The organism is Paenibacillus mesotrionivorans (assembly GCF_046098205.1).
In the GTDB taxonomy this organism is placed as follows: domain Bacteria; phylum Bacillota; class Bacilli; order Paenibacillales; family NBRC-103111; genus Paenibacillus_AR; species Paenibacillus_AR mesotrionivorans.
Map to the genome: position 1 here is coordinate 1 of NZ_JBJURJ010000003.1, position 57,671 is coordinate 57,671.

Sequence of the window (57,671 nt, forward strand, 5' to 3'; positions counted from 1 at the left end):
CGCCTCATAACAAAAAGAAAGGGTTTCGACGGAGCCCAGAGCACGGATGAGTTTTCGTAACGCAGCAGGCGTATGCGGAATACTTCCATAATACCGGGGAGCTTCTTGGCCGACTTCAGCAATGGCGACGGCGATGGTATCTTTCGAGACATCCAAACCGATAAATTTTGTGGTAGAATGCATAGTAACAGCTCTCCTTTGCTATGTAGCTCTGAAATGGGTGGTGGTCACTTTCCATTTTAACCTACGACAGTAGCAATTTGGAGGGCTGCCCTTTGTTTACGTTCATCTTAGCTAGCGCATCTGCCCAGTTAGCGTTCCTGCCCGATCCTACCTGCTTGCCCGCCTGCCCGCCTCTTCCCAGTTAACGCTTCTTCCCAACTTCCACGTTTTGGCCCCCTGTGTTCCTGACCCCGTTCGCCCGCTAAACGTTTACCCGTCACCCATTAACCGTTCACTTCTCATCCATTCGCCCGCTGGGCTCTCCGTTTCCCCTCCGGCACCTTCCGGCCCACCAGGATCGGCAGAATGAGCTGGCAGACAGCGCCGCCCAACAGAATGAAGGCCAGCTGACGCCCCTCCACCTCCTGCAGCAGCAGGATCAGCGCCGTAATGGAGATTACCCGGCCTGTGTTCAAGAAGGCCTCCCGCAGCACCACCGACTCTACCCGAAAGTTGCCCTTTAAGGGCAGCTTGCCTACATGATTGTAATAGTGGGAGGTTAACGTATTGCCCTGCAGCGGGTTGAAGAAGGAATACAGCACCATAAACGAGATAACCGACCAAAGCGACAGCCCGCCCAGAAGCAGGGAAGCGGCGGCGATCAAACCGACTCCGGAAATCCACAGGTAGAGTGTGGTATGCTCCGCCTTGGCAAACCGGGAGATCAGCATCCCCATGGCGATGGTAATGAGAGAAAACAGCACACTCATATACCCGATATGGTCCTCACGCGGCATGACCTGGAACAGCAGGATATTCGGCAGGAACAGCATGATGCCCTGCAGCAGCCCCAAGGCGAAAAATCCCCACAGGCCGCGCAGCCAGCCCGGGCTCCGCCTCATCATCAGCAGCGTGTGCTTCATATAATAGGTTTTGTGCCGGGAGGGTTTGGCCTTGATCTTAAGACTGCCTACCGCCGCCAGCAGGAACATAAAGAAGGCGATGCCAAATACGATGATATAGCCGTGCAGCCCGTCGTTCAAGGCAATCACGCGCCCCGCCAGAGCAGGCCCCAACAGACCGGCGAAGGTGAAGAAAATACTGTTCATGGCCAGATAATGAATGCGGTTGCGCTCATCCGATACATCGTACATCAGGACCAGGTAACCCACCCAATAGAAGGCGCCGGACAAGCTGGCGAACACGGCAAACACCGGATACCATTCCGCCACCAGCTCCTGGGCCGCCACCACACAGATATAGAAGGCGGAGATCAGGAGCAGCCCCAGCCGGTAGGCGTACATCCGGTCGGTTTTTTTAGCCAGCCAGCCCCCCAGCATAAAAGCGAAGGGCGCCACCGCATAGTTAATGATATTGTACATGCCGTTGACCCAGATGCTCTCGGTCAGCCGCCATAAATACAGGTTTAGAAAAACACCGGACATGGAAGCCCCGAATTGGAAAAAAGAGTGGATCAGAAGCGATACCTTCGCCTCCTGCCCCAATCTGCGCTCAGGCGGCACAGCGGCGCGCCTGGCCCCAAACCCTTTGATAAGACCCTGCAAGCCTGCCCTCAAATTGATCCGCTCCTACATCATGCTGTTATAAAGACAGTTCCCCTACTTTCACTCATATTGTAACACAGCCTTCGTTTCCTTGATTTGCCCTGAGGAGGCATATGGCCTCTATAACCGCAAAAAACCCCCGGCTAATCAGCCGGAGGCGGTATTCGCACGTAATCCCTTACTTTTTCTTCAGGTTATCCCACGTTTTCTGGAATGCGTCGAAGAGCTGATCCTTGGAGCTTTTGCCGGCGGCATACGCCTGCATGGAAGCGCCAAATTCCTGACCCGCCCCGTCGGGGAATTTCATGAAGTTCCAGGACAGCAGCTTGTTGTCCTTGGAGTAGCGGGTGATTTCCGCGGCGATGTCCCCCAGGTCCGCCGGGTCGGCGGGAATGTTGGTCAAGGCCGGAATAAACTTGAATTCCTTGGTAATGTACTTTTTGCCGGCGTCAGAAGAAACCAGCCAGTTCAGGAATTCCTTGGCCTCCGGCTTCACCTTGGACTTGTTCCAGATCACCCAGTTGTTGGGGACACCTGTGAGAATCTTGTCGCCCTCGGCAGCATCCTCGCCAATGGGCATCGGCAGAAGGCCCAGCTTGATGTTGGGATTGATCCCGTTGATCTGCACCTGGGTCCAGTTCCCCTGCTGCATCATGGCCGTTTCCCCCTTGGCGAACAGAGTCACCTGGGAGTTGTAATCCGTGGTCAACGGATTTTTGTTGCTGTACTTCAGGGACAGGTCCAGGAGCTTGATCCAGTTTTCCATCACCGGGTTGCCCTTGAATTTCTGGGTCCCGTCGTTCAGCCCTTTAATGAAGGCGTCGGGATTGGGCTTCTGGTTGGCGAAGGCTACGTTCAAATTATGCAGACCCAGCACCCACCACTCCTGATACCCGTTGGCAAAAGGGGTAATACCGGCCGCCTGGAGTTTTTTGGCCGCCTCCTCCAATTGGCTGAGGGTCTTGGGCGGATTTGTAATCCCCGCTTTGGCGAACAGATCCTTGTTGTAGATATAGCCGTAGCCTTCAATCCCCATGGGCATGCCGTAGAGCTTGCCATCCTTCATCATCGGCTCCTTGGCTACCTGGACCACATCCTTGACCCATGGCTCGCCGCTCAGATCCTCCAGATGCTCCAGCCACACATCCCGCTCCGAATACCCGCCGATATTGAAGATATCGGGAGACTCATTGGAGGCGAACTTGGTTTTGAGCACCGCTCCATAATCCCCGTTTCCCCCTACGGTTTCAATTTCCAGCTTAACCCCGGGGTGGGAGGACTCATATTCCGCCTTCAGCTTGTTCATCTGTTCCACTATCTCAACCTTGAACTGGAAAATCTTCACCGTTACATTCTTCTTGGAGGCCGTACTGGCCTGCCCCCCTGCCATTGTAGACGAATCACTCCCGCAGCCTGCCGCCAGACCTGCGGTTAAAGCTACTGCCAATCCTGCTGTTACCCATTTTTTGACCATTCAAAATCTCCCCTTTTTCTCAATTATGTTTGTTTTGCAGCAGGTTCAGCAGCACCTTAACCGCCTCTGCACGTGTTGCCTTGTCGCCGGGGGCGAACCGGTTCCCGTCTTTGCCTTCCATCATGCCAAGCTCATACAGAACCGCCACAGAGCCCTCGGCCCAATCCGGAATAACCCCGTCATCCACAAATCCGGCTGCAGCAGCCGCTTCATTGGCCTTCCCCAAAGCGGTGGCCAGCATCTTCGCCATCTCGGCACGGCTGATCTCCACATCCGGACGGAAGGAGCCGTCCTCGTAGCCGGCAATCATCCCGGCCTCCACCGCCCGCGCTACCGCATCCAACGCCCAAGCGCCGATCTGATCCTTATCGGTGAAGGTAAGGGCGGCCTTGCCTCCCTGCGGCTTAAGCGCACCCATCAGCATCACGGCAAATTCCGAGCGTGTAACTGTCTGATCCGGCTTGAAGGTGCCGTCCGGGTAACCGTTGACGATTCCCGCTTGAACCGCCTGCCGGATAGCCGCCTCCGCCCAATGCCCCGCAAGATCGCTGAAGCTGACCGGCGGTTTGGGGACGGGCGGTTGTACCGTTTGGTCCACGCCGAATACGGCAAACTTGCCCACATTCTTCACCTTCACGGCAATGGTGTTCCCTCCGGTATTCCCGTTTACCTCGCCGCCTGCCTTCACCCAGCTCCGATTCCCTTCGTCATAGGCGAACACAACGGGCTTCTGGCCCTGCTTGAGCTTAGCCGGATCGAAGGTCAGGACTAGAGTGATCTCCTGATCGAAGGGCTCGGAGAAGTTCTTCTGCAATTCGAATACCGGACTGGCGGAAATATCCTTGCTTCCAAGCAGCGGTGTGGTGTCCGCTACCTTGCCGACAGTGAGCCGCAGATCCTTTTGGACAGCACCGGCGGGAATGATGATCTTGATGTCATCGCCAATACCGAACTCGCCCTTTTTTCCTGCCGGAAGGGTAAATTGGCTGCTGTCAATCAGGCTTGGGGTTGCCCCGCCGGAGGAGGAGCTGCCGCCGGAGGAACCCCCGGAATAGCTGGCCGTCCATTGGGCATACAGCGTGATATCCGCAGCCCCCATGGTGAAGCGGCCGCCTTCGGCATAGCTGCTCCCGCTGCCGTCCGCCTCCGTATTCCAGCCCTTGAAGACATACCCCGTTTTCGCCAGATTGCCCGTATTGCCATAGACGGCTACCGTAACCCCCTGGGCATACGTTTGGCCGTCAACCGGCACAGAGCCCGCAGCTGCTCCATTCTTGTCATACGTCACGGTATAGGACGGCGCAGCGAATACCGCCGTGACCTCCACTGCTTCACCGGGCATGATGAAGCTGTCATCTGTGATGCTGAGGCCCTCCGGCCGGATCACCTTCCAGCCCTTAAACAGATACCCGGGCTCAGGTGCAGCAGTCAACGATACTACTGAATCCTTCACCGCAGACACAGCGCTGGCGCTTGCCGTGCCGCGGCCCTCCGTGGTGACGGTGATGCCGTGGCTGGCGGAGGACGAGCTGTCTACAACATGGACCGTGAAGGCGGCCGGATTCCCCTTGTCAAACAGGATGGAAAAATCCACCTTGCCGCCGCTTTCCAGTCCAAGCTTATCCAGGCCGTCATTCTTGATCGTCAACACATTCTCCGTGACGGCAAAACCATCCGTACCTAGGGTTCCGTTATAGACGGCTCCCGTTACCGTTCTTGCGTATACCACTCCGGTTACCGATTTGGCTTCATTCCAAATGACATTTGTGCTTACATCGCCGGGAACGTACAGGTCATAGGTAGCCTTGTCGGGGCTGAGGTCCGCATCCTTCTTGATGACGGTGATGGTGAAATCCTTGGTGTAATCCGCTCCGCCAACCCGCCCTGCTTCTATCCTTGCGGTGACCGTTACCTCTCCCGCTTTTGTGGCGGATAATACATTGCCGTTCAGCACCGCCCCGGTTTTACCGGCATTTTTGATACTCCACATGATGCTCTTGCGGGTTGCAGCATCGGGGGAGACCGTACCGAAAAGCGTCTTTTCCTGCCCCGCTTCCATGGTGGCCGGAACAGCCGTAAGATCAGCCACAGCCCGGAACTCACTTTCCGTCAGATTGCGGATTTCAATTTTGAAACGCTGATGGTCCTTGGATTCATCATCGGCCACCCGCACCACAGCACCATTGTTCAGGGAGGCGCCGTCAACAGTAAGAACCTTGCCGTTGCTTTTATTGGTGATCTTATAATACTCCCCGTCGCGCTCCAGCCTCCACTGCTGGGTATCCGGTAAGGAGCTGCCCGCAGCCTTCACATTCTGGCAGATTTGACCAATGGCGGAACCGGCCTTCAGGTCGATGGCATGGCCGCTTTGCACTGAGGTGATCTGGTAATAACCGGTTCCAAGATCCAGAAACCGCCACAGCTGGTTATTGCCGTCGCCATTTGCCCATTGGTTAATTACCGCCCCTGGATCGCTGGATACCCTGTCCACGTCCAGGGATTTTCCGCTATGCTTCGGTTGGATCTTCACCATGGTTTCAGGGGTGATTTTCTTCGCCGAGGAGCTCATGAAGCCGCCTGCGAATTTATCGAGGGTCAAGCTGTCGATGTTGAAGCGTCCGGTGTCCTCGCCTTCCCGGATGAACTCAATGATATTCCTCCCGGCCTTCAGGTGCACCGTCTCTGTTGCATCCGACCAGGTATCCCAGTTGGCTGTAGGCGGCAAAGCAACCTGCTTGATCCGGTTTTCATTCACATACAGTGTCATCTTGATATTGCCTGCCTGGGAGCCGGAATACCGCAGGGTGGAGGTGTAATCTGCCGTATAGGGCACATTGACCTCAAACCGGAGAGAGTCCCCCTCCTCCTCAAATCCCCCCACAAAGCCATTGCCGTCATACCATAAATGATCCCGTGCCACCTTCAGATTGTCGGAACGGTCTGCATTCTCGGCCTGATACTTCCACGGCGTACGTTTGTTCAGATGGATGTTGTCCAGATTGACCACATCCCCGGTCTCCGTCTCGCTTCTGTAGGTGATGGTGTTTTTGCCCTTGCCCAGGGGCACTGTCACTACCTGCTCCTTCCACACCGCAGCGCCTCCCGTGGGGGACAAAACTACGTCCCGGGCATATGCGCCATTCACATACAAAGCCAGCGTTTTGTCGGTGCCTTCCTTGGCGTAGCGGAGCTTGATGTCATAGTCTGCCGCATGCTCCGTCTCCACAGCAAATTCCACCGAGGAGCCCACTTTGGCCAGACCGTTCACATACCCGATTCCCGTATTGCCCTCCTTCGCCTTCACCACCTTGGCATCCTTGGCCCCCGTGGTTTTGGCGTATTCGGCCTCGTAGGTCCAGGTAGCGGCTTCGGTAACCGTGATGTAATCCAAATTTACATTGCCGGTATCTCCTTGGTCATACCGGTACATAATGACGTTTTCCCCTTCCTTCAGGAAAACATTGTCGTACCGGTCGGCCCATTTATCCCAGCTTTTCAGACTGAAAAAATCCACTTGTTTGATCTTGGTGCCATTCACATACATGCTCAAGGTTCTGTCGTCGGCAAAACCCAGGCTGTAGGCCAGCTTGACGGAATAGCTGCCGGCATGAGCGGCATTCACCTTGAAGGAAACCGCCGACTCTCCAATCCACAGTCCTCCGACAAAGCCCGTTCCGCTGTACCCCGGATGGTCGGTATCCGTTTTCGCATTTCCGGACAGCTCGGCATTTTCCGCTTCATACAGCGCGCTTTTTTTCAGAATCAGAGCATCCAGCGCCAAGTCGCTTTTGCCGGAAAGACGGATCTTGTTGGTCCCGGCGTTGAGCCGGAGGTTGTGGACGGTTTTGTTATCAAAGTTGCTTGCTGAACCCGCATTGGAGGGAAAGGAAATAGCGCCACGGCTCTCCTGATTGACAGCCAGCTGCATACTGACCGGACCTGCCGTATTGTTGTTATAGCGGAAATCCAAGGAGTAGGCCTCTTCCGATTCCGTGTTGACCGTAAATTCCACATAGTCGCTGTCCTTGCCGCTGCTGTATTTTACATACCGGGCATCAGAAGCATACAGGCTGCTCCCCGTTACCTTGGCGGCGCCGGACAATTGGGCCTCCTCCGCTTCATACACCTCGCTTTTTTCCTCACCTGACGGCCTGCCCAGCACGGTGCCGGGATTGGACGGAATGCCCAGATTAATGAAATCGCTGTCATCCCAGTTGATACGTTGGGCTCTGATACCCCGGTTGCCCCCGCCCTGCCCGTGGGTTGGGATGCCATGATAAAGAATCCAATCCTCCGTGCCGTCCTCCGACTTCAGGAATAAGGGTGAGCCAGGCCCATAAGAGCTGTTTTCATCGGAGCGTTTCATCGCCGGCTGGGGATACTTCGTCCAGGACGCTTCGTTCATAATATCCGAGGACAGATCCGCTACGGATACGCCTACCGCATAGTTATCGTTCATAAAGCTGCTTGCCGAATAAGCAAAATATACCTTGCCGTTACGTTCCACAACTGCAGCGCCTTCGTTGATGTTGTCGCCGTGTTTTTCCCAATCGTACACCGGCCTGGCCAGGGTGACCTCCTTGCCCTCCAGCTCCCACGGGCTTTTCATCTTGACAATGGTGGGGCATTCGTCGAACCTGGTTTTTCCGGTGGCCGGATCATAATAATAATAGTATTTGGTGTAGGTAAAATAGCGCTGTCCATTGATGATGACGATGCCGCATGCCAAACCGTAACCCTCTGTGTTCAGCAGCCCCTGCTTATATGTAATCTGCCCGTCCTCGTCGGCATTGGAGGAGCCCCCCTTCAGCGTCCACGTCCCTTCGAACGGATCGGGGGAAGCATTTTCCAGTACGTAGGAGCTGGGGTGCCCGAATCCGAAGCTTTTCTCCGGGCCGGAGGCAAAATAGATATACCACTTGCCATCCAGCCGGTAGATGTAGGGTCCCCATACAAACCCGAAGTCCTTCGGCCTTTCCCAGACAACCCGGCTTTTGGCGGTGGCCACCCCAAGAATGGTTTCGTGCCGTTTTAACGTAATGTTACCGTCACTGGCAGCTGAATAATAATAGCCGTCCGCCGCCCTGGCGATGGTGGGGTCCGCCCCCTTCATCAACGGGTTCAGATAGTGGGATGTTGCATCTGCGAAGGCGGTGGCCGCCAGGAACAGGACAAGCATAACCGCCAAGGGCAGCAGGATGAAGCTCTTTTTCCTCATTGCAGCAATTTCCTCCTTTATGGTTCGGATGATAATTATCCCTTGACTGACCCGGCTGTAATCCCTTCGATAATATGCTTCTGCATGGACAGGAAGAAAAGGATAATGGGAATGAAGCCCAGCACCAGCGAAGCCAGCCCCAGATCCCACTGCTTGGTATATTGGGCAAAAAAAGAGCTCGCCGCCAGCGGAATGGTCCTCAGCCCGGGACTGTTCAGGATCAGCAGGGGCAGGAGAAAGTCATTCCAGATCCACAGGCTGTTCAGCAGCAGCACGGTCACGGTCATGGGCTTCAACAGAGGGAATACGATCCGCCAGAACACCCCATAGGCCGAGCAGCCGTCCACTACCGCCGATTCCTCGATTTCCGCTGGAATGGATTTGATGTACCCGTGGTACAAGAAAACAGACATCATCGCGCCGAAGCCGAAATAACAAATGATAATCCCTACGTAGCTGTTCTGGATACCCAAGGTGCTGACCACCTTCACCAGCGGGATCATGATGGATTGGAAGGGAATGATCATGGAAGCCACGAATAATCCGAACACCATTTTGTTAAAACGGGTGGACCGGCGGACAATCCGGTGCGCCGCCATGGCGCTGATCACCACCAGGCCGGCATTGGCGATAACCGTGATGATGAGCGAATTGCCGAATACCCTGGGGAACCGCAGAAGCTCCCAGGCTCTGGCATAATTGCCGGGATGCCAGGACCGGGGCCAGCCGGCGGAGTCGGTGAGCAGATCCCCGAAGCTCTTGAGGGAATTGATTACCACAAAGTAGAAGGGAGTCAGGAAAAGCAGGCCGATGGCAACGGCGAGGCATTCGGCGGCAAGAATCTGCAGATTGTATGATCGAGCGGTGCGCATTACGCCTCCACCTCCTTGCGCTTCGTCAGAAAGACCTGCAGCCCGGTAATAGCCGCTGTCCCTATGAAGAACAATAGCGCCTTGGCCGTGCCCAAGCCATAACGGTTGTTCTGGAAGGCTTCCGCATAAATATTAAGCGCGATGGATTCCGTAGACCGGAACGGCCCCCCTTTGGTCAACGACATGTTCAAATCAAACATCTTAAATGCCCAGGAGATGGCCAGAAACAGACATACGGTTACCGCCGGCATGATCAGAGGCAGAATAACATGCCGGAGTGTATCCCGGAAGGTGGCGCCATCGATCCGGGCCGCCTCCATAAGCTCGGAGGGAATATTGACCAGCCCAGCGATGTAGATGATCATCAGATATCCTGCCCCCTGCCAGACACTTACGATCAGAATGCCCCAGAATGCAGTCCGTTCGTCCCCCAGCCAAGGCAGCTCGAAAAAACCGATCCCTGTTGCGGCGCCGATGGATGCGAAGCCCCGGATAAAGATAAACTGCCAGATAAACCCCAGCAGCAGGCCTCCGATTACATTCGGCAGAAAAAAGACAGTGCGCAGAATATTCCGGGTTTTGAGCGGCCGGGTCAGCAGCAGGGCTAAGCCGAACGCCACCACATTGGTCAGCACTACGCTGCACACGGAAAACCGCGCCGTGAAGGAAAACGCCCTCCAGAAGGCCGTATCCTTGGTGAAGATCTGGCGGAAATTATCTAGTCCCACCCACGACATAGTGGAGTTCACTCCGCTCCAGTCCGTGAAGGAATAGACCATCCCCAGAAAAAAGGGGATCAATACAATAACGGTAAAAAACAACAGAGCCGGTCCTACAAAAACCATCTGGACCCCCCACTCCCCCCAGCCTCCGGTTCTTTTTTGGGCCGCTGCCTGCACGGCCGGTCCGGTAGAAATCAGGGCTCCTTCCCGTTGACCATTCGCCATTTCCGTTGTCTCCTTTCGTTGATCCGCCTCCTCATATCACGCTTTACTGTGCGGGAGGTTCCCTGTACACTAAGTATAAAGTTAGGCGCAGCGGAAGGACACATTGCCAGATGACCAGAAAAGTGTAAGATATTGACCTGTTGCCCCCTATGGAAGGAGCATACCCCTGTGAACCGGATCAAGGGAAGCATCCGCAACAAGCTGATTTTGTTTATGCTCATCGCCACCATTATTCCCATTGCCGCCTCCATCCTCATTACCTACTCCTCCAACAAGGAAACCATTAAAACAAACGCCGTCCAGCAGAACAGCCACTTAATCTTCCAGGGAAAAACCAACCTCATGTATTATCTGGGCATTGTTGATCAGGCAACGTTAAGCGCTTACAGGGATTATCAGGTTTTCGGTATTCTCCAAAGCGGCTATCACGGGAGCATCGAGCAGCGCAACGACCTGCTGCGCTCCATTCAATTGGTAAGCCGGTCCATCGGCGAGGTTGCCCAGGTGCATCTGGATCTGTATGCGTCCAGGGAGCACTTTTTGTATGTAAACGGCCGGTTAACCAGCTCCACACGGGAATCCCCGCCGCATACGGTGCCGACACGCCCCTTCAACGGATATCAATCCTACACGGAAGCGACCCATCTGTCCCATGACTACGGGGTCAGCTATTTCCCGAAGAATGAGCCGTACCCGGTACTTACTCTGCACCGCCCCTTCTATAATGTGCCCTCCACCCAAGAGCTGGGGTTATTGTCGGTGGATCTTCGGTTGGATTTTTTCGAAAAAATCTGTGCCCAGCTTTATAACCGCGATTATGAAAATTTATATATTTTGGACGAAAATGGGACTGTTATCTACAGCAAAAACGAGGCCGAATGGGGAATCCTCCTGCAATACGGCTGGCTCGGGCAGCTTACCGGGGAAGAGGGCAGCTTTGAGTGGAAGGAGGGGGCAAACAGCGGCATGACCATCTACCAGCGTATGGAGACCTCCTACATGAACTGGACTATCGTCAAGCAAATTCCTTACAGCCACCTGTACAAGGATGCCCGGGATCTGACCCGGATCAATGCCGGGGTGTACACGTTGTTTTTGGTGATTGTCATCGTGGCGACGGTTATCATCTCCATCCGCTTTACAGCCCCGATTCAAGCGCTTACTGCCGCCGTCAACAAAATCCAGTCCGGCCAGCTTCATGTGGAGATTGACTCCAAAAGCACAGACGAGATTGGTGTGTTGGCCCGCCGCTTCCGGATTATGATGCAAACCTTGAATGACATGATTCTGCGGGAATATGCCTTGAAGCTGGCCAACCGGACCAATGAGTTGAAAGCGCTTCAGGCCCAGATTAACCCCCACTTTCTTAATAACGCCTTACAGTCCATCGGCACCCTGGCGCTTCAGCACGGGGAGAACCGGATTTACACCCTGATTGCCTCCTTGGGAAAAATGATGCGCTACCAGATGAATACGGATAAAACCATCGTCCCTCTGCAGCAGGAGATCGATTATGTCAAAGGGTATCTGGAGCTGCAGCAGCAGCGCTTCGACGGGAGGCTGCAGGTGGAGCTGGAGGCCGAGCCTGAGGCATTGGCCATTCCCGTGCCTAAGATGACGCTGCAGCCGCTGGTGGAGAATTATTTCAAGCACGGCTACGACTCCACCGCCGGAGGGCGTATCCGCATCGCCGCCACCCTGTCCCCGGAGGAGGAGCTGCGGGTCGAGGTAGCCGACGACGGCAGAGGTATGTCCGTCTTGGAGCTGTCGGCGCTCCGGGAGAAGCTGCGGCAGGGACCCTCTGGCGGAAGCGGGGAGGATGGGGGCATCGGCCTCTTGAACGTAATTGCCCGTATCCGGCTGTATTACAATCCGCTGGCAGAGCTGAAGGTAGACTCTCCAGAGGGAGGCGGGCTGAGAGTGGAGCTGTACATTCCCCTGAAAGAAGGAGGCCTGAACCATGAGGGCATTGATCGTGGACGATGAAAAGCATGTAAGGAGCGCTATCCGCCTGCTGGCGGACTGGCCGTCCTTCGGCGTTACCAGTCTGGAGGAGGCAGAGGACGGGGAAACGGCCGTCCGGCTTATTCCCGGGCTTCAGCCGGATCTGGTGTTTACCGATATGCTGATGCCGGGTATGGGCGGCACCGGGCTGCTGGAGTGGATCAAAACCCATTCCCCCCGGACCAAGGTGATTGTGATCAGCGGTCATGACGATTTTGAACTGGTGCGCACAACAGTGAAATACGGCGGGCTGGACTATCTCCTGAAGCCCATCGATCCGGCAGAGCTGGGAGAGGCGATCCAGAAGGCGGTGGACAGCTGCCGGTTGGAGGCGGAGACGGAGCGGCGGCTCCAGGAGCAGCATATGGAGGTGAACCAGATCAAGCCGGTGTATTGGGAGCGGATGCTGTCCAATCTGCTGGACGATACCTCCTATTACGGAAAGCTGAAGGACAGTCTTATCCGTGACCTGGGTTATTCCCCGGAAATCCAAGAATGCCGGGTAGGCGTAATCGGACTGGCGGACATTCCGCCGGTTATCCGCCGGAAGTTCGCCTCCGGCACGGATTTGCTCTATTTTTCACTGCTGAACATCTGCAATGAATACCTGGGCCGGGACAAAACCGGCTACGCCTTCCGCCACGGGGACGGCACCGGTACCATTGTGCTGCTGATCTGGAGGCACACCGCTAACGCCGGGGAGCTGGTCCGGCGCATCGCAAGCGGCATCCGCCAGACCCTGGGCGGAAGCTTCGATATGGGGCTCAGCGGAACCGCCCCTTTTCCCCTTGGCACGGCCAACGCTTACCGGGATGCGATTCATGCTCTGCGCAGCCGCAATCTGCTTGTCCGCAGCGGGTGGATTCACGAGACTCAGACCGCCCAGGAGCCCCCCTTCCGCCCGCTCCCCTTCCGGGAGTATGAGGAGGAGCTGCGGCTGGCCGTGCAAAGCGCCCACGAGGGGCAGGTGGAGGCAGCGGCCGGCAAGCTCTTCGGGGATATCCGCCGGTGGGACCGGATTACCGTAGACCATCTGGAGCTGTGGAAGCAGGAGTTTGCTCTGTTCCAGGCACGCTGGGTTATGGACGGCACTGAGGTGCCAGAGCCTGCCGTCCCCCTGGAGGCAGACGGCTGCCTGTCCTTGTCCGTTTGGGAGCAGCGGATTACGGAGCAGCTGCTGAAGCTTGCCGACCTGCATACCCGGCAGCTGCGGGAGGACCGGCACATCATCTACGAAATCGCCCATTATCTGCGGGAGCATGCCGAGGAAGAAATTTCGCTGCAAGACATTGCCGACCGCTTCTATCTCAGCCGGGAATACATCTCCCGCAAATTCAAGCAGGCGTTTAAGGAAAACCTGTCCGACTATATCGCCCGCATCCGCATCGAAAAATCCAAGCTGCTCTTATTGAATCCCGACTACCGCCTAAGCCGGATCGCCCTCCAGGTCGGCTACCAGGATGAGAAATATTTCAGCAAGGTCTTCAAGAAGCTAACCGGACTCTCCCCAGGGGAATACCGCAGGAAAGCGGGAGGAGACGACGGATCGTAACAGTTTGTTCATGGCTCTGACAGCAATCGCCACTAAAGTCCCTCGCCCCTGACGGAAGACCTATGCTATACTAGGGCGTGTATGCAAACCCGCTTGAGGGCATCTTTCACCGCCTTTCGCCCCTTGCTTCGTTACTTTTGCTTGCCGTACCCCCGGTACGCCTTCACAAAAGTGCCTTGCCTGGGACGAAAATTCGTTAAATCTGCTCCCCTCGGAGTTTCCATACACACCCTGGGCGTGTACGCAAACCCGCTTGAGGGCATCTTTCAAATTTTTTCTTGAGGTGACATGTTCATGAGCTTGCCTTTGGACGCCAGACAGGATACGTATATGCGCGGCGTCAAATCCACTACTTCCAAAAGGAAGCACACTTATGCCATTCTTCTCATGGCCTGGGTTTTTTTGATCGCCTTGGGGGTATGGGGGACCAAAGCCTACAGCGATCATCTCCGGGGCCAAATCGCCACACAGATTGCCGAGCAGAACAAGACGCAGCTGGAAGCCATCCAGCATGATTACCAGACCCAGATCGGCGACCTGAAGATTGCATTCCAGACTGAAATCGCCAAGCTCCAAACCAAGGTGGATGCCTTGAACGAGCTTCTGGCCTTCACCAAGGACAGCGCCAACAGCAAAACCGACAACAGCAACCAGCTGTATACCCAACTGGCCGAAGTCAAGAAGCAGCTGGAGGAGCTCCAGCATAATCTGGATGTGTTGAAATGAACCATAAGCAAGCCGTCAACCGGCTCTTTCTTTTGGCTACCGCTCCTTTTTTGGGGATGGCCGTCTGGATGCTGGCAACAGACAGCGCCCAGTTGATGCCTCCCATTGCCGCTATGTCTTCAGCAGAGCTGCCCCAGGTGAATCTGTCCGAGGATGCGGCGGGCCTTGACGGCAAGCTGGAGAAGGCCACCCAGGACAGCTCCGCTATCCAGTCCACTATAATGAAGCACTACGATCTGTATAATGAAAGCTCCGCCCAGGTTTCGGTAATGCTGAAAACCGCCTCCGAGCAGAAGAACAAACCTGCGCAGATTTTTGAGCGGCGGATTACCAATATGCTGGGTGCACCCATCCGTTCGGCCTCCTCCGGCAATATTGAGCTGAAGCTGTATACCTTCTCCGCCTCATCCTATAAGGGGTACGCGCTGAAGGCCGAGCTGAAATCGGATAAAGCCATGAAGATGGCCTTGGCCGGGGACAAAATCGGCAAAAGTGAAACTACCTTAGCCGCGGTGAACCGTCTTGGCGGAATCGCCGGTGTAAATGCGGGAGGCTTCGCCGACGAAAGCGGCACAGGCAAACGTTACCCTACCGGCAATACCATCCAGAACGGCAAATATGTGTACGGCTTTTTCCCTTCGGACGGGCTGAGCTTCGTTGGTCTGAACGACCAGCGCCAGCTTATCGGCGGCATGTTCAACAAACAGGAGGAGCTGGATAAGCTGAAGCCCCAATTCGGCGCCTCCTTCACTCCGATTCTGCTGAAGGACGGCAAGAAACAAACCATTCCTGTCAAATGGATGACCAGCCCTTACCGGGCGGCCCGCACGGTGGTGGGAAACTTCAAGAATGACCAGCTCCTGTTTATTGTGACCGACGGCGGCGATGACCGGGGCAGCGCAGGGGCATCCTTGCCCGAGCTGCAGGACAAGCTCCAGCAGATGGGTATCCGCGACGCGTACAATCTGGACGGCGGCGGCTCCTCCACCCTGGTCTGGGGCAACGAGCTGATCAACCGCCCCTCCGACAACGGACGGATGCGCTCCATGCCCACTCATTTTGTTTTCTTCAAATAAGGCAAAAAAAGAAGCATCACGCCGGCCTTAGGCCCGGGAGCGTGATGCTTTTTATGTGGAACTTTTGAAACAAATCAGGCCTGTTTCAACAGCATGTTCATTTCGCGCAAGCAACCGGAACAAATCTGTTTTTCCTTGAAGTCTGTTACTTCCTCCATAGACCCGCAAAACACACATCTCGGACGGTAACGTTCCAAGATAATATGGTCGCCTTGAACCAAAATCTCAACGGGATCTCCCTCGTTCATTTGATACCGCTTGCGCAGCGATTTCGGTAACACGATGCGGCCCAGTTGATCTACCTTGCGCACGACACCTGCTGGTTTCATGACGTACCCTCCTCTAGAAGATAATTATTCTTGCCCTATAACAATTCAATATTAATACAAAAAACCCTGCTAGAAACATAAATATTGACTTAAAAATGTTAAAAAATTATGTAAATAGAAGGTTTGCTGGTTTATTTCAGTTCTAAAAACCCATTTTGCCTTAACGCTTCGTACAAAATAATCGCCGCGGAATTGGACAGGTTCAGGGAACGGACCGCATCCGTCATCGGCATCCGGATCGCCGTATCCGTATGGGCTTGGATAATATCCGGTCCAAGACCCTTGGTTTCCTTGCCGAACACCAGAAAATCCCCGTCCCGGTAAGCCATATCCGTATACAGCTTGTCCGTTTTGGTAGTAGCGCAGAAGAACCGGCCCTCCGGATAAAGGTCCTTCACCTCCTGGAAGCTGTCATGATAATGAACCTGAACCGCATGCCAATAGTCCAAACCGGCACGCTTCAGGGTTTTGTCATCGGTATTAAAGCCCAGCGGGCGCACCAGATGGAGATGCGTTCCCGTAGCGGCGCAGGTCCGCGCAATATTGCCGGTATTGGCCGGAATTTCCGGCTCCACCAGCACAATATGAAAAGCCACAATCGTCACCTCGCAAGAAATAAACGCTCCGGCTATCTATTATACATCATTTCAGCAGAAAATTTACACCGGCTTTACGATCCCTTAATACCGCCATAGCAGGAGGCTGTCATACTGGTTGAAACAATAGACATTTTACTGTCCGAAAACCTAAAGGAGAGTCGCCATGAAGACAAAAATCTTGGTTGTCGATGACGAGCCTTCCATTTCCACTCTCATCGACTTCAATTTGAAGCAGGCGGGTTATGATGTGAAATGTGTGATGGATGGGGAAGCCGTGTTTGAGGCTGTCCATTCCTTTAAGCCGGATCTGGTGGTATTGGATCTGATGCTGCCCAAGCTGGACGGCATCCAGGTATGCCGCAAGCTGCGGAACTCCCGCATCCGCACCCCCATTATTATGCTGTCCGCCATGCAGGAGCTCAATGACCGAATCGCCGGGCTGGATAACGGCGCTGACGATTATATGACGAAACCCTTCAGCCCCATGGAGCTGGTTTCCCGGATTCACGCCTTGCTCCGGCGTGCCCGGATGCACGGGTTGGAGGAGAAGCAGGAGCCGGCTCCCACCTATCAAGTGGGCGGACTTCTGGTGTCTCCCGAGCAGCGGGAGGCGTTGTTGAATGAAGAGCTGCTGGATTTGACGCCGAAGGAATTTGAGCTGCTGGTTTTTCTGTGCAAACACCGGGGAATGGTGCTGTCGCGGCAGCAGCTTTTGCTGGGGGTGTGGGACTATCATTTTGTGGGGGATACCCGGATTGTGGACGTGCATATCAGCCATCTCCGGGATAAGATCGAGTCGGACGTGAAGAACCCCCAATATATTGTGACGGTGCGCAATGTGGGGTATAAGCTGCGCGAGCCGGTCCGGGAGGTGTCCACTTCATAAAAAAGGCTTTCGCATAAAAGCAGGCTGGCCGCTTCGAACGGCGCAGCCTGCTTGTTGTCTAAGCTTCCATAAATGGGGGCTCCCCCAAAAGTAACCGGAATTCGCAACAGAGCATCTCGTCACTTTTGGGGGATCGCGGTTACAGCTTAAACCGGGATACAGCCTGCTGCAGCTCCTCTGCCATGGTGTTCAAGGAGCCTGCGGAGGCCGTAATCTCCTGCATGGAGGCCAGCTGCTCCTCCGTAGTGGCTGCCACCTCCTGGATTTGTCTGCTGGATTGGCGGGCGATGCGGGAGGTTTCCTCTACGGAGGCCGCTACTTCCTGGGTTCCGGCGGACATCTCTTGGGCGGTTGCAGATACCTCTTCAATTTGGGTGACGACCCCAATGATAGCGGTGCGGATGCTGCCGAAGGCTTCTCCTGCCGATTCCACCACGGCCAGGCCCTCCCGGCTTTGCACCATGCCCTCCTGCATCCCCTTCACAGCAGCCGCCGTTTCCACTTGGACCTGGCGGATCAGCTCCGTGATCTGTCTGGCTGCCTCTTCGGATTGGATGGCCAGCTTCTTGACCTCGGATGCTACCACTACAAAGCCTCGGCCCTGCTCCCCTGCCCTTGCTGCTTCTATGGAGGCGTTCAGAGCAAGCAGGCTAGTCTGGGAAGCGATTCCCGACATTACCCCGATGATCTCGCCGATCTCCCCGGAGCGCTCTCCCAGCCGCTTCACACGCTCTGCTGCAAGGTTTGCCGACTGATAAACGGTATTCATCTGCCTGACGGCATGCTGAGCCGCCGCATTGCCCTCATCCGCCTGCTGTCTGGCATGGACGGTCACCTCATGCACCGCCGCAGACGACTCGGCGATACGGGTGATTCCTTGGCTCATTTCCTCCATGGCTCTGGCACTGTCCTCCGCGCCGCGGACCTGCTGCTCCGAACCGGCAGCCACCTCTTGGGCTGCATCCGTTATATGCTGGGTAGCCGCCGATGTCATCTCCGCATTGGCGCTCATCATCTTGGCACTGGCCACCAATTGTGCCGCACCCTCATCCACCTTGCCGATAATCCCGCGGAGCTGTCCCATCATATCCAGGAATGCTTCAGACAGCTCCTGGATTTCATCCTTGGTCCGCACCTCCAGCTTCTTAGGCTGGAGGTTGCCTGCGGCGATCTCTCTCGCTGCGGCTGTTATGCTGCGGATGGGCCGGGAGATGGCGTAGGCGATGAGGAACCCGATGGCCAGAGACAGCACAGTTGCGCCGATTCCTGCCCCCAACGCAAGCCGCTTGTCCCAAAGCACAGAGTCCTTCACCTCCTGCTGTTCCTCGGTCATAAGAGCCAATTGGTCGTTAGCCAGATTTTCCGCCAGGACGGCCAATTGAGTAGCCACCGGGAATACGCTGAATTCCGCCTCCCGCAGCCCCTTGTCCGCGGGCATCGCCAAGGCTGCATCCACCCGCTCCTTGTAATCCAGCGCCAGCCCCTTCAGCCGTTCGAAGCGCCCGGCATCCTCCTCCGAGGTGACGAAGGGAAGTGTTTCCTCCACCAGACTGATGACCCGCGTGTTAGCCTCCGCCATCCGTTCGATGGATGCAGGCGTCTGTGTCAGATAATATTCCCGGATATAGTCATTTTGCTGAAGACCTGCAGATTGAATCAACTGGGCGTGGGTCAGCACCTTCACCCGTTCATCCACCAATGCATGAAACCGTGATTCGACGTCACCCAAGGAACGGTAGAATAAGCCGATGACAATGACCATAAAACATGCTACTGCCAAAAAACCGCCGATTAACTTGCGTCCGATTGTAAGCTTCATTTGCGCATCAGCCCTCTGCCTTCAGCACCTTTGTCAGGTTTTTTGACATCATTTTACCTATGTTTGATAATTTATTCTGTGACAGATATCATAACATGCAAAAACCCGACAGGAACCGTCCTGTCGGGTTAGAAAAATTGCCATATATTCTACAAATTAGCCGTGGGTGCGTTTGAATTCGTCCAGCAGATCCACCAAAGCCTTGCAGCTTGCGTAAGGTACGGCGTTATAAGTGGAAGCGCGGAGATGGCCGACGCTGCGGTGGCCGCCCAGGCCTACGAAACCGTTCTTCTTGGCCAATGCAAGGAATTCCTTCTCCAGCTCTTCGGTTTGCAGCTTGAAGGTTACGTTCATAATGGAACGGCTGTCCTTCTGGGCCAAACCTTCATAGAAGCCGCCGCTGTTATCCAGCACATTGTAAATCAGGTCGGTCTTCTCGCGGTTCGCCTTCTCGACAGCTGCTACGCCGCCTTGCTCCTTGACCCACTTCAGCACCAGGTTAACCATATAAATGGAATATACCGGTGGTGTGTTGTACAGGGAGTTGTTCTTCAGATAAGTGCTGTAGCGGAGCATGGTGGGAATGGTCTTGGGTGCGTTGTTGAACAAATCTTCCTTAGCAACAACGATGGTGACGCCGGAAGGACCCAGGTTCTTCTGAGCACCGGCGTAGATCAGGGAGAACTTGGAGGCGTCGATGCGCCGGGACAGGATATCGCTGGACATATCCGATACCAGCGGAATGCTGCCTGTATCCGGGAACTCCTGGTATTGGGTGCCTGCAATGGTTTCATTGGAGGTCACGTGCAGATATGCCGCGTTCTCCGGGATTTCGATTTCGCTCAAAGCGGGAATATGTAGAACGCCTTCCTTGGAGCTGGCGGCGATATGGGTCTCTCCGATGAGTTTGGCTTCCTGGATGGCCTTCTCCGCCCAAGAGCCGGTCATAACATAGCTGCCTACCTTGCCTGCGGTGAGCAGGTTCATAGGAAGCATGGCGAACTGCGTGCTGGCACCGCCTTGCAGGAACAGTACCTTGTAGCCGGCAGGGAGCTCCAGTAGCTCAAGAAGCAGCTGTTGGGTCTCGTCGTTTACCGCTTCATACTCCTTGCTGCGGTGGGATACCTCCATGATGGACATGCCGATCCCTTTAAAATCAACAATCTCTTCCTGCGCCTTCTGCAATACTTCCAGCGGGAGCGCCGCAGGCCCTGCATTAAAATTATAGGCTCTAGTCATGAAATTCCACACCAACCCTTCACGTTTGTGTCTATGATAGCAAGATTCAATAGGTTCATCAAGTAGCTTTAAGCGCATTCACAGAAATTTTCTTTTATTCTTTACAGCGGTTATGAACCATATTTTTACATGATAAATATTTTTTATCGAAAGAATAAACAGCAGAATTCCAACGAGACATGTGAAGTTTTCTTCCATTCTTTTCTTGCTCCGCAGAGTAAAAAAGAAGCCATCCGGAGAATGGCTCCGAATGGCCTGTGTCTGGTGCTTCCGATTCAGGGAAGCAGATACACCTTCACCTGCTGGTAGCCGAACTTCTTCAGCTCCTCACGGGTTCCCGGCACAAAAAGATCGATCCGGTTCCCTTTAAGGGCATTGCCTGTGTCCGTAGCTTCCGCAAACATCCCGCCTACCGGCAGACCGTTAAAGTCATACCCTTCCACATACAGCTTGGTGCCCAGCGGGATAACGGATGGATCCACCGCGACAGTTCCCACTTTCAACGGATTGCCGAAATAGTCCACTGCCCCATATCCGCCGTTTTCCTTGGGATCGGCTGAGTATGCCGTGGCCGTAAATGTGGATACCAGCTTCATCCGCGGCGCATACCAGGCCGGCGCGTGATAGTTGCCGTCTTCATTAAGAATGGCGATAAAATTGCTGGAGTCCCACTGCACCCTAATTCCTTTTGCTTCCGAAATAAACCGCAAGGGCACATAAACCCTGCCGTCGCGCAGCACTGCTGCGGTGTCCATAGCCTCAGCTTTCCCATCCACCATGGCCATGGTTTTGCCTGTTTCCAGAGTCAGGGTTTTGCCTGCGTCATTCTTCAGCTGCACATTGATTTGTCCGTCGGACAGGCGGGACCAATCCACCTGATAGCCCAATTCCTCGCTTACAAAACGGACGGGCACCTGGGTACGTCCCTGGTCATCAATAAAGGGCTGGGCGTCGGGAAACTGAATCAACTCCGTATTGACCTGCACCTTGACAGAAAGCGTTTCCGCCAAAGGAGCGACCTCAGCATGCGCCGCGGGAGCCGCAAACGCACAGAGAGAAATTGCTGCAGCACTTATGCCTGCAACCCATTTCTTTTGGTTAAAGATTGGCATGGATGATGGACCTCCTGAGTATTTCATCCGCATAATGCCGGATGATTCTCTGCCTCCGAGGTTAGTTGACGGGTTCGGGAAGAAGGTTGCTCCCTAGGCGCCTGACAGCAGCGCGCATTCACCCCTGTAAATCATCCCCCGTACCGGTTGTTTATATGGAAGCGTCCATACCGGATTCGGCTCTATTTAGGCTACCATACCCGCCAAAGCTGCATCAACCCTCAAAATATTACAGTTGGATAATAAATCAGAATCCCCCCACCGCACCTTCAACAACAAAAAAACCCCCGGAGAACCGGGGGCTGCGATCAATAAGGGTAATGGAATTACACTCCGAAGTACAGGGAGTATTCGTGCGGGTGAACGCGGATGGCGACAGCCTTGGCTTCAGCACGCTTCAGTTCGATGAAGTTGGCGATGAAGTCTTCGGTGAAGACGCCGGACTCGGTCAAGAAGGAGTGGTTGGCTTCCAGAGCGTCCAGAGCTTCCTCCAGGGAGCCCGGTACACTGCGGATTTCCTTCTTCTCTTCGTCGGACAGCTCGTAGATGTTCTTGTCCAGCGGACCATAACCCAGAGCAGTCGGGTCGATCTTGTTCTTGATGCCGTCCAAACCGGCCAACAGCATAGCTGCGAAAGCCAGGTACGGGTTTGCAGTGGAGTCCGGAGTACGGAACTCGATGCGACAGCCCTTCGGAGTTACGGCAGCGATCGGGATACGTACAGCCGCGGAACGGTTACCCTTGGAGAATACCAGGTTAACCGGTGCTTCATAACCCGGAACCAGACGCTTGAAGGAGTTGGTGGACGGGTTGGTCAATGCGATCAGAGACGGTGCATGGTGCAGGATACCGCCGATGTAATAGATCGCCATTTGGCTCAGGTTGGCGTATGCGCCTTTTTCGTAGAACAGCGGGTTGCCGTCGTTGAAAATGGATTGATGCACGTGCATGCCGCTGCCGTTGTCGCCGAAAAGCGGCTTCGGCATGAAGGTTGCAACCTTGCCGTATTGGCGGGCAACGTTTTGCACAATATATTTATACTTTTGCAGGTTGTCGGCAGTTTTGGTCAGGGTGCTGAAGCGGAAGTTGATTTCGCCTTGGCCGGCAGTGGCAACTTCGTGGTGATGACGCTCGATGCGCAGGCCAGCTTCTTGCAGAAGACGGCACATTTCGGAGCGGATATCCTGTTGGGTATCAGTAGGAGCTACCGGGAAATAACCGCCCTTAACGCCGGTTTTGAAGGCCAGGTTGCCGCCTTCTTCCTTGCGGCCGGTGTTCCATGCAGCTTCTTCGGAGTCCACTTCATAGAAGGACTTGTTCATGCCGCTTTCGTAGCGTACATCGTCAAAGATAAAGAACTCGGATTCAGGAGCAAAATAAGCGTCTGTTCCCAGTCCGGTGGTTTTCAGGTATTCTTCGGCCTTCACAGCGATGCTGCGGGGGTCGCGGTCATAACGGACTCCGTCAGGAGTATAAATGTCGCAAAGCAGAACCAGTGTAGGATGTGCAGTGAACGGATCAACAAAGGCAGAGTCCGTGTCCGGCATCATTACCATGTCGGATTCTTCGATTCCCCGGAAGCCGGTGATGGAGGAACCGTCGAAAGCAACACCAGTTTCGAAGGTTTCAGCCTCTACTTCTACAGCGGGAACAGACAAGTGATGGGATTTGCCGCCAATGTCAGTAAACCGAAAATCAACCCATTCAATACCCTTTTCCTTAATGGTATCCAGCACTTTTTGAACAGACATGGATAATTACCCTCCCTAATTCCGAACATTCACCGTTAAAATGGCGATCATTGTTCAATTTTTTACTCAACTTGCCATTATTATAAAGCCTTCATTTTTGGTCGTCAATACTTATGTAAGGTATTTTTTTGGGTCGTGTTAGGATTGTTTACACCCTCTGAATAAATGTTCACAAATTCACCATGAAAAGGCCTATCCCACTGGAGATCCAGGGAAATAAGCCTTTTCCTTCATTAATAAGGAATTTCAAAATCCGAATATTACTTCTTCCAAGAGCCTGCGAGAATCGGTTCCTTGCGGGTATTCAGGGTTTTCCCGCAGAGGGGCGCCAGCTTCTCCAGATCAGCCAGCAGATCGGAGAATTGATCCGGGAACAGGGATTGCACGCCATCGCCGGTCATCGAGTTGTCCGGGTCCGTATGCATCTCGATAATCAATCCGTCGCAGCCTGCGGCTACGGATGCCTTGGTCATCGGGACCACCAGCTCTCTGCGGCCTGTGCCGTGGCTGGGGTCGGAAATCACCGGAAGGTGGGACAAGGACTTCAGCACGGGGATGGCTGCCAAGTCAAGTGTGTTCCGGGTGTACGATTCGAAGGTGCGGATGCCGCGTTCGCACAGCATAACATTGGGGTTGCCGCCGGCCAGGATGTATTCCGCCGCATTCAGGAATTCGTCATAGGTAGAGCTGAAGCCACGCTTCAACAGAACAGGAGTCTGGATGGTACCCAGCTTGCGCAGAAGGTCAAAATTCTGCATGTTCCGGGTGCCCACTTGGAGAATATCCGCGTATTCGGCGCAAATATCCACGTATTCCGGAGTCATAACCTCAGTGATAGTCAAGAGGCCATGCTTCTCGCCGGCATCCTTCATCCATTTGAGTCCCTCTGTACCAATCCCTTGGAAGCTGTAAGGGCCTGTGCGGGGCTTGAAGGCGCCGCCGCGGAGAACCTGGCCGCCCGCCAGCTTCACCAGACGGGCGATTTCGTCGATCTGCTCAGGAGTTTCCACCGCGCAGGGGCCGCCCATAATCACCAGCTCGCTGCCGCCGATTTCCACTCCCTTAATCTTAATGACAGTATCGGCAGGATGGAATTCCCGGCTGGCCATCTTGTAGGACTTGGAGATGCGGACAACCTGTTCCACACCTGACATCTGACGGAGATGCTCAGCCAGCTGCGAATCGAATTTCCCGACAATACCGATAACGGTGCGATCCTCTCCCATGGAAACATGAGCGCTTAATCCGTGCTTCTCTATATAACGGACGATTTCATTAATCCGTTCTTGGCTGGTTTTATTCGAAGTGACTACGATCATCCCTGGCACTCTCCCTTAGCTATTGTTTCGCTTCAACGCTTGTGCGCTTCTTCGCTTTTAATCATTAAAGCAAATATAGACTATTCTAACCGTCGCGTCAAGCCTTTTTTCTGGAAAAACGTCTCCGAAAGGCAAATTCGCCTTCCGGAGACGCGTCATGTAAGGTTTTGAGCACTTCCGGGGCTCCCCCAAAAGTAATCGGAATTTACCCCCAGAGCTTGGCTTCACTTTTTGGGGACCGTTACGACTTCTGCCGCACCGCATGGATCAGCTTTTTCATATTGACGGTCCGCTTGATTTCCCAGGTGGCCGGATCATTGCGGTCGAACTGCTCCAGATATGAAATTACCTCTTTGGTGATGGGTGTGGGGGTAGAAGCCCCCGAGGAAACAGCCACCTTATCGATGCTTTTCAGCCATTCCGGATCAAGCTCTCCCAGATCTGCGATCCGGTAAGCCTTCACACCGGCAATCTCCTCGGACACCTGTGCCAGCCGGTTGGAGTTATTGCTGTGCGGATCCCCCACCACGATGGTCAGCTCCGCTTCCTTGGCCTGCTCCGCTACCGCCTCCTGGCGCAATTGGGTGGCGAGGCAAATTTCATTGTGAATCTCGGCATGGGGGTACTTTTCAATCAACCGGTTAATGGTATTTTTGATATCCCATTGGCTCATGGTGGTTTGGTTGGTAATCACAATCCGCTCCGAATCCAGCTGAAGCCCTTCCACATCCTCGACCCGTTCAATCAGATGCACCTGTCCGGGAGCGACGCCGATAGCGCCCTCGGGCTCGGGGTGGCCTTTTTTGCCGATATAAATAATCTGGTAGTCCTGCGCGCTTTTTTCCTTAATGAGAGTATGGGTTCTGGTCACGTCGGGGCAGGTAGCGTCTACTACTGTCAGCCCCTTCTCCAGTGCGCGCTTGCGCACCTCGGGAGAAACGCCGTGGGCGGTGAAAATCACCGTGCCTTTTTCCACCTTCTCCAGGATATCCAGGCGGTTTGGGCCCTCCAGGGTAATAATGCCTTCCTCCTTGAAAAAATCGGTGACATGGGCATTGTGTACAATCATCCCCAATATATAAATCGGCCGCGGCACATTCAAGTTCTGGGCAGTACGCATGGCAAGAGCCATGGCGTCCACCACACCGTAGCAGTATCCGCGGGGTGTAATTTTGATGACTTCCATGATTAGGACTCGCCTCCTTCCACCTGATTATAGCATATCCGCGTGTATCTGCCCCCCGTTCAAGCCCGTCTTACGGCTTAATTGTTCATATCCCGGAAGAAAACCGGCAGCCACACCAGGAAGGTGCTTCCGTCTCCCAGCCTTGTGGTGACCTCCACAGACCCGCCATGTTCGTCAATAATCCACTTGGCGATGGACAGTCCCAGGCCGGTTCCGGCCGTCACCCCTCTGGATTCATCCGCCCGGTAAAAACGCTCAAAGATATGGGGAATCTCTTCCTTGTCCATACCGATTCCCGTATCCGCAATCCGGATGCCCACTTGTTCCTCTCTGACCAAAGCATCCATCCGGACCGTACCCTGCGGTGTATATTTGAAGGCATTCTCAATGAAGATAAACAGCATTTGCTGCAGGTGGTCCCGACTTCCGTTAACGCCGATTCCGTCCAGCACGGAGAAGTCCCCTGTCTCCCATACGGCGCTACGAGGAAGATGCTGGGCTTTGCGCGCCGCTTCTTCCACCACATCGCGGATCATAATCGGTTCCTTCCTCATTTCGTGCCCGGCATCCGCCCGTGCCAAAGCCAGCAGATCGTTTACCAGCCGGCTCATTCTGGCGGCTTCCCCGGAGATATCCCGCATAGCCTCCAGAGACATGGTTCTTTTCTCGGGATCGGTCAAAGCATGGCCGGGAGCGGAGCCTGCAGTGGAGCTCCACATCTTCTCCAGCAGGTCCACATTGCCGCGGATAGTGGTTAGCGGAGTCCGCAGCTCATGGGAGGCATCGGAGACAAACCGGCGCTGTGCCCGGTCTGACTCCTCCAGCTCGCTGTAGGCGCCTTGAATTCTGCCCAGCATGCTGTTGATGGTGCTGGTCAGCCGGCCAATCTCATCCTCCGGTCCATGGTATTCGATCCGCACCCCAAGATCGGCGCCATTCTCAATTTGCTGCGCCGCCGTAATAACATTCTCAATGGGACGCAGCGCCGTACGCGCCAGATACAACCCCAACGAAGCCGCCAGCAGAATAACACACACGGACAAAAACAACAGCGCCAATCTCAATGTATACAAATTCTGGCTGATCTCATTGATGCTGACGACAATCTGCAGCACAGCCGCCAGTCTCATTTCCCCATTATCGGAGTATTGCAGGGGCATATTCAGGACAAGCAAGGGGAACCCGCTCATGCTGTACACATAGAAGCTGGACTCACCTGCCCCCAGCTTCTCCGCATTATAGGTCAGGGGCAGCACCTGGTTGGTGGTGCTTTGGATAAACTTACCATCTGTATCCAGGGCCTGCATGACATAACCCGGGTACTTGAACTGGTCCAAGGGGGGCAGACGGATGCTGCTGAACACCCACTTGCCGTTAAGCTGGAAGGCAACGGGTTTAATCTGGGACTGCACCTCCATTCCCATCTGGCGCATTTCGTCCTTCTTATTGTCCATTAGAATATAGGATGCGATAAAATACAGCGAAACGCCGAACACCAGCAAGGTGACTGCCAGCACAGTGGAATACCACAGGGTCAGGCGCAGGCGGATGGACATGGTGATCAGGACTCTCCTCTCAGAACGTAACCGGCTCCGCGGACGGTCTGAATCAGCCGCTTGCCGCCGTGCTCCTCCGTTTTCTGCCGGAGCAGCGCGATATAAACCTCCATCACATTGGATTCGCCGCTGTAATCATAACCCCAAACCTTCTCCATAATTACATCCCGGGACAACACGCGGCGGGGATTCATCATAAACAAATGGAGCAGATCAAATTCCTTCGTGGTCAGTTCTATTCGGTGGCCGGACCGGAACACCTCCCGGGTATCCAGATCCAGGATGATATCTTCATATTGAATGCGGTTGGTTTTCTGGTCGGCCGTTTCCGGGCCCTTGCGGCGAAGAAGGGCTCTTACCCGGGCCAGCAGCTCCTCCAGGGCAAAGGGCTTCACCAGATAGTCGTCGGCTCCCAGGTCCAGCCCCTTTACCCGGTCGGAAATATCGTCCTTGGCCGTGAGCATCAACACCGGTGTGGAAATCCCTCCGTCCCGTATCCGCCTGCATACCTCCCACCCGTCCAAGCGGGGCATCATCACGTCCAGGACGATAACCTCCGGCTCATGCTCCAGAATCCGTTTTAACCCCTCTTGCCCGTCGGGGGCAGTGACTACATCGTAGCCTTCGAAGGTCAGACTGCGCTTGAGCATCGAAGTGATCTTCTCGTCATCGTCGATGACCGTAATTTTATGCCGCATATTCCGCCAATCCTCCAGTACATACTTGTTTTCTCATCATAATTACTATCATATCAGAATCCCCCGGAACAGGAAAAGAAGCAGGCCCGGCGAGGTCATTATCGCCAGAAGCCCGCTTCTCGCCGGGTTTTCCCCTTATCGCTGTTGCTGTTGCTGCTGCTGTTGCTGTTGTTTCAAATATTCATTTTTGTCCGCAAGGGTAATCTCGATGGTCATGGCCTTGCCGTCACGGATGATGCCAAAGCTAATCTTGTCGCCAACCTTCTTGGCTTGGATCTTGGACACCATATCGGAGCTGTTGGTAATGGGCGAACCGTCCATGGAGGTCACGACGTCATATTTCTTGAGACCGCTCTTGAAAGCCGGGGTGCCGATGACCACGTCCTGCACATAAGCGCCTTCCGCCTTATCCAGCTGCAGCTCCTTGACGGATTGGGCGTCCAGATCCGCTACATTGGCCAGAGTGGCACCGATGAAGGGGATCGGCTCCTTGGGAATTTCCACATTATTCTTCAGGCTGTCGATAACCTCCGAGATGGTACTGGTCGGAATTGCAAAGCCGATACCCTGCGCTTCGGCGTTCACCGCCGTGTTGATGCCCACTACCTCGCCGTTCATATTAAGCAGAGGTCCGCCGGAGTTGCCGGGGTTAATGGAGGCATCCGTTTGGAGCAGGTGCTTGTAGTTCCGGGTGCCGCTGGTTTCCTGGATGGAAATCTCTCTTTCCTTGGCGCTGAGCACCCCGACAGTTACCGTATGCTCGAAGCCGTATGGGTTGCCGATGGCCACGACCCAGTCACCGATCTGCATGGAGCTGGAATCGCCAATAGGCAGGATAGAAAAATCCTTGGTGGTGCCGTTTTCGGTCAAGGGCTCAATCTTCAGCACGGCAAGGTCCAGATCGAAGCTGTTCCCCAGAAGCTTGGCGGTAAACGGCTTTTCATAGCCCTCCACCGTTACTTGGATTTCCTCCGCACCTTCGATTACGTGCTGGTTGGTAATGATGTAGCCGGATTTTTCGAAGATAAAGCCGGTTCCCATACCGGATTGCTGCTTGGTTCCGGCTTTGGGCTGCTGCTCTTGCTGATCCCCGAAGAAGTAGCGGAAGAACGGATCATTGTACAAAGAAGAGCTGGAGCGTTTGCTGGTTACATAGGATTCAATTTTAACCACGGCCGGACTGGACTGCTGGACAATGGTGGATACGCTGCCGGGACGGGTGATATCATAGGCGGCTGCAACATTGCCGGAGCCCGAGGAAGAACCGGTGCCATTGCTGGTGGCTGCCGCTACCGGACTTCCGGAGGTAGCGCCTGTGCTGCCGCCGGAGAACAGGTTCATCCGGTCCGAAGCAAACATCAGGGAGCTTACCACCAGAGCGCCGGCCATAAAGGCGGCGAACATACCCTTCGCCGAGGAGCGCTTCTTCGGCTCATTCACCTGCCAGTTCCGGCTGCCTGCCGGCTGTTGGTTGGCTGCAGGCTCCTGTGCATACGGATAAGGGCGGAGGGGTCTGGGCGCCGTTACCTCCACAGGCTCTGCGGAAGAATAGGACGAAGCCGAATGCTCCTGCGGATGCTCTTCCTGGGGAGAGGATTTATATGGACCGTATGAATAGTAGTAGGAAGGACGGTCCTGCTTGTTCTCTTCTTCACGATCGCGGTTTTGCTCATCCGAAGAGGGCTTGAAGAAATCACTGTAGTCTTTTTTGTTGTCTTCCATTTTGATTGTCCTCCTTTGCTTCACATTGGTATAAGGTGTAGTAGATTATGATTTGTTCTTATGTATTTATAATGCACGGGCAACCTTAATCAAACCTTAAAAAGGGTTAAATCCAAGATAAAAAATGTAAGGAATCTGCTTGTCCCGTCGAAAAAAGCCGGACCCTGCTTTAACACGAACAGGTCCGGCTTAATAAATCCCCAAAAAGTGGAGAAATCCTCCGCAGCTTATTCCGATTACTTTCGGGGGAGCCCCCGAATACAAACCCCCAAAAGTGAAGAAAACCTCCGCAGCTTATTCCGATTACTTTCGGGGGAGCCCCCGAAAAGCGATCCTACTTCATATCTTCAGGATAGACAAAGGGGGCGTCTTTTAGACGTCCCCTAACTTCACTGCATCAAGAGCGGTTACCCTCTGCCAGCCCCTTCCGGTGGGCATAGATGGCCAGCTGGGTTCTGTCGTCCAGGGCACACTTCATCAGCAGATTGCTGACATGGGTTTTCACCGTTTTGATGCTAATATGCAGCTCGTCGGCAATTTCCTTATTGGACTTGCCGTCAGCGATCAGAAGGAGCACTTCCTTCTCCCGGACGGTAAAACCCTCCTCATCATTCTGCGCTGTCCGCTGCCGCAAGCCGCGGGTCAAGGCCTGGGATACCTCGGACACCAGGATGGGCATCCCTCTTGCCGCGCCTTCGATCACCTGGATCAGTTGATCCGCCTGGATGGTCTTCAGCACATAGCTGATAGCGCCGGCTTCGATGGCCTTCACCACCATGTCCTCCTCCAAAAAGCTGGTAAGCATCACCACTTTGGCGGAGGGATACCGCTTTAGCACCTCGGCAGTGGTTTCAATGCCATTCATACCGGGCATCATCAAGTCCATCAGGATTACATGGGGCAGGCCCGTTTCCCCTTCCGCGGAAAGCTTCTCCAGAAGGCGCAGCCCTTCCGCACCGCTTCCCGCTTCCCCAATCACCCGTATCTTGGGCTCCATCAGCAAATATGTTTTTAGCCCCAGTCTCACCATATCATGGTCATCAATAATCATTACCTGGATCAGGTCGCTCAAGCCTCTTCACCGCTTTCTGTTTCCACGAATTTAGGAATTCGGATATGTACAGCCGTTCCGGCGCCGGGTTTGCTTCGGACCTCCGCATCCCCGCCCAGCCGTTCGGCCCGTTCACGCATGGTTGCAAGCCCATAAGAGGAGCGTTTCTCCACATTGGGCTCAAAGCCGATACCATCGTCCTCGATTTGCAGCACGTACTGGCTTCCCGCTTCATAAAGCACCAGTGAAACCCGGTTTGCTTTGGCATGTTTGACTACATTGGCCATTCCCTCCTGGATAATCAGGAACAGCTGGTATTCAATGGCCTCCGGCAGCTCACCGGGCAGGGAAATTTCCAGACGCCCCTTCAACCCGTTCTGGTTGCAATAATCGGGGAACCACTTGCCCAGCGCCTCCTCCAGTGTCTGCTCCTCCAGCTCCAGCGGACGCAATTGAGCGATGAGGCTGCGCATTTGCCGCTGGGCATGATGGGACATGGTGACCAGCTGCTCCACCACTATCCGCGCTCCCTCCGGATTAATCTCCAGAAGCTTGGGCAGCGAGGAGGCCGACATGTGAATGGCAAACAGTTGCTGGCTCACCGTATCATGTAAGTCCCGTGCCAGCCGCCTGCGCTCCTCCAGCACCGCATCCTGGCTGGACTGCATATTGCGCATCACATCCGCCGAACCCTCCTGCTGGAGAAGCCTCAGCCTGCTTTCCAGGGAAGCGGCCATGGTGTTGAAGTCCTGATAGAGCTCCCCAAAGAGATCCGCAGGCAGAACCTCGAGGCGCTCCCCCAAATTGCCTTTGGTCACCTGCTTGATGGACAGCTGGAGAGCATCCATCTTCCGCTGGTAGCTGCGGGCAAGAAAATACCCCACAACAGGGGCAATCAAAAGAATGATAATAAAGTATTCCACCCACAGAGCTGCGCCGGGCGACTCCATGTGGGTGGTCAGGTAGAACCAGCCGCCCACACCCAGGAGCAATGTCCCCACACTGGCGGCCAAAAAGTACATGGGCAGCAGCCACTTCAGATTGTTCAGCCGTTTACGCATACGTTCCAAAGCCTCTTTTCACGAATCTAACCGACTCTTTTGACAGTGATATCTCCAATGAACATGCTGACGGTCAGATGGATCTTCTTGTCCGCCTCCGCATAATTCCGGGTGTCATACCTCATTCTGCGGAGAATGCCGCCCTCATGCCGGTCCAGCACATGCATGTCTCCGATGAAGGCGGACGCATCAACGCTGATCTCCACCTGTATGTCATTGGGCACAAATACCTTTACATCCCCGATAAAGGCCGACACGTTAAGCTTGGTTTCCCCCATGGGGATGCTGGCCTTGGTCAGGTCGATTCTGGTATCCCCGATGAAGTGGGAGATATTCATGGGCTCCAGCTGCCAGTAATCCCGGCCCAGATAGATGTCCCCAATAAAATTGGATCTTTCCACAGGTGGCTTCTCCCCGTGGTCATACCAGGAATCCTTCCATTCTTCTTTCGGCGGCGCCTCCCAATTTCCTTTTGAAAAACCGCCTTTGTACGAATCCTGGCCCGGTTTGGCGGCTTTGGCGCCGATTTCGGCTTCGGAGGCCAAGGGAAACGGATCCTCTCCCAGCTTCTTCACCACACGCTCATGGAATACCTTATCCAGGTCTTGCTCGATTTTCCGGGAAAAAGAAGGGTCGAAGGGAGGCACTTCCTCCTCCGCGGATTCACCATGGGCTGAATGTCCCGCGCCTGAGCCGTGATGGTGATGGCGGCCTCTACGCTCATCCCGCTCCTGCCTTCTGCGATCCCGTTCCTCTTGACGGTCCTGGCGCGCCTGGCGGAGCATCTCCTTGCGCTCCTCCCGCTTGCGGCCGGAGCCCCGGGTCAGCATGCTTAAGCCGAGAATAATCAGCACTGCCGGAATGGCAAACTGCCGGATCTCCATCTCCGCTACAAAGTCCACATTCAGGTTCCGCAGCAGAAAATATACGCCCAGCAGCATAATGAAAATATTCCATATCCCGCCTGATGCCGCCGCCATCCCCTGCAGCCCGACCAAAATGAGAATCACGGGCCAATAGGTCCCCGCAATCTCGGCAATGTCAATATGAATGATATCCTGCTGATGCAATAGGAACAAAACACCCGCGGCAATAAAGAGCAGCCCCCAGAAGGTTTTGCTGATAAAATGGCGATTCATGACTATACCCCCATGCTCCATGCTGTATAGCTCTAGTGTAGCCGTTTTTGCGGGAGCCGAAAAGAGGCGGCGGGAGGAGCCTCGTCTCAGTCCCGGGACGGAGACGGAGTCTTCCGGCAATAAAAAAGGAAGAGCGCACGTCTCTTCCTCCGCGGCGGATAACCGCCTATTTATTCGCTTTGTCGGAAGCGCCTTTGGCAGGTTTGCTTATGTTCTTCACGGAGATTTCGTCCGCGAATTCAGCATTGTCCTGGGGAGCCCGTTTGCTTTTGCTGTTTTTGGCCATGGAAATCACCTCCTCGCCATTCGTATTATGAGATTCGTCCAGTTGTTTTATGTAAGGCGGCCACGCGAATTTTCGAATTTCCCGGTCCTTTATGATAAACTTAATCTTACGTTAGAATGAATATTTCAATGATTGTTTAAGGGAGGACTCACAGTGAAATACCGCACATTGACAGGAACGGATTTACGGGTATCGGAGGTTGGCTTCGGCGTTTGGTCGGTGGCCACCACCTGGTGGGGAGTCAAGGACCGGAGCTTTGGGGTGCGGCTTTTGCAGGAGGCGCTGGATACGGGTATTACCTTCTATGATACGGCGGATACCTACGCACTTGGCGAAGGGGAAACCATTCTTCAGGAGGCCTTCCAGGGCAAACGGGACAAGCTAGTAATCGCCACCAAGTTCGGATACGACATTTACAGCCAAAAAGGTGAACGCAAGGGTTTTTCCGAAATGCCCCAGCTGTGGACACCGGAGCATATCCGTTATGCCTGCGAACAGAGCCTGCGCCGCCTGGGCACCGACTATATCGATCTTTATCAGCTGCACAATGTCCGTCAGGAGACGCTGCAGGATGACGCGGTTTTTGAGACGCTGGAGCGTTTGAAGGAAGAAGGGAAAATCCGCGCATACGGCCCTGCGCTGGGACCGGACATCGGCTGGCATGATGAGGGCTTGTGGGCACTCCGCCACCGTAAGGGTATGTCCATGATGCAGGTAATTTACAATCTGCTGGAGCAATGGCCCACCAATAAGTTCCTGCAGCCTGCCGAGGAAAGCGGGATCGGGCTGGTGGTGCGTGTCCCCCACGCCTCCGGTCTCCTGGACGGCTCCTATAATCCGGCCAAGCATTACGATAAGTCGGACCACCGGAACCACCGCAAGCATGACTGGATGGGCCGCGGGTTACAGGCTGTGGAAAAGCTGGGCTTCCTGTATGGGCCGGAAACGGGCCGGACTATCGGACAGGCTGCCATTCTCTTCTCCCTGTCCTCCCCTGTGGTAGCTTCCGTGCTTCCCAACATTACCTCGGAAGTGAGCCTGAAGGAGTTTGTCGCTGCTCCGGACTGCCCGGCGCTTACAGCAGAGGAGCTGGCGGAAATTAACCGGCTTTGGGAAAATGAGCTGGTGACATTGTTGGATCAGCCATACGCGAACAGCCAAAACAAGCCAATTCCCGTTGCGGCTCCCGCCTCTAATTGATAGCTGCGCCATATCCGGTTGATAGCTGGGACACGTCCGGACTGCCGCCCTTCAAAGCCGAAGAGTTACTTGATCAGATGCCAAATGCAAAAGTGCAGTTATTTCCCGCCTCCTGCCCTGAATGGGGAGTCTAAATGCAAAAGTGCAGTTATTTTCCGCGAATTGCATCCGTTCGGCTGTTCTGGCGAAAAATAGATGTACTTTTGCAGGATGGATGGGCCAAAGGGGCATCAAGGATCAAATTAGATGCACTTTTGCAGGCAGCATGGACGGACGGAGTAATGAAGGGTTTGTCTGTTTACCCGCCAGAGCCTCCATGCTATACTATGCATGAACAAAACAGACGCCAAGCAGGCGCTGCGGGATCCCGTCCGGGAGCTGCGGCGCCTTTTTGAGTTCTCTCGCATCTTCGACAGGAGACATTACGCAATTGTCAGATAAGGGGGGAGAAGGTATAATGGGGTCACAATCCCCAAGAAAGCTAACAGGAGGGATGCTATGAGCGAGCAGGTTTTGACGCAAATTTTGGAACACATGCAGCTGCTCCATAAGGGGCAAGAACAGATTCACCAGCGCCTGGATAAAATGGACACCAGACTGGACCAATTGGACAACCGGATGGGACAGGTCGAAGCGCAGCTGGACCAGTTGGGCACCCGGATGGGACAGGTCGAAGCAAGGCTCGACAAGGTAGAGAGACAGCTGGATAAGGTCGAGACCAGATTAGGACACGTGGAAACACGGCTGAACAAGGTAGAGGTCCAGCTGATCCAAGTGGACTCCAGGCTGGAGCATGTGGAAGCGCTGGCGGCCGATATTCCCCTTATCCGCAGAGCCGTTCTGGAAACTAACGAGGATGTCAAACGTTTTGAGCTGCACCTTCAGAGGCATGACACCGACATCGGCAATCATGAATACAGCATCAAGATCATCCACTACGATCAGCTGAAGCTCCATACCGAAATCGAGAAATTAAAGAACCGCTAAAAAAATAATAACCGCCAGGATCAGCCATTCGGCCTACCTGACGGTTTTTTGTTTTTATTATTAATTAGTCCAGCAGCTGCTCCATAGTATATCCGGCCTTTTCCAGCTCCTTCAATACACCGGTATCGCCGAACAGGTGACCTGCACCCACCACTACAAAATAACTGTGGCCGGCACCATCGCCCAGATATTTTTCTACCGCATGGAACATGTTCTTATTGCGCTCATCCCAGAAAATCCGGTTAAATTCGCTTTCGCTGGCTTCCGCTTCATTGGAGCGAGCGATTAGCTTGCCGAATTCCTCCGCGTTGCCGGTGCTCCAGTGATGCAAGAGAGACTGCATCATTTGCGCCTGGGCATTGGCTGCGGACTCACCGCTGTTCTGCCCCGCGGCTTCAGCCGTTTGGCCTTGGCTGGCCTTCAGCGTCTCCGACAAAAATTCCTCCTGCAGCTTGGGGTTGAAGGAATCGAACATATCCACCTGGAACTTGATGCCCTCCACCTGCAAAACAGGCTTTTGGATTTTGGCAGCTTCCGACAGGAAGTAAACGTCCAGCCCCAGGTTGGCGCTGTACGAAGCCTCCGACAAGCTGAGGTTTTGCAGCAGCAGAGCAGCATACCAAGGCTTCAGCGTTTTGTACACATCCTCGCCGATGCCTGCCTTCTCCATGGTCTCCGCAAACAGCTTGTAGGTTTCAGCCGATACATGCTTATCGAGTGTGCTGCCGTCGGAGAAAACAGCCTTTTCGCCCATATACTTAATGCCTTCCGCATCCTGGGTTACATCCGCTTCCACCGCCAGGTAGGACGAGCCTTCATATGCGTCCTTGATCAGGTTGTCCAACGGGTAAATGCTGATGTCGCCGATATGGATGGAGCCCAGCACGTAAACAGGGCTTTTTCCTCCCGTCACCTTCCACACCAGCCCCTTGGAGGCGGTATTGCTTTCCTGGACAACAAACTCATAAGTCCGGTACGTCAGGGAGAGAAGCTGCTCCCGGGTCAGCGGATCGGCCAGATTCAGGCTTCCGTCCTGCTTGCCCTTCAGAATGCCGTGGTCGGCCACATACTGGACCGCTTCCGCCGTATCTCCGGTCAATGCATCCAGCTCCGGATAAACCGCCGTTTTGCCAGTTACCGGTTTGATCTGGGGCAGGCTGTCCCGGATAGCCGCATATAACACTACAGCTGCGTCCTGCCGGGTTGCCGCTATACCCGATGCTTCCACTGCGGCCGGTTCTTTGCCGTAAACCCCATCCGTCACCGACTGCAAACGTGCAGTCAGTTTTTGTTCCAGGGCAGCACCTACAGCATTCAGCTCGCCAACCGTAGCCGGCGCCTGGTAGTCCGCAAAAAACGGCTCCGCCGCCAATTGGTGGAGCTTGGTGTAAGCCACATCCTCCATTGCCCATGCACTCGGGCTGCTTGCTGCGGCTTCCGCTTCTGCGGAAGGTGCTGTTTCAGCATGGGCCGGCAGAACCGGCAGCGCCAGCGTCAACACTAACGCCAGCCACGATGCGCGTGTCTTTTGAAGAAAATTCATACTCCATCTCCTTTATCTTTAGTCTTTCCTATTTTTACATATGCCGCTCCGGGTGACAAGCCGAAACAGGCTCCGTCTCCCATAAGAGGGAAACAGAGCCTGTTTAGATGGGTGTATCTCTATTCCTTGCGTCCCAAACCAGCCAGCAGATCGAAGGATTTTTCCACCGGAATGGCATCCGCTGCATTGTTCAGATCATTCATCATCGCTTCGGTAACCCGGCCGCTGCCCTTGCGCAGCACCAGCACCTTCACCTGGCGTTTGCCCCACTGCTCATAAACCTGCTGCTTGGTGACAAAATAAAGATCAATCTTATGTCCTTTGATGGCTCCGCCCGTATCGGCCACCACGCCGAAACCATACCCCGGGATATACATAATGGTCCCGATGGGGAAAATCGCCGGGTCGGCGGCAATGGTGGAGAAATCATCCTTACGGACCTTTACGCCGGAATAGGTAATGCCGTATTCGGGGTGGCCCGGGGATTTCCCGGTGGACTCCTTGCCGGCGGTATAGCCGGTAGCCACGACCTCCACCATTTCTATATGATCCGGATCCACGTTCTCCAGATGCGAGCTCCGGATCCGCCCCAGCACTTCCTTTACCAGAGCGGCTTCATTCTGCTCGGTAACGGTGCTGCCTGCTGCGGCGCCTGCTTGCTGGGATGTGTGTTCCGTCTGTGTTGCGGCTGCCGGAGACCGGGTGGGGCCTGCTGCTGATAGGTGGGCGGCTTCCGCCTTGGCCTCCCCCAAGGAGGCTGCAGAAGCATCCATTCCCATTTCCTGCAGGATATTGCCGGTATTGCTGTTTGGAAGCAAACACGTGATTAAGCTGATCCATAGAACCAACATTCCCGTACGCTGCACCAAACTGACTAACCTGCCATCGCTCATGTAGTGATATACCCTCCCCTAATAATGAAGGTTGCCCTGCAGGGGAACATCCTATCCCCAGGCAAACTTCGATTATACGATTCCCAAACTCAGGAGGGTTATGCGTGCCTTTAGGAAAAAAAAGAAAAAGCGCAAATTTCGCGCTTTTTCTTAACCCATATGTGTTCAACTTGATTATTCCACCTTGGTTTTGGTGGCAATATCCTCGGTGATCAGAGCCACTACATCCTCCAGGCTCATCACGCCCTTGTCCACTCCGCCGCGCATCCGCACGGAGAGGGTGCCGCTGTTCGCTTCATTTTCGCCGCAGACCAGCATGTACGGAATTTTCTCCAGCTGTGCCTCACGGATCTTGTAGCCCAGCTTCTCATTCCGCTGATCGGCTTCCGCCCGGATGCCGGCTTCCGCCAGCTTCTCGTTGCAGGCGGCCGCATACGCTTCGAAGGCTGGGGACACGGGGATAACACGGGCCTGAAGCGGCGCCAGCCAGGTGGGGAAAGCGCCGGCGAAATTCTCAAGCAGGTACGCAGTCATCCGCTCCATGGTGCTGATAATCCCACGGTGGATAACCACCGGACGATGCTTCTGGCCGTCGTCGCCAGTGTATTCCAGCTGGAAGCGCTCCGGCAGCAGGAAGTCCAGTTGAGCGGTGGAGAGGGTTTCTTCCTTCTTCAGCGCAGTTTTGATCTGCACGTCCAGCTTGGGGCCGTAGAAGGCCGCTTCCCCTTCCGCTTCATAATAAGGCAGACCCAGCTCCTCCACCACTTCCTTCAGCATCCGCTGGGAGGTTTCCCACATTTCATCATTGGGGAAATATTTCTCAGTGTCCTTCGGATCCCGGTAGGACAGGCGGAAGCGGTATTCCTTAATGCCGAAATCCTCATACACCCGGCGGATCAGATTTACCACCCGGGCGAACTCTTCCTTGATCTGGTCGGGACGGCAGAAGATATGAGCGTCGTTCAATGTCATAGCCCGTACCCGGTGAAGACCGGTTAAGGCGCCGGACATTTCGTAACGGTGCATCATACCCAGCTCGGCAACCCGCACCGGCAGATCCCGGTAGCTGCGCATGTCGCTCTTGTAGACCATCATGTGATGGGGGCAGTTCATCGGGCGCAGCACATATTCTTCATTGTCCAGCGCCATAGGCGGGAACATGTCCTCCTGGTAGTGGTCCCAGTGGCCAGAAATCTTGTACAGCTCCACATTGCCAAGCACCGGAGTATACACATGCTGGTATCCGAGACGCTCCTCCAGATCCACAATATACCGTTCCATGGTGCGTCGGAGCTTGGCGCCGTTAGGCAGCCACAGGGGAATTCCCTGGCCCACTTCCTTGGCAAAGGAGAAAATTTTCAGCTCCTTGCCCAGCTTCCGGTGATCCCGCTTTTTGGCTTCCTCCAGGTAGTGGAGATGCTCGTCCAGCTGTGCCTTTTTGTTGAAGGCAGTGCCGTAAATCCGCTGCAGCATCTTGTTCTTGGCATCGCCGCGCCAGTAAGCACCCGCCAGGCTGAGCAGCTTGAAAATCTTAATTTTGCCGGTGGAGGGAACATGGGGCCCGCGGCACAGATCGAAGAATTCACCCTGCTCATAGATCGTAATAACCGAATCCTCCGGCAAATCCCGGATCAGCTCCAGCTTCAAAGGATCATTCAGCTCTGTATAAATACGCAGCGCTTCTTCACGGGATACTTCTCTGCGGGTCACAGGCAGATTTTCCTGGACGATCCGCTCCATTTCCTTCTCGATTCTGGCAAAATCCTCGGAGGAAACCGGGGTTTCCATATCGATATCATAATAGAAGCCGTCCTCGATAACCGGACCGATCCCAAGCTTCACATGCTGATCCTTAAACACACGCTTGATCGCCTGGGCCATCAGGTGGGCGCAGCTGTGCCGGAGCACCTCCACTCCTTCCTCGGAGTCGCCGGTAATGATAGCTACCTCCGCATCCTCATTCAATGCGGTTGCCAAGTCCACAACCTTGCCGTTTACCTTGCCGGCCAGAGCGTTCTTCTTTAGCCCGGAGCTGATGGATTCCGCTACTCCCTCAATGGTAGTGCCTTTGGGATATTCCCGCACCGCCCCGTCAGGCAGCGTTACTTTAACATTGTCAATGCCGGTCGCATTCGCCATTGTGTCGTCCCCTCATTTCGAGAAAATTAATAAGCATGCAAAAAACGCACTTCATCCCTGAAGGGACGAGTGCGTCAGCTCGTGGTTCCACCCTAATTCAGCAATCTGCAGCGTGTTTCTTAAAGAAAATCAGCGGCAGATGCCCTCTTGTGATCATCCGGTAACGGGAATGTCCCGGCAGAATATACTCATTGCTCCCTACCCACGGCTCCGCCGTACAGAGAAAACAACCTTCCATCCTGCAGCTCGCAAAGGGGTAAGCCCATGATTCGTTACCGGGAGAAGCTTGCAGCCAAGGCTTCCCTCTCTGTCCCGTGAACCAGAGGCCCATGTCTTCGGTCAGCGCCAAACATATTCCATATTATAAAGCAACCCCTCTCCTCAAATCAAGGGGACAATTTATCCTGCTGCTCCAAAGGAGCGGATATCGATTCACAGGACCTGCACAGCTCGCAGATCTCCGTGCGGTTTTCGAATATTTGAGCGAGGGTTTTGATAACCGGCAGCTCCGGCTCCCGGGTATGGATACAGATCCGCTCCGGGGCAATGGTCAGGAGAGAGCTGACAATCATATCCTCTAAATTATAATCCTTGTCCATAAACTCCACTCTGTAGGTGGTGTCCAGCTTTTCCGTATCGATGGGGTTTAACTCGCTGTCCAGAAGCAAGAAATTATGTCCCCCTTGGTGAATGATATGGGCCAAGGGCATCTTGGAATCCTGAACATAAACAAAGTAGCGGAGCAGTGAAATAAACTCCTTGTATTGCTGGTCCATGAGATATTCATCGGAGGCGTATTCAAGCATCTCCTTCAGCTCGGCTCCATATTGCTTCAGCCGGAACCGGAAAAACCCGTCCAGATCAAGTGTGGCTCCAGGGCGGAGACAATCCTCCAGATCCTGGAGCAGCAGGCTGCGTTTGCGTGACCGGCCGGGAGAGGCTTCCACCGATGCCGCGGGGGCAAAATCGCTTACTTCCTCCAATTGCCTGCAGTATGCCAGAATCTCTTCCCGTTCCCCTTCGGAATAACGCTTGTCTTTTCGGATCAGGCGGCGAAGCAGTTCTTCTTCACATTCGTCCACAATGAAATCAGCCAGGACACTTCCGATAGCCTCCGGCCATTCCTGCAAGCTTTTTGCTCCCTTACCCAACCCCTTGCCACCGCCGAAAAACTCTAGAATAACCTCCGAATAGCCCGGGTACCGGCGAAATTCCAATGCCGTGTTCAACAATACCGTACCCATGCTGGCTGTCATCCGGTCATGCAGCTTCTGGCTTTGCAGGGCAGGATGATCCGATACCCGGATGGCCAATGATTTCATTTTGCGCTCACTCCCTTCCCAAGTGCTGTTTATCGCCAAAACCTCTGGGGGATATTGCTGGGGACTGTTTTTTAAGTATATGCCCCGCAGATGGGGATATACGAACAACAATATGGAAGGAAGGGCTCCATTTAACAACAGGCAACCTCTGCGCCCAAAAAAATAACCGGCCCTTGGGGGCCGGTCGTATGGTCAGGAATGCTTATGGTTATGCTCGTGTTCTTTATTTCCGTCTTCAGCCTTCTTCTTGTCGTCAGCAGGCTCCGGCACCTTGCAGCTGTCACAAATCCAGTGCTCGCCGATATCGCCTTCACCGTTGACTTTGCCGCATGCGTCGCATGTAATCATAAATGCAGATTCTCCTTTAGGGGAAGTATTAAGATACCTTCGTAACCCCAGCCACTTCAAGCGCCTGTTCGCCAAGGACATCCATGTACCGGTTCAGGCAATAACAGAGGTAATCCTTCTTGCAGATGCCGCAAGGGACCGTGTACAGCCGGTTGATATGGGTTGCCTTCGCCTCGCCCGTTTCCGGGTTGCGTTCGAAGCTGATCCGGCAGCGGTTGCGGTCCGAAAGCACGGCCACAATCTCAAAGAACCCGTTTTGCTTATTATCACTTACAATTTCCGCTTCAACAACTTTTGCTTGGTACGCCATTGTCGCCATCCCTTCAATTATCCTTACTTCACAGTATAGCTAATTTTGCATCACAAAATCCCTGTCCACCTTGGCTTGGTCATCAAACATCCGCAGAATGTCATACCGGGTGTTCCGCTGGGCGGGAATTTTGCCTGTTTCCCGGATCAGCTGCACCAACAGCTCAATATTCACCTTATGCGTCGCACCCGCGGCGGAAACCACATTCTCCTCCATCATGGTGCTGCCGAAGTCATCCGCGCCGTAGGACAAGGACAGCTTGCCGATATCCGGGCCCATCGTCACCCATGAGGACTGGAAGTGGGGAACATTATCCAACATCAGCCGGCTGATGGCCAAGGTCTTCAGATATTCTTCCGGGGTGGCCCGTTCCTTCTTGAGGTTGGTGTTATCCGGCTGGAACGTCCAGGGGATAAAAGCCAGGAAACCTGCGGAAGGATACTTGTTGGCAATACAGTCATCCTGAGCATCCCGGACACGGAGAAGATGCAGCGCACGCTCCTCCATACTTTCGCCGAAGCCAATTACCATGGTAGCCGTGGTGTTCATTCCCTGACGGTGGGCGGTCTGCATAACATCCATCCAATCCCGCCAGGAGCCCTTCAGCCGGCTGATCTTCCGCCGGGTGCGGTCATCCAGAATCTCCGCACCGCCACCGGGCAGGGAATCCAATCCGGCTTCCTTCAACTGGCGGACCACTTCCTCCAGAGACAACCCTCCGGAGACCTCCTTCATCTTGAGGATCTCCGCCGGGGAGAAGGAGTGCATGGTTATATCAAAACGCGCTTTGATCCCCTTAAGCAGATCCGTATAATACGAGAACGGCAGATTCGGATTGGTGCCGCCCTGCATCAGAATTTCCGTACCGCCCACATCCACCGTTTCCTGAATCTTGCGGAAAATGGTTTCATCCGGGAGCACATAGCCCTGGTCACTGTCTACCGAACGGTAAAACGCACAAAACCGGCAAAACACGTCACAGATATTGGTATAGTTGATATTCCGGCCAACCACAAAGGTGGTAATGGGTTCCGGATTCCAGCGTTTCATCACTTTGTCAGCAGAAGCCCCTATTTTCTCAACCTGATCGGACTCGAAGAGGCTTACGCATTCCTCCACACTGATTCGTCCGCCGGCTTCCGCTTTGTGAAGTATCCTGTCAATGGACATGCGTTTCTCCCTCCGCTGCTCTGAAAGTTTCCTATCTATCTTATCATATTTGCCATATAAAAGCACCCCTCCCGGCGGGCGGGAAGGATGCTCTATGTAAGGTTTTTCCGTTATTGACCGGATGCCATCTTGCGCATATGTATTATTTTTTCCTTGAGGGTTTGGAATTGGATGACGTTGCGCCCATGCTCGAAGGGTTGGGGTCTGGCAAAATAATAGCCCTGGCCCATATGCACCTGATTCTGCAGCAGCACGTTGGCTTCTTCCTCCCGCTCCACACCTTCGGCAATGACCGTACAGTTTATATTCTCCGCGAAGTACAGGAGCGACCGGAGCATGGCCTGCTTCACCGCTTCCCTGTCGATATTGCGGATGACCGACTTGTCGATCTTGATAATGTCAGGGATCAGCTCGGAGATGGATTGAAGGCTGGAATAACCGGAGCCTGCATCATCGACCGCAAAGCGGAAGCCCTGGGTGCGGTATGAACGGACAATGCCCGCCATCTGTTCGAAGTCATTAATGGAATGCCGTTCCGTAATCTCGAATATAAATTGCGTGGAATCCAGTCCGGAAAGCTTGAGATGCTCCAGGAGCCGCCCGAGAAGCTGGGGATCGGACAAGGATACCGGTGTAATATTGATAAACACCTGCTCCTTGATCTGCCGCTCCGTAATCTCCCGGATCGCCTTCTGGATAACCAGCCATTCCAGCTCCGGTAAAAGATCTGTTTGATCGGCGAACTCGAACAATTCCACAGGGTTATGGAAAACGGAGTTTTTGGGCCCGCGGGACAGGATCTCCCATCCGTATACCTCTCCTGTTTTCAGGTCCATAATAGGCTGAGTCAGCACAGTGAGATTCTCCATGCGGATAATCTCCTTCAGCTCCATAGTCTGCATAGCGAAGTGTGCCGGCAGGTTCTTGGCAGCGGCAGCCATAGCTTGTTGGTAGGCTGCTTCTATAGCAAAGCCCATCCCGTTGGCGCTGTCTTCAATAACAGAGCAGCCCGTTCTGATCGTCAGGCTGGATTCCATATGTAAGCTGAATTGGCGTTCGATCCGTTTCTCGAATTCCTCCCTGATCTTGCCTGCCACAAGCCCGCACCGGCCAAAATCCTGATGGGAATCGAACCGGACAAACAGGGAAATCTCATTGGATAGATGCTGCTTGACCCCGATAAAATCATCCTCGGTGATGTACATTCTGGCCGTTTCAAGGAAAATCTTCCGCAGCTCCTTCTCGACTCTGACGAGAAAATCGGGAGTGGCCTCCTTCAGCCATTGGTGGTAGTCCTCCAGATGGAAAAGCATTAATGCGGCCTTTCCGCCGGAGCGCTTCAACTTCTCCACCCGCCGGTACACCGGGTCCCGCAATATAAAACCGGGAGGAAAATATTTCAGCATTCGGTCAGGCAGTGGCAATAGAGACAGCATGGAAAGCTGTTTGCGCCAGGTACCGTTGTTAACCATGCTGCGCATGATATTTCCCCCCTCGCGGTCATGTTGACTGACGGATTTCAAGCAATGCGAACACTACCATTTTATCACAAGTCTCATAGTAGTCATAGGGGAATATTTCGAATTCTGTTTGACGAAAACCACACTTTTGAACAAAATTCGACAAGTTGTCGAATTTAATGAAGGCCAACCTCGCGGGCCGCCTGGTCAATTGCTCTGGCAAGATCCTCGATCAGATCATCCGCATGCTCTATCCCTACCGAAAAACGGAGTAGTTTGTCATCTACGCCCACTTTATCGCGAATTTCCCGGGGAATATCGGCATGGGTTTGGACCGCCGGATAGGTCATCAGGGATTCCACACCGCCCAGGCTTTCTGCAAAGGCAATCAGCCGGATTTCCCTTAGAATAACCGGCACCATACCCGGATGCTTCACCCGGAAGGAGAAGATCCCGGTGTTGCCGGAGGACTGGCGGCTTTGGACCTCATAGCCCGGATGTGAGGGCAGCCCCGGATAATAAACCTGCTCAATAAAGGGATTCCCCTCCAGGAAGGTGGCAATGGCTGTAGCATTGGCCTGATGGCGCTCCATCCGCAGCGCCAGAGTTTTCATGCCGCGGACAAGCAGCCAGGAATCCTGCGGACCCAGCACCGCACCCAAGGAGTTATGCAAAAATCCGACCTGCTCGGACAATTCCTTGCCTTTGGTGACAATCAGTCCAGCCAGCACGTCGTTATGCCCGCCCAGATACTTGGTGGCGCTGTGCACCACAATATCGGCTCCAAGCTCGATGGGCCGCTGGAAAAAGGGGGTCAGCAGGGTATTGTCCACGATGGTAAGCAACCCGTGGGTTTTAGCCCAAGCCGCAACCCGCTCTAGATCTGTCACCATCATCAGAGGGTTGGTGGGGGTTTCGATCAGCACCGCTTTGGTATTGGGACCTCGGCTGGCCTCCAGCTCATCCAGGTTGTTGGTGTCCACATAGGTGGCGCTCACACCGAACCGGCTCATCACCTTTTCCAGCAGCCGGTAGGTACCCCCGTACAGGTCCAGGGAAACGATCAGATGGTCCCCTTGGCTGAACAAGGCGAATACAGTCTGCAGCGAAGCCATACCGGAGCTGTTGGCAAAGCCGGCATCCCCACCTTCCAATTGGGCAATGGCATCCTCAAGCACAGACCGGGTCGGATTTTTGGTGCGGGTGTAATCAAAGCCGGTGCTTTTGCCCACCTCCGGATGACGGTAACAGGTGGACTGGTAGACGGGGAAGCTCAGCGCCCCCGTAACCGGCTCCGACAGGGAGCCGATCTGGGCCAGAATACTCTCAATCTTCATGGATTTCTCTCCTTTTATGTGGACTGTCATCTTTAATTGTTTGTTGTTTTCTGTAACCGGGGGCTCCCCCAAAAGTAATCGGAATATGCTACAGAGCTTCGCGTCACTTTTGGGGGATTGTGTTATATTCCTGCGCCCCAGTCATATGCCTCTGCCTCGACGGCAGCCTGGCGCCCGTGCTGGGCAGCGGCTGCGGGCAGAAGCTCCGCTTGTTTTTTCAGCTCGCTTAGATCGTACGGGGTCTCCTGGTACACATAATAGTTCAGCCAGTTGGAAAACAAGAGATTGGCGTGGGCTCTCCAGGTGATGGGCGGCAGCTTCGCCGGATCGTTGTCCGGATAATAGTTGTGCGGGATGGCAATGTCCATCCCCTTGCCCACATCCCGGTCATATTCCCACTTCAGGGTACAGGGATCGTATTCCGAATGCCCCGTCACAAAAATCTGCCTGCCGTCCGTAGTAGCTGCAATATATACCCCCGCCTCCTCGGATTCCGACAGGATTTCCAGTCCGGGCAGCCCCTCCAGATCCTCTCTGCGGACCTCCGTGTGGCGGGACTGGGGGACCATGAAGATTTCGTCGAAGCCGCGGAGAAGCTTAACGTTGGCTTTGTTGATGCGGTGCGGGAATACCCCGAACATTTTGTCGGACAAGGGATACTTGGGCACACCAAAGTGATAATATAAGCCTGCCTGGGAGGCCCAGCAGATATGCAGGGTGGAGGTGACATTAGCCTTGCTCCACTCCATAATCCGGGTCAGCTCGTTCCAATACGTGACATCCTCGAATTCCATGGTTTCCACCGGCGCTCCGGTAATAATCATACCGTCGAACTGCTGGTCCGCCACCTCGTCGAAGGTTTTGTAAAACAGGTTCAGGTGCTCCTTGGAGGTATTCTTGGATTGGTGAGTGGCCGGATGCAGCAGCTCAAACTCCACCTGCAGGGGCGTATTGGACAATAGCCGCAGAATCTGGGTTTCCGTGGTTTCCTTGGTAGGCATCAGGTTCATGATGGCAATCCGCAAAGGACGAATGTCCTGGTGGAAAGCCACTTTCTCTTCCATCACGAAAATGTTCTCGTTGATGAGCACTTCTTTGGCGGGCAAATGGTCGGGAATTTTAATGGGCACTCGTATCATCTCCTTTACAAAAAAGGACCCTTCTCCAAAGAGAAAGGTCCTGTCTGTTCAGCTTTACGGACAACCTCTCTCTTATCTCCCAGAAAGCTTACGCTTCTGCAAGAATTAGCACCGTGCACAAACGTGCCGGTTGCCGGGCTTCATCGGGCTAGTCCCTCCGCCTACTCTCGATAAGACAGATATATTAGATTGTTTATAATTTTACTGAATTTTGCGTCAAAGTCAAGGGAGTTCTGCGTGCATTTCCGTTATTTTTTCGCCACATACTTGCGGATGTCGAAGGCCACGGCGGCCACGATGATCAGGCCCTTGATAATCAGCTGCCAGTAGGGGCTCACCCCGATGAAGGTTAGGCCGTAGTTGATAACGCCGAAGATCAGCACCCCGGCCATCACACCCGGTACGGTACCGATGCCGCCGGAGGTGGATACCCCGCCGACCACGCAAGCCGCGATGGCGTCCAGCTCATACATGTTGCCGTAGTTGTTGGTGGCGCCACCTGTACGGGCCGCCTCCAGAACACCGGCCAGGCCATACAACGCACCGGCGATGGAGTAGATGTAGATCAAATTCCGCTTCACATTGATCCCGGAGACTACCGCGGCTTGGATATTGCCGCCGATGGCGTACATATTTTTGCCCAGGCGGGTTTTGTTGAAGATGATCCACACCAACGCGGCCACACCAATGGCGATTATGACGATGTAGGGGATGGAATAAGGCCCGCTGGGACCGATATAACCGGTACCCAGGTGGGAGAAGTCATTGCGCAGGCCGCCAATAGGTTGGGATTCGTTGGGTTTCATGTCAAAATATAGAGAGTTCAAACCATAAACAATTACCATGGTGCCCAAAGTGGCGATAAAGGGAGGCACATTAAAGCGGGACACAATCCAGCCGTTCATAAGGCCCACTGCCAAACCTACCAGGATAGCCAGAATAATGGGTACAAACAGGGGCAATTCCGGCAGGTTCGGGAAGAACAGTCTCGGATAATCCGAGGCCTGCAGCATGGACGCCGAGATGACGGCGGATAATCCCACCAGCCGGCCCGAGGAAAGATCCGTTCCCCCGGTAATCAGGATAAAGGCGGCGCCTAACGCGATAATCGCCTTGGTGGAATTCTGCAGCAGAATGTCCCGCAGAATATTGATGGACAAGAAATTGGGGTCCTTAATGGCAATGCCCGCAATCAGAGCGATCAGCACGAAATAAATGGCATTCTGCGAAAAAACGCTTTTGGACTTTCTCAGATTTTCTTTAAGGGCAATGTTGTTCATCGCGCAATCCTCCTATGGGATTCGTAATAGCGGTGGGGTTAAGCCTGTGCGGCCAGGCGCATGACCTCTTGCTCCGTTGCGGTTTTGCCGTCGACAATGCCGCTTAACCGGCCTTCATTCATCACCAGCACCCGGTCGGACATTCCCAGAAGCTCGGGCATTTCCGAGGAAATCATAATGACGCTTTTGCCCTGCTTCGCCAGGTCGGCGATAATCGTATAAATTTCGTATTTGGCGCCTACGTCAATGCCTCGGGTGGGTTCATCGAGAAGCAGAATATCCGGCTCGGTTAGCAGCCAGCGGGCCAGCAGCACCTTTTGCTGGTTGCCGCCGGAGAGATTTTTGATGAGCTGGCTGCTGGATGGTGTCTTCACCCGCAGTCGCTGGATGCTGCTTTCCACATCCGCCTTCATCTGTTTTTTGTCCAACAGAAGATGCGGACGCTGGTAACGGCCCAGATTGGAGATCACCGTATTCTCAAAAATATTCAGCACCGGGAAAATGCCCGTAGCCCGCCGTTCCTCCGTCAACAGAGCGATTCTGTGGCGGATGGCATCCACCGGAGATTTGATCTTCACATCCTTGCCGTTCAGCTGAATCTTGCCGGAGGCCAATGCCCGCAACCCGAAGATGGCTTCCACCAGCTCGGTCCGCTGAGAGCCCACCAGACCGCCGATGCCGAGAATTTCACCGCGCCGGAGCTCGAAGGATATATCCTTGAAGGACTGGGGATTGGCAGAGGTCAGTCCCTCCAGCTTCATCAGCGTGCCGCCTGGCACATTGGTCCGGGGCGGGAAACGCTGGCTCAGATCCCGGCCGACCATCCGGGAGATGATCAGATCCGTGGTGAGCTGGGAGGCTTCCCAGGTGCCGATTTTGGCGCCGTCCCGCATGATGGTCACCTCGTCGGAGATGCGGAGAATTTCCTCCATTTTGTGCGAAATATAGATAATCGAAACGCCACGGCTGCGCAGGTCCCGGATGATCCGGAACAGCTGCTCCACCTCATTTCCTGTCAGCGAGGACGTGGGTTCGTCCATCACAATCACCTTAGCGTTGAAGGAAACGGCCTTGGCAATTTCAATGGATTGCACCTTGGAAACGGAGAGTGACCCTACCAGCGACTTCGGATTGATGTCCATATTCAGATTTTGAAACAGCGCTTCCGTATCCCGCATCATCTTCTTGTGGTCTACCAGAAGCCCCTTCATGGGGAACCGGCCCAGCCACACATTCTCCGCCACACTGCGGTGGGGAACGGGATGCAGCTCCTGGTGAATCATAGAGATGCCCAGATCCAAAGCATCCTTGGAGCTTTTCAATTCCAGCTTGCGGCCGTTCAACAGCATTTCGCCGCCATCCGGTGTATAGATGCCGAATAAGCATTTCATTAAGGTGGACTTGCCTGCACCATTCTCGCCCATCAAGGCGTGGACCGTACCCGGGCGCACCTGCAGGGTAACACTGTTCAACGCTTTCACACCTGGGAATTCCTTGGTGATGTCCTTCATCTCCAGCAGATATCCGTTCTCCACTTGCCTTCCCTCCTATCCCTTTGGGGACATTTTTGGGCATAGGAAAGCCGGGGGCGAAAGCATCGGCTTCCTTGGAAAGCCCCCGGCCTGCTCCTTGCCTCGCTCTATTCAAAAGCCAATCATCGGCAAAGCTTGCGTGGATAGTCGCAGATTACTTCGCTTCGTCCATGTTGGCTTTGGTGATTTTCTTGTACTTGATCCAGACATACTTGCCGTCGGTAATGTCGTAGCCGGTGTTATCCTTGCTGGGGGTTTGGCCCAGGGCCAGCACGTTGGCCAGCTTCAGCGCAGCCTTGCCTTGGTTCTTGGCATCATTCAGCACAGTGCCCAGCAGTGTGCCTTCTTCCAATGCCTTCAACGCAGGAGCGGTAGCATCCACACCTACAACCGGCATGGTTTTGCCGTCCTTGAAATAACCGGCAGCCTTCAGCGCTTCAATGGCACCCAACGCCATGTCGTCGTTATTGGCCAGCACCGCTTCAATCTTGTCGCCGTTGGCAGCCAGGAAGGCAGCCATCTTCTCTTGACCCTTTACCCGGTCCCACATTGCGGTATCTTCAGCCAGCTTTTGCACCTTGATGCCTGCGTCCTCAACGGCTTGAATGGAGAACTTCGTCCGCAGCTCCGCATCCTGATGGCCCGGTTCGCCCTTCAGCATGACGTATTGGAGAATGCCGTCCTTATTTTTGTCCATAGCCGGATTGGCTTTCCAGTTGTCCACCAGAAGCTGGCCGGAAATGGTGCCGGACTCCTCGGCCTTGGCGCCTACGTAATACACCTTATCCCATTTCTTCATGTCGTCCTGCAGGGGCTCACGGTTGATGAACACCACCGGAATGTTGGCAGTTTTCGCTTTGTTGATGATGACGCCGGCAGCCGCACGGTCAACAGGGTTAATGGCCATGGCACTCACTTTTTTGGTGATGAACAGATCCACCTTATCGTTCTGGGTCGGCTGGGAGTTCTGGCTGTCTACAATATCCACCTTGGCAACACCCTTGGCGGCATCAGAGATAGCGTTCCGTACCCCGGTCATGAAGGTATCATCGAATTTGTAGATGGCAACGCCGATATTCGGTTGCTTGGCGGAAGCGTTTTCAGTTTGGGCGGCAGGAGATGCGCCGGCAGAGGCGGCAGGGCTTGAAGCCGTATCCTTGGAGTCGCCGCAGCCTGCTGCAATAGCAGCCAGAATGGCGCCAGTGGTCAATACCATCATTGTTTTCTTCATATGATTGAGCCTCCCTTTAAGTTCTGTCTTTATTATGCCGGAATACACCCTCCTTGCGAATTCAAAATCCTCATGTGAACTATCGAAATCCTCATCACATTGTGGGAGGAATGGATTCATTATTTAGAATTATTAGAATGTTTTATCTAATTAACGGAAATAGCAGCTTCTGATTCCCCGGCGAAAACATGTCCTCCGTCCGGACCACTGCCGAGCCCGTATCCACCTGCTCCGGCACCTGCCGCTTCATCAGGGCATCCACGGCATGCCGGACACCCAGATACCCCATGCCGAAGGGATTCTGCACCACCAGGGAGCGGATGACGCCGTCCTGCAGCAGCTCCAGCTCCTGCAATGTGCTGTCGAAGGATACAAGCTTAGCCCTCCGCTTTTCCCCAAGGCTCTCCAGGGCATCCGCCGCTCCCAATACAGACGCCGAGTTTAACGCGATGATCCCGTCCAACGGTCCCGAGGTCTGTTCCAGCTCCAGCACCAGCTCCTTGGCCCGCTGCTGGTCGGAATACGCATAGGCCTTGCCTGCCAGCTGGAGCTCGGGGTGCAGCTTCAGTACCGAGAGGATACCCGCCTCCCGTTCCTCTGCCTTGGGCGTTCCCGGCACAAAACCCAATAGGGCGATCTTCCCGGGAGCGCCGCCCATCAGACGGACCATCTCCTCCGCCGCCTTGGCCCCGGAGCGGTAATTATCCGTCCCGATATGCGCCTTCACCTTCAAGGTGGCCAGCCCGGAATCCAGCGTAAGCACCGGCACCTGCTGCTGGGCCTCCCGCAGCGCATCTGCCAAGGGCTCCTCGTCATTGGGGGCCACCAGGATGGCATCGGCCCCATCGGCCAATGCCTGCCGGACCAGGCGGGCCTGTCCTTCCCCGTCCAGCTCGTCATCGGGACCGAGGAAGCTGATCCCGGCACCCAGCTCCTTGGCAGCCGCCTCCGCACCGGTATACACCGTCTTCCAATAGTCACCGTGGCGCATCCCCATCACCAGAGCGATGGTATAGGCTTGTTTACCCGTCCGCACCTCTGAGCCGGCATTCGTGCCGGGGCCTATGCCGCGGAACGGCCAATGATCGGCGAGAAACAGCGCCCCCAGCAAAACCGCGGCTCCGGCGGCGATGACCATTTTGTCCATACTGCGCTTCATGGCTTCTCCTCCCCGGTTCCCGCTTCTCCGTCCAGCAGCGGCAGCCACACCTTCACTGTTGTGCCTTCCTCCAGCCTGCTTTCGAACTCCAGTCCATAAGGCTCCCCGAAGGTCAGCCGGATCCGCTCATGGACATTGCGGACCCCCACACCTGAGCCGGTGCTCCGGTGCCCTGCTGCAGTCCGGTTCCGGTCCAGGATGGTTTTCATCACCTCTTCCGGCATCCCCAGCCCGTTATCCGCCACTACAATCAGCAGCTTCTCATCCGAAATGCCCGCTTTTACGCGGATCTCCCCTTCATCGGGCATCATTTCGATACCGTGCTGGATAGCGTTCTCCACCAGGGGCTGCAGAATCAGCTTCAGTGTCATACAGGACAGCACCGCCTCCTCCGCCTCAATGGTGAACCGGAATTTATGCTTGAACCGGATATTCTGGATAATGAGATAATGCCGGATATGCTCCAGCTCATCCTGTAGAGGAATGATATTTTTGCCCTTGCTCAGGCTGATCCGGAACAGCCGGGACAAGGAGGTAATCATGGTCACTACCTCGCTGTTGCGCCCACCCTCGGCGAGACGCACCACTGAATTTAAGGTATTGTACAGGAAATGGGGGTTGATCTGGGCTTGGAGCACCTCCAGCTCGCTTCTGCGTTTGGCCTCCTGCTCCCGTTCATTCTCCCGCATGAGCTCCCTGATCCGGCCCAGCATCAGATTATAGCGCTGGGACAGCTGCTCCACCTCCCGGGTCCCCGCCACGGCGATGACGGAATCGAAGTCCCCCCTTTCCACACTTTTCATGGACTGGCCCAGCCGCTTGATGGGTTTGGAGATAACGGCGGACATGTACGCGGACACCGCCACGACGCACACCAGCACTGCTACCAGGAACCACACCATAAACACACTGATTTCCTTAGCCGAGGTCACCAGCTCGTCCATATAGGCCACACCGACAATTTTCCACCCGATATTCTTTACCGTTTTTACATGGACCAGACGGCGCTCCCCGTTCTGCTTGTTGTAGAAGCTGCCGTAGGAATAATTCATCACCTCGGCCCCGTTGGGCTCTTCCTTCAGCCCCAGGTAAATCAGCTGCTGCTCGGGATGGTAGATCAGGTTTCCGTCTGGATCGGTGATATAGATGTATCCCTTTTTACCCAAGGCGACTCTCCGGCACATGTCATCGATCGCCCGGAAATTCACGTCCAGGAGCATAACCGCGTTCGTCCGCTCCCCGCCGTTTTCCCGGATGGACACACTCTGGCTGAGGGATACCACCCATCTATATTCCCCCGGATACAGATTTTGTACATGAGGGGGTGAATATTGCAGATAATTCGGGTAGCCGGAGGCATACGAGAACCAGCGCTGGCTCTTCACATCCACATTGCTCCGGAGCCGGGTATGGGGATAGCCGGTCAAGAGGGCGCCCCCGGAATCGAATACGCTCACCGACACCAGGTCATTGCGGGTATTGACGATGGTGGCCAGCTGCTCCAGTGTTTCCTTGCCGGACAGAGAAGCGCTTTTGCTGACCCGCTCCTCCAGCTGCCGGAACAGCTCCTCCATCCCCCGCAGGTAATACTCCACATTAAAGTTTACCTGCTCCACAATCTGATCCGTGTTGAGATACGCGCTCTCCTCCGCCGTCCGGGAGAACTTGCCATGCAGCACAAGGCCCACCGCCAGCATGGCAATGACAACAATGGCCGTAAATATGGTGGTCATGTAAACCTGAATGCTCCGTTTGCCGCGGCGCGCCCCCCGCAAAAGTGCCCAGCCTCTCCATTTGATCCCCACGGGTCAGCCCCCTTTAACGCTGCTGCGATACTCCTTGGGCGACATGCCCACATGTTTTTTGAAGCTGAAGCTGAAATAATTGGGTTCGGCATAGCCCACCTTCTCGGCGATTTCCAAAGCCCGCAGGTCCGTGGTGCGGAGAAGCTCCTTGGCGGCCTCCATGCGGATATGCTGCAGATAGGCAATGAAGGTCAGTTTGGTCTCCTTTTTGAAAATGCTGCTGAAATATCCGGCGCTGATATGCAGCCGGCCGCACACCTTGTTGATGGACAGCTCGCTGTCTCCGAAATTGGTCCGGGTATAAGCGATGGCCTCCTCCACCAGGTTATGGAAAGCGCTCTGGCGCACAACGGCGATGCTTCCCATCAAACGGGTGCAAATCCCCAACAGCCAGGCCTTGGCCTCCGCCAGAGTCCGAAAGCGGTACAGCTCAGCCAAGGTAGCCATATTATCCCCGAACAGGTCGTCCAGATCCGCATCGGCGTCCTTGGCCGCCCGCAGTACAGCGGTTACAATTTCCATCAGATACAATTGGTATTCCTTCACGGACACGGGGGCCTCCGCCAGTCCCTGGAACAAACCCTCTACAATCTCCTTCAATTCCTCCGCCGTCCCGGTTTTGAGGCACCGGACCAGAGACTGCTCCTTCAGCTCGTCAAAACGCACCTTCTCTACATGGCGCTGCTCCACATCCGCAATGCTAATCACCCGGTTGCCGCCCAGAATGACCCGATAATCCAACGCCAGCACCGCATCCTTGTAAGAATAGGACAAGCCAGCAGGCTCCTGGATCACCACGCCGATGCCGATGGTCACCGTCTGCTTCAGATAACGCTCGATGGCCTGGCGGATCTCCTCCGCTGCCGCCATGGTTGCCGCCGATACCGCTTGGAGGTCCCCCTGCTGGGCGATGGTCAGAAGCACCACCTGGCCCTGGTGCAGGAAAACCCGGCCCAGATTTCGCGACTCCACTATTTCCTCGGCAATATTGAGGGAGGCAAAAAGCAGCAGCTCCTGGTCCTCGGAGATAGTGGAGGGTGCCTGCTCCCTCCGGGGTTCACCCCCCAGCACCGCCCCAGTCTGCCCCTGCTCCCGGGGCCCTGCTGCATCCAGACTGACCACAGCCACCTGGAAGCTTACACCAGTAAGCTGGATGTCATACAGCGCCGACTTCTCCTCCAGTTCCTTGCGCTTCAGCGGCCGCATCATAAGGGTAGCCAGAAAATTCTCCCGCAGCACCGGAAGGCTTCTGCGGTAATGCTCCCGGAGCTGCTCCATATCCCGTTTCTCCGCGGCCTCCTCATCCAGAACGGTACGTACCTTCGCCAGCACATTGGCCAAATCCCCGGAGGAAAAGGGCTTCAGCACATATTCATCCACCGACAGCTTTAATGCCCGCTGGGCGTATTCAAATTCATCATAACCGGACAAAATAACCACACGTGTTCCGGGATATTGCCGCTTCACCCGCTCCGCCAGCTGGAGCCCGTCCATAAACGGCATGCGGATATCCGTCAACAGCAGATCGGGCGCTCCTTTGGCGAACAGCTCCCATGCCTCCTGCCCGTTCTCCGCACTGTCCGTCACCTGAAAGCCTAGCCCTTCCCAATCCGTTCCCGAAACGATGGCTTCTCTGACTTCAAATTCATCCTCCGCTACCAAAACCGTATACATCCGCATCCCTCCGCAACTGAAAGCCGCCGGTTATCCGTCAAGTCGTATTCCCTTATATTGTATCGGTTTCCGCTTCAAAGGAAAAGCAGCGTAGCCGATCATCTTGGGCCGGAATACATTATTGCAGGCGTATCAACGCCCCTTCGAATTTAGACCGGCACCCATGAAAATCGCAGTTGAAAAATCCTGCATGCTTGGCTATACTAACGAGTGTCTCACCAATTATTTTCTCCGCTTCACAAAATTTGATGTTAGGTCGAGGTGATTGTCAGTATGGACGGAAACCCAGCGAGGTTAAGACGGATAGACGGTACGAACATGAATACGTCAAACACCAGTTGGGACATCCGACGTACGTAGCCGGAACGTGTACCGCCTCTGGTGTTTTGCGTTGTTCCCGTTTTTAGTCTTTGCATCCGGGGATGAGCGTTTAACATGAGGAGGGATGGCCATGAAAGTGCGCCTGGTACAAAACGGAATTTTTACAATCATTGATGATGTAACAAAAGCGGTTTTCCCGCCGGAAAGCGGATTTTATTGGATCGACGCGGAAGTGGAGGATCTGGTAACCCTCCAGCCGCTGTTTCAGCTGCATGATCTGGCCATTGAGGACTGCCTGAACGAAGAAGAACAGCGTCCGAAGCTGGAAATTTTCGACACCCATTATTTTATTGTGGTGAACAGCATCCGGTTTGACGATGAGGAGATTTTCCTGCGGGAGATGAACATTTTCCTGGGGAAGCATTATGTCATTACCGCCACCCGCCAGAAGCTGCGGGAAATCCGCTCCATCAAGCCCATTATGATGGAGGAAGAAATCAACTCGCCGGATAAGTTCCTCTACTTCCTGCTGGATTTAGTAGTGGACAATTACTTCACGGTCGGGTACCGGATCGAATCGAAGATTGAAAAGCTGGACGAGGACATTCTGATGCACCCGCGCAAATCCCACCAGAACGAGATTATCGGCTTACGCAGCGAAATCATGTGGCTGAAGAATGTGCTGGGGCCGCAGAAGAATGTGATTATGGCCTTAACCAAAAAGGATCTCCGGCTGGTTGATGAAAACCTGCAGAAGTATTTTAACGATATCTACGAAAATGCCGTAAAAATCCATGAGACCTTCGATACCTTCCGGGACCTGATCGGGAACTTGCGCGAAGCGTACCAGCTCTCCCTGTCCAACCGGATGAATGATATCATGCGTATGTTTACCGCATTAACCACTATATTTATGCCGATGACCATCATCACCAGCTTGTACGGCATGAACTTCGACAATATGCCAGAGCTGCATTGGAGATACGGGTATTACGGCGTGCTGGGCCTCCTGGTGGGGGTTGGCGCCGCCATGTTCTATCTGTTCCGCAAAAAAGAGTGGTTGTAAGGAAACTGTGCTGGGTGCAAACACACCCTAGAAACGAAAACGGAGACGCGTGGTGCGCCTCCGTTTTTTTGTGCCGTCTATCGTCTGATATCATTCCCCTCAAAGCTCCCGCCGCCCGCGACTACCCCGCTTCCTCCTCCAGCGCCTCTTCCTCCTCGGGAGCCATGTCCTCCGAGTGGGGCTGCTCTGCGCCCACCGCCGTCATGGCGTGGTTCAGTCTCATGCGCAGCAGCCGGAGCTTTTCGTAGAGATTGTTGAGATCCTGTCCCTCCAGCTCCTCCACCGTGTACCATTCCTGTAGAACAGGCTTCAGGAAACGGGGGCCGTGTTTGGTGAACAGCTTCCCGGCTGCATCCAGCTTGTCCATTTCCATACCGGTAAGCTCCGCGGCAATAATGGGCTCCAT

General features: G+C 54.5%; 44 protein-coding genes, 1 pseudogene and 2 riboswitches (1 of these 47 running past the window's edge). Of the genes and pseudogenes, 8 read left to right on the forward strand and 37 right to left on the reverse strand.

Annotated elements, in window-relative coordinates:
- From ACI1P1_RS04505 to ACI1P1_RS04530, 6 genes and pseudogenes are all read right to left on the reverse strand, one after another.
- A pseudogene (locus tag ACI1P1_RS04505) lies at positions 1–183 on the reverse strand (IS110 family RNA-guided transposase); the annotation flags it as partial.
- Between the two features lie 278 nt (positions 184–461).
- A complete protein-coding gene (locus ACI1P1_RS04510) occupies positions 462–1,739 on the reverse strand; it encodes an MFS transporter (RefSeq protein ID WP_416215184.1) in 1,278 nt (425 codons plus the stop codon).
- Positions 1,740–1,905: 166 nt separating this feature from the next.
- Positions 1,906–3,201 carry an ABC transporter substrate-binding protein gene (locus tag ACI1P1_RS04515; protein ID WP_416215185.1) on the reverse strand — a complete coding sequence of 432 codons (1,296 nt, stop codon included), beginning with the start codon at positions 3,199–3,201 and terminating at the stop codon, positions 1,906–1,908.
- Positions 3,202–3,220: 19 nt separating this feature from the next.
- Complete coding sequence (locus ACI1P1_RS04520; protein ID WP_416215186.1) at positions 3,221–8,419, reverse strand: S-layer homology domain-containing protein; 5,199 nt, start codon at positions 8,417–8,419, stop codon at positions 3,221–3,223.
- 35 nt (positions 8,420–8,454) lie between these two features.
- Entirely contained in the window at positions 8,455–9,291 is an 837-nt protein-coding gene (locus tag ACI1P1_RS04525) for a carbohydrate ABC transporter permease (RefSeq protein ID WP_416215187.1), read from the reverse strand.
- Complete coding sequence (locus tag ACI1P1_RS04530; RefSeq protein ID WP_416215582.1) at positions 9,291–10,136, reverse strand: carbohydrate ABC transporter permease; 846 nt, start codon at positions 10,134–10,136, stop codon at positions 9,291–9,293. Before ACI1P1_RS04530 ends, ACI1P1_RS04525 begins: the two co-directional genes overlap by 1 nt.
- A 270-nt stretch (positions 10,137–10,406) precedes the next feature.
- Here ACI1P1_RS04530 and ACI1P1_RS04535 point away from each other — a divergent pair, with 270 nt between their 5' ends.
- The 4 genes from ACI1P1_RS04535 to ACI1P1_RS04550 all read left to right on the forward strand — a co-directional run bounded on the left by ACI1P1_RS04535 (position 10,407) and on the right by ACI1P1_RS04550 (position 15,596).
- On the forward strand, positions 10,407–12,224 hold the full coding sequence (locus ACI1P1_RS04535; protein WP_416215188.1) for a sensor histidine kinase: 1,818 nt from the start codon (positions 10,407–10,409) through the stop codon (positions 12,222–12,224).
- Positions 12,199–13,794: a response regulator transcription factor gene (locus ACI1P1_RS04540; RefSeq protein WP_416215189.1), complete on the forward strand. Its 1,596-nt coding sequence runs from the start codon at positions 12,199–12,201 to the stop codon at positions 13,792–13,794. The genes ACI1P1_RS04535 and ACI1P1_RS04540 overlap by 26 nt, the downstream gene beginning before the upstream one ends.
- Before the next feature lie 294 nt (positions 13,795–14,088).
- Positions 14,089–14,520, forward strand: coding sequence for a hypothetical protein (locus ACI1P1_RS04545; RefSeq protein WP_416215190.1), 432 nt, complete (start codon positions 14,089–14,091; stop codon positions 14,518–14,520).
- Positions 14,517–15,596 (forward strand): phosphodiester glycosidase family protein, encoded by a 1,080-nt coding sequence (locus tag ACI1P1_RS04550; RefSeq protein WP_416215191.1) that lies wholly within the window; start codon positions 14,517–14,519, stop codon positions 15,594–15,596. Before ACI1P1_RS04545 ends, ACI1P1_RS04550 begins: the two co-directional genes overlap by 4 nt.
- 74 nt (positions 15,597–15,670) lie before the next feature.
- Here ACI1P1_RS04550 and ACI1P1_RS04555 read toward each other — a convergent pair whose 3' ends face one another.
- Entirely contained in the window at positions 15,671–15,925 is a 255-nt protein-coding gene (locus tag ACI1P1_RS04555) for an AbrB/MazE/SpoVT family DNA-binding domain-containing protein (RefSeq protein WP_416215192.1), read from the reverse strand.
- Positions 15,926–16,056: 131 nt separating this feature from the next.
- Positions 16,057–16,521 (reverse strand): tRNA (uridine(34)/cytosine(34)/5-carboxymethylaminomethyluridine(34)-2'-O)-methyltransferase TrmL, encoded by a 465-nt coding sequence (gene trmL, locus ACI1P1_RS04560; RefSeq protein ID WP_416215193.1) that lies wholly within the window; start codon positions 16,519–16,521, stop codon positions 16,057–16,059.
- 166 nt (positions 16,522–16,687) lie between these two features.
- Between trmL and ACI1P1_RS04565 the strand changes: the two genes are divergently transcribed.
- Positions 16,688–17,410, forward strand: coding sequence for a response regulator transcription factor (locus ACI1P1_RS04565; protein WP_416215194.1), 723 nt, complete (start codon positions 16,688–16,690; stop codon positions 17,408–17,410).
- 139 nt (positions 17,411–17,549) lie between these two features.
- On the opposite strand, the gene ACI1P1_RS04570 is transcribed toward ACI1P1_RS04565, so the two are convergent.
- From ACI1P1_RS04570 to liaF, 12 genes are all read right to left on the reverse strand, one after another.
- The gene (locus ACI1P1_RS04570; RefSeq protein ID WP_416215195.1) at positions 17,550–19,229 is read right to left on the reverse strand and encodes a methyl-accepting chemotaxis protein; all 1,680 of its coding nucleotides are present in this window, start codon (positions 19,227–19,229) and stop codon (positions 17,550–17,552) included.
- Between the two features lie 156 nt (positions 19,230–19,385).
- Positions 19,386–20,468 carry a 3-phosphoserine/phosphohydroxythreonine transaminase gene (serC, locus tag ACI1P1_RS04575; RefSeq protein ID WP_416215196.1) on the reverse strand — a complete coding sequence of 361 codons (1,083 nt, stop codon included), beginning with the start codon at positions 20,466–20,468 and terminating at the stop codon, positions 19,386–19,388.
- Positions 20,469–20,743: 275 nt separating this feature from the next.
- Positions 20,744–21,580, reverse strand: coding sequence for a stalk domain-containing protein (locus ACI1P1_RS04580; protein WP_416215197.1), 837 nt, complete (start codon positions 21,578–21,580; stop codon positions 20,744–20,746).
- 42 nt (positions 21,581–21,622) lie between these two features.
- A riboswitch (cyclic di-AMP (ydaO/yuaA leader) is annotated at positions 21,623–21,772 on the reverse strand.
- A gap of 134 nt (positions 21,773–21,906) precedes the next feature.
- The gene (glnA, locus tag ACI1P1_RS04585) at positions 21,907–23,331 is read right to left on the reverse strand and encodes a type I glutamate--ammonia ligase (protein WP_416215198.1); all 1,425 of its coding nucleotides are present in this window, start codon (positions 23,329–23,331) and stop codon (positions 21,907–21,909) included.
- Between the two features lie 260 nt (positions 23,332–23,591).
- Positions 23,592–24,650 (reverse strand): 3-deoxy-7-phosphoheptulonate synthase, encoded by a 1,059-nt coding sequence (gene aroF, locus ACI1P1_RS04590; protein ID WP_416215199.1) that lies wholly within the window; start codon positions 24,648–24,650, stop codon positions 23,592–23,594.
- A 241-nt stretch (positions 24,651–24,891) separates the two neighbouring features.
- A complete protein-coding gene (locus tag ACI1P1_RS04595; protein ID WP_416215200.1) occupies positions 24,892–25,836 on the reverse strand; it encodes a 4-hydroxy-3-methylbut-2-enyl diphosphate reductase in 945 nt (314 codons plus the stop codon).
- A gap of 77 nt (positions 25,837–25,913) precedes the next feature.
- A complete protein-coding gene (locus ACI1P1_RS04600) occupies positions 25,914–27,392 on the reverse strand; it encodes a sensor histidine kinase (RefSeq protein ID WP_416215201.1) in 1,479 nt (492 codons plus the stop codon).
- A 5-nt stretch (positions 27,393–27,397) separates the two neighbouring features.
- A complete protein-coding gene (locus tag ACI1P1_RS04605) occupies positions 27,398–28,090 on the reverse strand; it encodes a response regulator transcription factor (RefSeq protein WP_416215202.1) in 693 nt (230 codons plus the stop codon).
- Between the two features lie 135 nt (positions 28,091–28,225).
- Entirely contained in the window at positions 28,226–29,812 is a 1,587-nt protein-coding gene (locus ACI1P1_RS04610) for a S1C family serine protease (RefSeq protein ID WP_416215203.1), read from the reverse strand.
- Between the two features lie 397 nt (positions 29,813–30,209).
- A complete protein-coding gene (locus ACI1P1_RS04615) occupies positions 30,210–30,884 on the reverse strand; it encodes a response regulator (RefSeq protein WP_416215204.1) in 675 nt (224 codons plus the stop codon).
- Positions 30,881–31,924 carry a sensor histidine kinase gene (locus tag ACI1P1_RS04620; protein ID WP_416215205.1) on the reverse strand — a complete coding sequence of 348 codons (1,044 nt, stop codon included), beginning with the start codon at positions 31,922–31,924 and terminating at the stop codon, positions 30,881–30,883. The genes ACI1P1_RS04615 and ACI1P1_RS04620 overlap by 4 nt, the downstream gene beginning before the upstream one ends.
- A 26-nt stretch (positions 31,925–31,950) precedes the next feature.
- A complete protein-coding gene (gene liaF, locus ACI1P1_RS04625) occupies positions 31,951–33,063 on the reverse strand; it encodes a cell wall-active antibiotics response protein LiaF (RefSeq protein ID WP_416215206.1) in 1,113 nt (370 codons plus the stop codon).
- A gap of 439 nt (positions 33,064–33,502) precedes the next feature.
- Between liaF and ACI1P1_RS04630 the strand changes: the two genes are divergently transcribed.
- Positions 33,503–34,549: an aldo/keto reductase gene (locus ACI1P1_RS04630; RefSeq protein ID WP_416215207.1), complete on the forward strand. Its 1,047-nt coding sequence runs from the start codon at positions 33,503–33,505 to the stop codon at positions 34,547–34,549.
- A 498-nt stretch (positions 34,550–35,047) separates the two neighbouring features.
- On the forward strand, positions 35,048–35,536 hold the full coding sequence (locus ACI1P1_RS04635) for a hypothetical protein (protein WP_416215208.1): 489 nt from the start codon (positions 35,048–35,050) through the stop codon (positions 35,534–35,536).
- Between the two features lie 64 nt (positions 35,537–35,600).
- Here the strand turns inward: ACI1P1_RS04635 and ACI1P1_RS04640 are convergent, their stop codons facing one another.
- The 16 genes from ACI1P1_RS04640 to ACI1P1_RS04715 all read right to left on the reverse strand — a co-directional run bounded on the left by ACI1P1_RS04640 (position 35,601) and on the right by ACI1P1_RS04715 (position 55,878).
- The gene (locus tag ACI1P1_RS04640; RefSeq protein ID WP_416215209.1) at positions 35,601–37,079 is read right to left on the reverse strand and encodes a TraB/GumN family protein; all 1,479 of its coding nucleotides are present in this window, start codon (positions 37,077–37,079) and stop codon (positions 35,601–35,603) included.
- Between the two features lie 119 nt (positions 37,080–37,198).
- Positions 37,199–37,972, reverse strand: coding sequence for a 3D domain-containing protein (locus ACI1P1_RS04645; RefSeq protein ID WP_416215210.1), 774 nt, complete (start codon positions 37,970–37,972; stop codon positions 37,199–37,201).
- Between the two features lie 174 nt (positions 37,973–38,146).
- On the reverse strand, positions 38,147–40,111 hold the full coding sequence (gene thrS / locus ACI1P1_RS04650; RefSeq protein WP_416215211.1) for a threonine--tRNA ligase: 1,965 nt from the start codon (positions 40,109–40,111) through the stop codon (positions 38,147–38,149).
- 386 nt (positions 40,112–40,497) lie between these two features.
- The gene (gene ytxC, locus ACI1P1_RS04655; protein ID WP_416215212.1) at positions 40,498–41,433 is read right to left on the reverse strand and encodes a sporulation protein YtxC; all 936 of its coding nucleotides are present in this window, start codon (positions 41,431–41,433) and stop codon (positions 40,498–40,500) included.
- Between the two features lie 192 nt (positions 41,434–41,625).
- Positions 41,626–41,781, reverse strand: a complete 156-nt coding sequence (locus ACI1P1_RS04660; protein ID WP_416215213.1) for a hypothetical protein — start codon at positions 41,779–41,781, stop codon at positions 41,626–41,628.
- Positions 41,782–41,809: 28 nt separating this feature from the next.
- Positions 41,810–42,091, reverse strand: coding sequence for a hypothetical protein (locus ACI1P1_RS04665; RefSeq protein ID WP_416215214.1), 282 nt, complete (start codon positions 42,089–42,091; stop codon positions 41,810–41,812).
- A 39-nt stretch (positions 42,092–42,130) separates the two neighbouring features.
- Entirely contained in the window at positions 42,131–43,261 is a 1,131-nt protein-coding gene (mqnC, locus tag ACI1P1_RS04670) for a cyclic dehypoxanthinyl futalosine synthase (RefSeq protein WP_416215215.1), read from the reverse strand.
- Positions 43,262–43,371: 110 nt separating this feature from the next.
- Positions 43,372–44,742 carry an EAL domain-containing protein gene (locus ACI1P1_RS04675; RefSeq protein ID WP_416215216.1) on the reverse strand — a complete coding sequence of 457 codons (1,371 nt, stop codon included), beginning with the start codon at positions 44,740–44,742 and terminating at the stop codon, positions 43,372–43,374.
- Positions 44,743–44,897: 155 nt separating this feature from the next.
- Positions 44,898–46,058, reverse strand: a complete 1,161-nt coding sequence (locus tag ACI1P1_RS04680; RefSeq protein WP_416215217.1) for a PLP-dependent transferase — start codon at positions 46,056–46,058, stop codon at positions 44,898–44,900.
- 122 nt (positions 46,059–46,180) lie between these two features.
- Positions 46,181–47,188, reverse strand: a complete 1,008-nt coding sequence (gene metA, locus ACI1P1_RS04685; RefSeq protein WP_416215218.1) for a homoserine O-acetyltransferase MetA — start codon at positions 47,186–47,188, stop codon at positions 46,181–46,183.
- A gap of 78 nt (positions 47,189–47,266) precedes the next feature.
- Positions 47,267–47,374: riboswitch (SAM riboswitch) on the reverse strand.
- A 71-nt stretch (positions 47,375–47,445) separates the two neighbouring features.
- Entirely contained in the window at positions 47,446–48,477 is a 1,032-nt protein-coding gene (gene mglC / locus ACI1P1_RS04690; protein ID WP_416215219.1) for a galactose/methyl galactoside ABC transporter permease MglC, read from the reverse strand.
- Positions 48,478–48,515: 38 nt separating this feature from the next.
- A complete protein-coding gene (locus tag ACI1P1_RS04695; RefSeq protein WP_416215583.1) occupies positions 48,516–49,988 on the reverse strand; it encodes a sugar ABC transporter ATP-binding protein in 1,473 nt (490 codons plus the stop codon).
- A 175-nt stretch (positions 49,989–50,163) separates the two neighbouring features.
- The gene (locus ACI1P1_RS04700; protein WP_416215220.1) at positions 50,164–51,240 is read right to left on the reverse strand and encodes a galactose ABC transporter substrate-binding protein; all 1,077 of its coding nucleotides are present in this window, start codon (positions 51,238–51,240) and stop codon (positions 50,164–50,166) included.
- 142 nt (positions 51,241–51,382) lie between these two features.
- Positions 51,383–52,399, reverse strand: coding sequence for a substrate-binding domain-containing protein (locus ACI1P1_RS04705; protein ID WP_416215221.1), 1,017 nt, complete (start codon positions 52,397–52,399; stop codon positions 51,383–51,385).
- The gene (locus ACI1P1_RS04710; protein ID WP_416215222.1) at positions 52,396–54,204 is read right to left on the reverse strand and encodes a sensor histidine kinase; all 1,809 of its coding nucleotides are present in this window, start codon (positions 54,202–54,204) and stop codon (positions 52,396–52,398) included. The genes ACI1P1_RS04705 and ACI1P1_RS04710 overlap by 4 nt, the downstream gene beginning before the upstream one ends.
- Before the next feature lie 3 nt (positions 54,205–54,207).
- The gene (locus ACI1P1_RS04715) at positions 54,208–55,878 is read right to left on the reverse strand and encodes a response regulator (protein ID WP_416215223.1); all 1,671 of its coding nucleotides are present in this window, start codon (positions 55,876–55,878) and stop codon (positions 54,208–54,210) included.
- Positions 55,879–56,329: 451 nt separating this feature from the next.
- Between ACI1P1_RS04715 and corA the strand changes: the two genes are divergently transcribed.
- On the forward strand, positions 56,330–57,265 hold the full coding sequence (gene corA, locus ACI1P1_RS04720) for a magnesium/cobalt transporter CorA (RefSeq protein WP_416215224.1): 936 nt from the start codon (positions 56,330–56,332) through the stop codon (positions 57,263–57,265).
- Between the two features lie 121 nt (positions 57,266–57,386).
- Here corA and ACI1P1_RS04725 read toward each other — a convergent pair whose 3' ends face one another.
- Positions 57,387–57,671: the 3' portion of an HRDC domain-containing protein gene (locus ACI1P1_RS04725; protein ID WP_416215225.1), read on the reverse strand. It continues 777 nt past the right edge of the window; only the last 285 of its 1,062 coding nucleotides appear in the window; its start codon lies beyond the right edge, outside the window; its stop codon occupies positions 57,387–57,389.

Bases quoted from the DNA above. Each gene is read 5' to 3' on its own strand.
- ACI1P1_RS04515 (WP_416215185.1), bottom strand. From the start codon at position 3,201: ATGGTCAAAAAATGGGTAACAGCAGGATTGGCAGTAGCTTTAACCGCA.
- ACI1P1_RS04520 (WP_416215186.1), bottom strand. From the start codon at position 8,419: ATGAGGAAAAAGAGCTTCATCCTGCTGCCCTTGGCGGTTATGCTTGTC.
- ACI1P1_RS04525 (WP_416215187.1), bottom strand. From the start codon at position 9,291: ATGCGCACCGCTCGATCATACAATCTGCAGATTCTTGCCGCCGAATGC.
- ACI1P1_RS04530 (WP_416215582.1), bottom strand. From the start codon at position 10,136: ATGGTTTTTGTAGGACCGGCTCTGTTGTTTTTTACCGTTATTGTATTG.
- ACI1P1_RS04540 (WP_416215189.1), top strand. From the start codon at position 12,199: ATGAGGGCATTGATCGTGGACGATGAAAAGCATGTAAGGAGCGCTATC.
- ACI1P1_RS04545 (WP_416215190.1), top strand. From the start codon at position 14,089: ATGAGCTTGCCTTTGGACGCCAGACAGGATACGTATATGCGCGGCGTC.
- ACI1P1_RS04550 (WP_416215191.1), top strand. From the start codon at position 14,517: ATGAACCATAAGCAAGCCGTCAACCGGCTCTTTCTTTTGGCTACCGCT.
- ACI1P1_RS04555 (WP_416215192.1), bottom strand. From the start codon at position 15,925: ATGAAACCAGCAGGTGTCGTGCGCAAGGTAGATCAACTGGGCCGCATC.
- ACI1P1_RS04565 (WP_416215194.1), top strand. From the start codon at position 16,688: ATGAAGACAAAAATCTTGGTTGTCGATGACGAGCCTTCCATTTCCACT.
- ACI1P1_RS04570 (WP_416215195.1), bottom strand. From the start codon at position 19,229: ATGAAGCTTACAATCGGACGCAAGTTAATCGGCGGTTTTTTGGCAGTA.
- serC (WP_416215196.1), bottom strand. From the start codon at position 20,468: ATGACTAGAGCCTATAATTTTAATGCAGGGCCTGCGGCGCTCCCGCTG.
- ACI1P1_RS04580 (WP_416215197.1), bottom strand. From the start codon at position 21,580: ATGCCAATCTTTAACCAAAAGAAATGGGTTGCAGGCATAAGTGCTGCA.
- glnA (WP_416215198.1), bottom strand. From the start codon at position 23,331: ATGTCTGTTCAAAAAGTGCTGGATACCATTAAGGAAAAGGGTATTGAA.
- aroF (WP_416215199.1), bottom strand. From the start codon at position 24,650: ATGATCGTAGTCACTTCGAATAAAACCAGCCAAGAACGGATTAATGAA.
- ACI1P1_RS04595 (WP_416215200.1), bottom strand. From the start codon at position 25,836: ATGGAAGTCATCAAAATTACACCCCGCGGATACTGCTACGGTGTGGTG.
- ACI1P1_RS04600 (WP_416215201.1), bottom strand. From the start codon at position 27,392: ATGTCCATCCGCCTGCGCCTGACCCTGTGGTATTCCACTGTGCTGGCA.
- ACI1P1_RS04605 (WP_416215202.1), bottom strand. From the start codon at position 28,090: ATGCGGCATAAAATTACGGTCATCGACGATGACGAGAAGATCACTTCG.
- ACI1P1_RS04610 (WP_416215203.1), bottom strand. From the start codon at position 29,812: ATGGAAGACAACAAAAAAGACTACAGTGATTTCTTCAAGCCCTCTTCG.
- ACI1P1_RS04620 (WP_416215205.1), bottom strand. From the start codon at position 31,924: ATGCGTAAACGGCTGAACAATCTGAAGTGGCTGCTGCCCATGTACTTT.
- liaF (WP_416215206.1), bottom strand. From the start codon at position 33,063: ATGAATCGCCATTTTATCAGCAAAACCTTCTGGGGGCTGCTCTTTATT.
- ACI1P1_RS04635 (WP_416215208.1), top strand. From the start codon at position 35,048: ATGAGCGAGCAGGTTTTGACGCAAATTTTGGAACACATGCAGCTGCTC.
- ACI1P1_RS04640 (WP_416215209.1), bottom strand. From the start codon at position 37,079: ATGAATTTTCTTCAAAAGACACGCGCATCGTGGCTGGCGTTAGTGTTG.
- ACI1P1_RS04645 (WP_416215210.1), bottom strand. From the start codon at position 37,972: ATGAGCGATGGCAGGTTAGTCAGTTTGGTGCAGCGTACGGGAATGTTG.
- thrS (WP_416215211.1), bottom strand. From the start codon at position 40,111: ATGGCGAATGCGACCGGCATTGACAATGTTAAAGTAACGCTGCCTGAC.
- ytxC (WP_416215212.1), bottom strand. From the start codon at position 41,433: ATGAAATCATTGGCCATCCGGGTATCGGATCATCCTGCCCTGCAAAGC.
- ACI1P1_RS04660 (WP_416215213.1), bottom strand. From the start codon at position 41,781: ATGATTACATGCGACGCATGCGGCAAAGTCAACGGTGAAGGCGATATC.
- ACI1P1_RS04665 (WP_416215214.1), bottom strand. From the start codon at position 42,091: ATGGCGTACCAAGCAAAAGTTGTTGAAGCGGAAATTGTAAGTGATAAT.
- mqnC (WP_416215215.1), bottom strand. From the start codon at position 43,261: ATGTCCATTGACAGGATACTTCACAAAGCGGAAGCCGGCGGACGAATC.
- ACI1P1_RS04675 (WP_416215216.1), bottom strand. From the start codon at position 44,742: ATGCGCAGCATGGTTAACAACGGTACCTGGCGCAAACAGCTTTCCATG.
- ACI1P1_RS04680 (WP_416215217.1), bottom strand. From the start codon at position 46,058: ATGAAGATTGAGAGTATTCTGGCCCAGATCGGCTCCCTGTCGGAGCCG.
- mglC (WP_416215219.1), bottom strand. From the start codon at position 48,477: ATGAACAACATTGCCCTTAAAGAAAATCTGAGAAAGTCCAAAAGCGTT.
- ACI1P1_RS04695 (WP_416215583.1), bottom strand. From the start codon at position 49,988: ATGAAGGACATCACCAAGGAATTCCCAGGTGTGAAAGCGTTGAACAGT.
- ACI1P1_RS04700 (WP_416215220.1), bottom strand. From the start codon at position 51,240: ATGAAGAAAACAATGATGGTATTGACCACTGGCGCCATTCTGGCTGCT.
- ACI1P1_RS04705 (WP_416215221.1), bottom strand. From the start codon at position 52,399: ATGAAGCGCAGTATGGACAAAATGGTCATCGCCGCCGGAGCCGCGGTT.
- ACI1P1_RS04715 (WP_416215223.1), bottom strand. From the start codon at position 55,878: ATGTATACGGTTTTGGTAGCGGAGGATGAATTTGAAGTCAGAGAAGCC.
- corA (WP_416215224.1), top strand. From the start codon at position 56,330: ATGAAAGTGCGCCTGGTACAAAACGGAATTTTTACAATCATTGATGAT.